The organism is Candidatus Poribacteria bacterium (genome assembly GCA_026706025.1).
GTDB lineage: Bacteria > Poribacteria > WGA-4E > WGA-4E > WGA-3G > WGA-3G.
The window spans coordinates 1-57,671 of sequence record JAPOZO010000089.1; the positions used below are offsets into that span (position 1 = coordinate 1).

Here is a 57,671-nt window from a genome sequence, read left to right on the forward strand (position 1 = left end):
GAGCATTAGACAATCAGTACCTATATTAGAACGTAGAGAACTGAGTAACACCAGATACCCGGTGCGTATAGAAAATTCAGCGTCTGATGAGCATTTTTCGGGTCGCGTGAAAATCTCCAGCTTGAATAGCATAAAAATAGATGCCGCTTGCGACAGGTTCGCCGTCAGCATTACGTCCATCCCAATGTGCAGTGTGCGAACCTGCTTTACGGTACCCCAGCGTCTTAGCATAGATACGTCTGCCTTGCGCATCATAGATATAGAGCGATACATTCACGTCTGAAGCGAGTTGATACGGAATCCATGTCTCTGGATTAAATGGGTTTGGGAAATTTTGGCTTAAACGGTTGACAGGCGTAGATTTAACGACATCCGGTATCCAATCAGACGGCATCGTCTCCTCAACAGCGAGCGAGTAACCGTCTGGATGCACGCGAAAAATGCGGAGTTGATACAGATCCGCGATATAGAGGGCAGTGTCCGTTAATTTTAATTCAGACGGAAACCGGAGTTCACGAAACCGCGAAGTAACTGTCAGCGTGCGTGTATCAATCAACTGAACGCTTTCGCTATCCAATAGATAGAGATAGTTCCCTCCAACCTGCGCGTCAATGGGAAGCGCATCATTTTCATATATACCATGCAACCTCGGCTCGCGCGGATCAGAGACATCAAGCACAGTAACGCCAACGCCGCTATCCAGTAGATACGCGCGTTTTCCGGCAAGTGTAACGCCGGTTGCATTTCCTTGTGTGGCGTAACTCCCAACAGGACGCGGCACTGAAGGTGCTGTAATGTCAAAAACATGCATCCCACCCTCAAGCGCGGCAACGTAGGCGTATGAAGGTGAAGCCGCGTCAACGACAACACGATAAGCACTCCCATCGATGTCACGTTTGGAAACGATTTTGCTCTGTTGAGGGACCCGGCTATCGACGACAATTAGCGATTCCGCGCAAAGATAGGCATAGCCTTCGTGCAGCGCGATATCCGCAACAGGTGCAGCTGTCGGTATATGCGTCAGAATCGTATTCGCCGTGAGATCAACAACGAACATACCTGTCTCGACAGCAATAAAGCCGTACCCGTCCTGTACACGAACTTTGGTGCAGCTTGTAGCTCCGAATTGCTCGTTAGAAGTACGCGTATCCGCAGGCAATGACAGATTTCGGGTCAAAGTACCGTGATAAGGGGTCGTAAATTCAAGGGTGCGCAATCCTCCCACGCCATTTGCAACATAGACAGTCCGCTCACCTGCCGTTGTTTCCACGACATCAAGCCCATAAACAGTCCCCCCAAAAGCATGGTGGTGTAACCACTTCGGCGATTCAGGTTTGCTGACATCAAAGGTCTGGATACCCCCTTTCCCATCGGCAATATAAGCCAACGCATCGCGGATGACGACATCAGTTGCATTGCCAAACGTAGGTTGTGAGGAAATTCGCCGTGGCTGCTGCGGGTTATGTACATTAATGATGTGCAGCCCCGCCTGTTGATCTGTGAGATAGATGGTATCGTTATGAAGTTGAATGCCGGTTGCGAACCCAGGCGTATTTAAGCGGAAACCTGTTTCGGGATTTTGGATGTCCGTAACATCAACCAAGGTGAGGTTCCCTGAAGCGATATAAGCATACGCGGCATCTGCTGTCTCCGCAATCTCATAAGCGGCGGCGAGTACCGGCACAACACTGCGGAAGTCAAAATTGCCGAATGGACTCGGTTCGAGGATGTACATGCCATGTCTATCATCACTCAAGTAGATGGTATCGTCATGGATAACAACATTAATTGGCGTGCCGTCAGTGTGGAAGAAACGTCGAGGTCGCGGTGTTTGAGCGTTGCGGACATTGTTTTCGTCGTAAACGAGCATCCCTCGTGCTCTGCCAAGCACATACAGATTGCCATCGGCAATCTGAACTTTGCGTGCGTCTGTGAATCCACCAAGCGTCTTTAGAACCTTTGGCGCGGTCGGTACCGCCATATCAATAACATGTACACCTGCAGCACCATCGGCAACATAAGCCGTATCGCCATCAACGACCACAGATCGCGCCTGTCCGGGTGTAGCGATTTCACCAATACGGACAGGCTGCGTCGGTTCAGCCAGCGAAAATATCTCAAATCCCCAATGACTCGCAGCATAAAGATACGCAACATCTGTCCCACTCACTACAATATCCGTATAGTCGCTGGCGAGATGGATTTGCGTCATCGGCTCCAACTGTGTTTCCGGATTCAGGTCTATCGGGAACATACTCGGTTGGGTGCGACTGCCAAGGGCATCAGTTACAACATCAGGCATAACATCCGATGTCCACTCACGCAGCGCGCCTACTTCAAAGCCTTCATGTACATCCACAGCGATATAACTGAACGTCTGTGGCGCATCTGCCGTTACCATCAGTACAATCTCACCATTTCGTTGAAGCCCTTCGCGTCGAATGTGTCCTCTATTTTGGGTGTCAAACGGGATAGGTGCAACAACTGACCGTCCATTAACTGGCAGGTAAAGGGTGGTGGCGTAGAGGTTTCCTGAATCCGTACCGGTCAGAGATATGTCAAGCGTTTCGGGAAGATTTTCAAAGCGAATATAGTGTGCACTCCACTGGTCGATACCAATATTATTCATCTCACTCGGATAGCTGAAGACGCGCGGCACCGCAGCCGTCACCTTTCGGTTACGCAAGCCGGTATAACCGAGTTTTTGGTCTCTCGCTTGTGCATTCACCCAATTCGCGAGTCCCCAGTTCAGAAAGACTTCGGGGAAACGTTCACTTCGCCCGCGACCTGCTAAGGCAGCGTCAATTCCGTGTTCACCGAGAACATCCGTTCCTATGATACCACGGATAAGTTCGGAGCCGCCATACTGCTCATAGAGATAGAGCATAAGCATGAAAGCACCACCGTAATAGACATCCCATGTGTTGGCATAAGCGAGCGAGATACCCGGATCCGCGAGATAACCGTCAACAAAAATAGTGTGTACAGTGCCGTAAACTGCCCACTCCACGAAAGATGCTGTGCCTTCTTCTAACCACCGTTGATCGGTTGTCCCACCGTTTTGAAACCAATTGATGAGATGTGCGAATTCATGCGCCAGACTGCTATAAAAAGTGTGTCGGGAGCGTTCTTTGAACTGAAAAATGTCCATATAGAGCATCTCACGCCGGTTACTGTTCGGTGCTGTCGGCAACTGGTCAGCGGATGCGAAATAGCCGCCATATTCGAGTCCTGAACCGTTCATACCGACATCGTGCATCAGCAGCGTTATGTGATTGTCTCTGTCGAGTCCGGGTTTCCATTCTGTTCCCATCCATTTTCGGACGTTTGGGTAGATGCGTGTGTCAAATTCTCTTGCAATTGCGACTGCTTCGGCCTTGGTGAGCATATCGCGGACCGAATTTTCGATATAGACGTAGAGATGTTCGCTTTTAGCGATACAGGTCGCAGTCACTTCTGCTTCTGGAATATGAATAAAAAATCGTTCCGTCTGTCCGATTTGAACAGGTGCAGCAGGTGCAGCAGCAACCGCTTCAGGCGGGTGTTGTACGAGGTGTTCTTGATGCAGAAGCGGCGTTCCACACAGCCACGAATCTGCGAACACGAAGCCACTAACAACGGTAAAAATAAGATGGATTGATACTAAAAGTCGCATAGGATCTATTTACTCTCCAGTGGATGCGTGTTATGTAACCTACAGGCTAATAAGACTTAATATCTATTTTACAATGATTACAGCCCAAATTCAACCGATACAACAACCCATCCGAAACCATAACGTTCAAATTATGGACAACGACATCCATAATTTGACGGAACAACGGCTCACAGGACTGAAAACCAAAGATGCAGCCCAATATATGCGTCGGTTAGGAATTGGCATCATATTTGCTATACTTCTCTCATCAACTTCCTAACTGCGGCAGGCTAATTTTTTGGAGGAATTCGTAAATGAAAACAAAATATGCATACTTAGCGTTTGGAATTGCATTGGTGTTAAGTAGCAAGCTGTTTGCTATGAATCTCAATGCGCAAGTCCCTGGCAAGCAATATATCTCCTTCTCATCGCTCCGATCAGGAAACCTTGAAATCTATATCATTGATACAGACGGTAACAATCTGCGCAACCTGACGAACCACCCAGCATCCGACCATTCCGCGACATGGTCACCAAGCGGTCGTTCTTTCGCTTACGTGTCGCACCGAGATGGTAAAAAAGGCGAAATTTATGTGATGGATCTGAAAAAAAATAAGACTCGCCGGTTGACAAATCACCCAGCAAGTGACCGTAGCCCCTCTTGGTCACCTGACGGGAAATGGATCGCTTTTGCATCCGACAGGAAAGGCAACGAGGCAGGGAATTATGATATCTACAAAATGGATGCTAACGGTGAGAATTTACAACGACTCACAAACGAAGGCAGGTATAACTCAGCACCGGCGTGGTCACCAGACAGTCGCTCAATTGCTTTCTATTCCATCCGGAATGACAGCGGTGATGTCTATGTCATGAACACCGAAGGCAGAAATGTAAGAAAACTTAGCTGGGGCGTAAGTCCAAGTTGGTCACCTGATGGTGAAAAGATTGCCTATGACAAACTCAAATGGAACGGTTCGAGAGGTATCTATGTCATGAATGCTAAGGGCCAAAACAGTCGGCGAGTGTCACCGCTGGAAACTTGGAGTAGAAATCCAGCGTGGTCACCGGATGGACGCTGGATTGCCTACGAATCGGAGCTTGAAAGTCCATGGGGCAACCCGAATCGTGACGCAAACATCTACCTGATTACACCAGACACCATTGGAAATCCTCGCCAAATCACAAAGCATGAAGCGATGGATTATTCTCCGGCGTGGGTACCCTCCGGTTTCCTTGCCGTTTCTCCAACTGCGAACACCCAGACGACCCTTTGGGGCAAACTGAAGCAAAACCCACATACAACGAAGTGAGGAAGCCAAATTCTGCCAATTCTCCTATCCGACTTGCCAATTTCCCGCGTTTATGCTATCCTCTTATGCAATCCTCGGAAAAGGAGTAACGCCAATGTATCGTGTCGGTATTATCGGGTTAGGCAGCATTGCCGCCCGTTATTCAACGCCTGATGACGCTTATCCGTATTGTCATACAGGTGGTATCCGTTTTTGCGAAACAACCGAATTGGTCGCAGTCGCAGACATGTCCGCGGAACGCCAAGCAGAATTCCAGCAGACATGGGGCCCCGGCTTCCCAGATAACTCCATCAACTACTACGAAACAGATGTCCAGATGCTCGAAAGCGAAAATTTAGACATTGTGGCTGTCTGTGTCCGTGGTCCGCATCATTTTCAGGTGATGCAGAACGTCCTGAGAGCTGACATTAAAGCCATCTTCCTCGAAAAACCCGCCGGATGTTCCCTTGAAGAGGTTGATACAATGACAGCAGGTGCCGATGCAAAAGGGATTCCCATCGTTGTGGACTATACACGACACTGGGGACCGCACCTAATCCGTCTTCAGTCGCTCATCAAAGAGGGACTCATTGGTGAGGTGCAAACCGTTATCGGGTATTGCGGTGGCGGTGTGCTTTCCTTCGCTATCCACACAACGGATATGATCTGTCAGTTCGCTGGCTACGACCCGGTCTCCGTGACGGGATTCGTCTCTGGTGGCGGGGATGTGCCAGAGTCTTACGAACCCGAGCCAGCGGTTGTCGGTGCAACCATCCAATTTGAAAGCGGTGTTATGGGATTCCACGTCGGAAACCACGGCACACGCGGCAGTTTCTCCGTTGATGTGCTCGGCAATGAAGGCAGTGTACAGGCAGGATTTTATAGTGGTACGACTGTCCATAAAGCAGGCAAATTGGTTGATAACGCTACGCTGGAGCTCCCTGAAAACGCCAGTCCATTCAAGGTCGCATACGAACAGATTACGGATTATCTCGACGGTGGACCCCTCCCGCATTGTGCTCGTGATGACTACACCGCTGTCAACGAAATCGGGTTCGCTACGATTGAGAGCGACATCACTGGACAGACGATTCAACTCCCGTGTCAAAACAGGACACGGCTTATCTTCGCAAACGGTTAATACAGGGTGTGTATGGTATCTATATTCAAACTGGACAATTTATACCGGTTCTTTATGCGGGCATATCCGGTCAAGTCCTATGGTGGCACACCTCCGAACGCCCCGCTTCACAAGGAATTAAACCGATGCCGTGTCGCGCTCATTACAACCGCGGGCTTACATCTCCAAGAACAAACGCCGTATAATGATAGGATTATAGGTGGTGATTGTTCGTACCGAGAAATACCAAATACAATCGAGACACAAGTCCTTGCGCTTGGACATAGAAGTAAGGCTTTCGACGCAAGTGGCACAGAAAGCGATATAAACCTTGTATTCCCACTGGATCGATTTCGAGAATTAGAAACCGAAGGTCAAATCGGTTCACTCAACGACAGACACTTCAGTTTCATGGGATCTATTACAAAACCGAAACCTCTCATTAAAAAAACCGCGCCTGAAGTCGGACAGATGCTTAAAGCCGATGGTGTAGACGTTGCATTCTTGACCCCTGTCTGACCGATGTGCAATCAGTCTGTAGGGCTGATACAACGCGCTGTTGAAGAAACAGGAATATCGACGGTTTCCATAACGCTTGATAAAAACATAACGCAAAGGGTGAAGCCACCACGTGCGTTATCCGTACCTTATAGATTTGGTTATCCGCTCGGTGAACCGAACAATCCGGAATTACAACACGCGATTATAGCGGAAGCACTCACACTTTTAGAGGATACAAAGGAACCTCCCTTTCTTAAGGTGATGGATACATTAGGCATTGGGAACGGGCAATAAATTGCCCTACTACGAACGTAAGTCTTAAAGGAGAATTCCATGGCCAAAATCAGAGTCGGCATTATCGGATGTGGCGGCATCTTCCGCAACCTCCACGCACCCTATTACCAAGAACCGACGCGCCGTGCTGACATCGTTGCAATCGCTGACATCAATGAAGCATCCGCAAACGAACAGGCAGACAGGTTTGGCGCAAATGCCTATACAGATTATCGCGCGCTCCTCGACAGATCGGACATAGACGCAGTTGATGTGTGTGTCCATCCACGTCCACACCTTGAAATCACGCGTGCTGCCGCCGATGCCGGCAAACACATCTTGATGGAGAAACCGATGTGTTGCAACGTCGCGGAGGGTGATGAGATGGTCGCCGCTGCTGAAAAAGCGGGGGTCCTCCTCATGGTCGCCTATATGATGCGGTTCGATCCCGGATATATGAAATTGAAATCGCTATTAGACGACGGTACACTCGGGACGCTGCAGATGGCGTATTCTAATCAGGTCGGTTATTTTTCTCCAGAACGGCATCCGTGGTTGTTTGTCAAAGCAGAATCGGGTGGTATGTTGGTGGAGCAAGCCATCCACAATCTCGATATCTGGTTGTGGCTCTACGGTCCCGCCGCTACTGTCTATGGGTTCACGAGCCATGTCCCACTCGGCGGCACCTATCCATCTGTCGACGAAGCCGTAGAAAACAACGCCGTGCTGACCGTGCACTTCAAGAACGGTGGTGTCGGTATGATGATTAAGAGTTGGGCAGCGGAAATCGGGAATAGTGGGAACGGTCTCGTTACAAGCAGAGGCTCCGCGACACTGATTCGGCACGGACTCCGTTGGAAAACCCACGATATGGCAGCGGCAGAAGAATTCACCGAGCCAGCACCGGATGACGATACGTATCGCAACGTTCCAGACGCGCAGCGTCAACAGCGGTATTGGGGTATGGCAGCGAAAGGTGCAAGCATTGATCACTGGCTCCAGTGCATCGCCGGTGAAGCGGAACCGACAACCCACGGACGCATCGGCAGAGATGGTATTGAATTAGCAGAAGCGACGTATCGCTCCTCGCAAATCGGTGCACCGATTTCGCTACCTTTGTAGGGATGAAAAATTTTGGTTTTTTCAGAGAAATTAGTATTAGGACTTACGCACCGTCCTCAGTTAGATGTAGGCTTCAATAAATTTTAATTTGACTATAAATAACAATCGCTCTATTATAACGCTACATAGCCCGAGAGAAACCCAACTTTGAAACTGGCTGAACATTACTTTTGAAGGGATGTGGCGAAGATTACACGAGAAGAATTTTTAAAATACTACGATTCAGCAGCTTACTCAGCCAAGCTACGGGTACCCAGATCGGGTCCCAACTTAGCTGTGATAAATACCGCCCGCATTAATGACGCTGTTCCTTATGGACAGAGCGTTTATGCGATTGCCTTAGATATTTTAGTTGATAGACGTGCTGCTAATTTCGTGCAGCATGAAGTGTTCTGTCGAGCCGTAGAGCAGACTCACAATTTTTCTGTGGCAGATGTGTGGCGTGGTAACTCACGTTGGGAAGGTCTTCAAAACCTCACTATAGCTGCCGCGATTGATATTTTGTGTTTACCTGAAGAAAATAACCCACTATCACGCCCATTGACTGGCGGCGCACAATTAATTGGTGAGGTGAACAGTAAATGGTGGGGGATGTTAGCCCTTAGCTTCCGACTGAGGAGTTTGTTTGAATTTCAGATAGGGTGTCTCACCGTTCTAAAAAAGCCTATCCAAGAGATAGCAGAACGCCTTTCTAAAACAGAATCTGAAATTCAATTCCTGCACCAGACAACCATCAGGCAGATAAAGAACGCTATTGACCAGTGGGCTCAAACCGAGATAGCAGCAGCAAATGAACGCGTCACTGAAGTAGAGGAAATGAAAAGACATTACGATTACGGGAGGACATCATGAGGATAGGTGTCGTTTACTCTGGAGAACAGATACAACCGCGGCTATTTCAAGCTTTGTACCCTGTTCAATTGCGTGTAAACTGCATTGCAAATTCCAGTGTCATTCCCGAAAACCGTGCCCGTGTTGAAGAGTTCGCATCGTTTTTTGAGTGTGATTTCTTTGAGAACCCTGAAGAGATGTTCAATACAGCGAAACTCCACTTAGATGGGGTTATTATTATCTCAGACGAGACAGCAAGCGTACCGCGTGCCCAACTCATTGAATCTGCCCTTGCTGCGGGTATCCATGTCTTGTCTCCGACCCCTTTTACCTCTTTGAAAGAAGGACTTCACCTTGCTGCAGCATCTGAAAAATATAAACGGCTTGTCATGACAGGAACACGGTTCATATTTAGCAGGTGTATTCAGGAAATCTTACGGATTGTAAGCGGTTCAGGGTTCGGAATTATTCAGGACATGCGGTTCTTGCTCGGTATCGGACGCGTGCCGTATTTAAACGATTTGTTGAAGTTTGGAGACTCACATTTCCAGATTGTCTTTGAGATAGCCCGGCGGCTCTTTGTAGAGTATACGGTGCTCCCTGAAGAAGCGACTATAATGACTTCGAGAAATGGGGCACCGAACATCGCCTGTACTCTCAGATTCCCGCAGGGCGCACTTTGTACTTTCTGCCAAACCTCCAACCGCCAATGGGGCAATGACTCCTATCATAAAATTGAAATTACTGGCGGTGCCTCTTACGTCTGGAGCGACCTACAGACTTGGAAATGCTTCTCTCGGGAGAACACTTTCAGGATGGGCGGCGGCGATGAGGAGATTTCGGCGAATATACAAGGTTCTTCCGGGCAGCTTAAGGAGTTCTGTTTGGCTATTGAAGGGCATCGCGAACCGTATGCTGGCACGCTCCGCAGTACTTTGCCCGCGCTGTGGTTCCGAGAGAGATTACAAGACTCCATTAAACAAGGGCAGACAAGTCTAAAATTGAGCGAGATTCGTGCGAACGCGGACGCCGAACTCCAACGACTCACACCTCAACTCGATAGTGATCCGCAGAATGGAGAATACCGACGCAAGAAGGCACTGCTCTTAGGTAAACGTGGTGATTTCTCCTTAGCACTTGCCGAGTACCACCAAACCCTGTGAATGCGCACAGGTACCGAACAGGCGAGAGATTTCTGGAACCAATGTAGTGTTTATAACGGTGATTTTCATCAAAACCCGAGGAAAACAAAATGAGTAAGAAAACTACGACTCAGATGCAGAACGTTACCAGGGATATTATCGGTGAATCAGCACAGATGCAAGAGGTCTTTCGAGCCGTAAATTTAGTCGCGCCTACAGAAGCAACTGTTCTTATTACAGGTGAAACTGGCGTTGGCAAAGAAGTCATCGCCCAAGCCATCCATGACAATAGTGCACGTAAAGATGAACCTTTCAAAGTCATCAACTGTGGGGCGTTTTCGCCAGAACTCATTCAAAGCGAACTCTTTGGGCATGAAAAAGGGGCTTTTACCACTGCAATTCGGAAGCATCGCGGGATATTTGAACAGGCAAACGGCGGCACCTTGTTCTTAGATGAAGTCAGCGAGATGTCGCCTGAAGCCCAAGTGAAATTTTTACGGGTACTCGAACAGCAAGAATTTTCACCCATCGGTGCCGAAGAAATTATCGAGGTGGATGTCCGAGTCGTCGCGGCAACAAACAGAAACCTTAAAACCGCAGTTAATAGAAAAAAATTTAGGGAAGACCTCTACTATCGACTCAACCTCTTTCGGATTCAGATTCCACCGCTCCGTAACAGGCGCGCGGATATCGCACCCTTGGCGCATGATTTTGTCTCCCAATTAAGCAAAGGTTACAATAAATTAATCACCGATATAGCCCCAGAGGCGATTAGATATCTTCAGAATATCAATTGGTACGGGAATGTACGAGAACTCAGAAACGTAATAGAAACCGCACTCATCTTTGCAGAAAGCGAAGAATTGAAAAAAGAGGATGTCGAAACAGCCGTAGAAAACCTAAATGAGCCTGACGAACACGCGGATACTCACGCAGAAGAACTTAGAGATTCATTCGCTGTCGAAGCAGATCCCGCACAAGCACCTAATGGAGACCCGCCCGTAATACCTGAAGATGTCAGGAATAGATTATCGGAACTCATCCAGACCGGAACAATGTCCGAAATAACCGCTTATATTAGTCTTATGCGATATGAGGCAGAAATCCTTCACTCCTCCAAACAGGACATTGCCGAACGCCTCCAAATATCTGTGCCGACCTTGGATAAATATCGGGCATTGGCTGAGGAAAACACCTAAAAAAGTCGATATTCTTCCCCGAAAACTCACCATCTGCCTTTCCATACCTATCAATTCTGTAGAACTCACCGAATTCACACATCTGTTGCTGAATATGGTTACCTGAGAACCGATTTTTTTCTCAATAGGTATTAACTTTGGCAAACCCAAAATTTTTTGTTGTAAGACTAAAAAATTTGGTATGCATCACAAAAATCTTTGCATCTTTACACAACTTCGCGAAACAGAACCGCATTCGGCTTAGAATCAATAGAATGCTATAAACCCTGATTTCACAAGGGGCTATCGTCCGTGAACCCGTAGAACAGACAATGGCACATCAGAAGATTGCAAACATTGGCACGGTTCTTGCGGATTACACTTGCCAATAGGAATAGGAAAGGTAGGGAGACCTCACCAAACAAAATTGCATTGGTGGAAATCCATGGAAAATAAGGGCTACCCTCCAAAATTTGCTGGATATCGACTTGAATTCACATAAAAATTGGGAAAAAATAAAAAATTGTTGCAATTTATTTTCTTTTTTGCTATATTACCTTTCGGCATCCGTAAAAACCCTCTATAGGTGGTTCGGCGAGTGTGCAAGACTCCCGAACCACGGCACTGCCAACCAGGATTGCCAGTGCGTGTTTAATTATATCATATATCGCGTTTGATGTCTCTGATATTTTAAGCAGCATCGCAGCGTTTACGTGACTTTTTTCAAAAATCACCTATGACTGCGAATGGACGTTGGAGACGGATACCGAGGTAGTTCCCGCTACCTCCCGTCTCCGCCCTCTGGCAATTGAGTATGCGTCTGAGAAGACAACGTCCAAACACCCCGATTCTCCTGGTTCGTTGATGGTGGTCTCTACACGAGGATTCATATCAGTAGTGTCTCCTCTAACAAACCCGCGCCTATATCACACCCTGAGACCACAAAGGTATTTTCAAGCGAAATTAACGATCTGTATGGATATAATTTGCTTTTTCTCTTAAAATATTATACAGTGTCAAGTTAGATATAGACTTAATTGGTTTAAATCCTATAATATTTAAAATCACCTTATTATAACTGTGGTTTGGACAACTTTAAGATGATTAAAGGTTTCCTATTAGACACTATCTTCCGTAGCATAGACTGCGGCAAACCCAAAATTTTTTGTGAAACTAAAAAATTTGGCACGCACTACAAAAATTTTTGCATCTTCACACGGCTTCGTGAAACGGGACCGCATTCGGTTTAGAATTAGGACGATGCTATAAACCCTAATTTTACAAGGCTACATCGTCCGTGAACCCGTAGAACACACAATGACACATCAGAAGATCGGAAGAATTGGCACAGTTTTTGCATGTTACGCTCGCGACGACTCTCACAAAACGACGAAAAACCGAAAACTATAGTGGAACTCAGAATTAACCCTACATATTTGTAGCACAAACTTTTAGTGCTTTGTCAACCTTCAAATGAAGGGCAAATCCGGTTCGTAGTAGTGCGATTCATCGCACGTTCCATGGCGCAATGAATTGCGCCACTACGAACCATCTATCAGTTTAGATGTGACAGACTATTAGTTTGTAGCACGCTTTTTGTAGCATAGGAAACCGTTAGTTTCCTGTGGCAGTATAGGACGCAACTTCACAGTTCACGCTACCATACGAGTGTCCAAATAACCACGGAATCTACTATAAGCATTGAAGTATTTTTATTTTTACAACAAATTTTTTAGGAGACATGTTTAAAATGTTGAATTTCAGAACTTTACTATCCTGTCTACTTGTTTTAGCGATTTTTGTTTATGGATTGCCAGTATATTCTCAGTCTTCTGAGAGTGTTGAACCAACTCAGACACAAGCAGCAATAGACGCTGAAACCGATACTGCTGCTAATGTTAATCGGTTAATGTGGATAGGCGGGACATTTGTTGGAACATCTCTCGTGGGCTGCTTGTTTTGTGGGTTACCCGCAATCATTACCGCTTCTATTCATGAACCCTCACTACCTGCACATCGACTTATGGGTAAATCCGCTGAGTATGTCACGGCTTATCAAACGGCTTACAAAGAGGCAGTTAAGGCACATCAGACGAGAAACGCTACGTTGGGTTGCCTCGGCGGCTCTGTTGTCGCAGCGATCGTATGGGGAATATATTACTCTAATCAACAGTAATATGTGTGGCTTAAGTTCTATATTAATCACGTAGGTTGAGTTGAACGGAAGACTCCTAAGAAATGCATACAATTTATCAACTACACACAGCATCAAGAAACGTAAAATAAACAGAAGCCGAGTAAAACCCAACAGAATGTCTACTCAGCCCTAAGATTATTAGGTTTCACTGTGTCTGAACAGGTCTTTGTATATGCCGCTCAACCCAACCTACGTTTATACTGGGAATGGACTAAATCCGTTCCTTGTAGGACATTCCGCACCTACTGGTGGACTGCGTAAGTCCTAAGGAGATAGATATGAAAAGCAGATTACTATTTCTGGTCCTATGTTGTTTGTACCTTTCTGGGTGCGACATCAAAAACCCAACTGGTTTAATCACAGATCTATTGAAAGACGAGGTCCCTATGGTTTTAATTCCAGCGGGTGAATTCCAGATGGGAAGCGACACAGATCAAGCCGACGAGAAACCAGTGCATACCGTTTACGTTGACGCGTTTCACATAGATGTGCGTCCCGTCACCAATGAAGATTACAAAAAATTTGTTGATGCCAACCCACACTGGCGAAAAGACAGCATTCCGGAAAAATATCACGATGGCAATTACTTAGCACTTTGGGAAAAGAATGACTACTCGGCAGAGAAAGCCGACCACCCGGTGGTTTATGTGAGTTGGTACGCAGCGATGGCGTATGCACAGTGGACAGAAAAACGGCTGCCGACCGAGGCGGAGTGGGAGAAAGCGGCACGAGGCGGCCTAGTTGGAAAAAAATATCCCTGGGGTGATACCGAGGATATCACGAAGGCGGGTACTCAGCTATGGGAAAGCCCCCCCCGCACAACTGCGATAGGCACATATCCGCCAAATGGCTATGGGCTTTACGACACGGCGGGTAATGTGTGGGAATGGTGTCTTGATGCCTATCAGGCGGATTTTTATTTCAACTCTCCACCGCGGAACCCCATCGGAGGAGCCGTCGAAACCGAGACGTTGATAGCAGATTTCATGAATATTGATACACCGCGCGTGTTACGGGGTGGTGCCTGGACAGGCGACCCCAGAATGGTGCGGGTTGCTGTGCGAGACAAAGAAAACCCAACGCGCACACTGAGCCTTGCAGGATTTCGATGTGTCCGCTCCCTCTCAAAATGAATCAATTTACGGATGAAAAGGAGTTTATCATGAAAAGAGCGTTCTGTTTTTTCATTTTAGTATTTACGGTTTGTTTTGTATGTGAGAAACGTCCTGCACTTGCGGTTGACATCCCACCGTGCCTCACTATCCACCCTGATCTGATACTCCCCGAACCGGCACCTCTGGAAAATGATGAAGGGGAAGTGGCTCACAGGGTAGCCCGCGGGGTAGTTATTAAAAGTGCTATCTGGGAGCACTCCGAGACAGTTGCTAATGAGACAGACTCGACGCTCATCTTAAGAGTCCGTTTCTTAAATGGTACGGACGATGAGAAAGCACTTGTCAGACAGATTGCCCCGGAATGGAGTAAATACGCGGATGTCCGCTTTGAGTTCGTAGAGAGTGATCCCTCAGATATTCGCGTCGGATTTGATCTAGGCGACGGAAATTGGTCATCCTTGGGTAAGTTTGCAATAGGGAAGAATAAAACGATGAATTTGGCACTGCGTGGCATGCTCGAAAGTCGGAAACAGGGAGTGATTTTACACGAATTTGGACATGCCTTGGGGCTCCACCATGAACACAAGAGCCCCACACTCCCGTTTGAGTGGAATGAAGATGTCATTATCGAAGAGGTCATGAGAGTCTGGAAATGGACTAAAGATAGGATAAGACTTAACATACTGGATAAATTGAGTGAAACTCAGACGAACTTTACCGAGTTTGACCCACATTCTATCATGATATATCCGATCCCAAATCGATGGACGATAGGTGATTTTGAAATCGATTACGCCACTGTCCTGTCTGAGACGGATAAACAGTTTATAGGTGAAATATACGGCGTAGCACGTCCGCTCAATGGGCGCTCACCACAAGTACGCGACGCGATTGTCGCAGCGGTGCCGGGCGTAAATAATGCCGACGATGTGACCGTAGCACACCTTGCTGAAATAACGACGTTGTCTGTGAATAATATCGGCAATGACAGTGCACTCAAATCTGACGATTTTGATGGGCTCACTAATTTAGGATCGCTTGAACTAAATCACGTCTATGGACGTTGGGGGGCATGGCAATTTCCGGCAGGGATTTTTGAAGGACTCACATCGCTTTATAGCCTTAAAACCGACTCTAATTATTATTTTCCTATAGGGCTGCAGAAGGTTGGAACGAATCAGTTTAAGGTTATTGCCCGTGCTGGTGCACCGTTTGATATCGAACTGCCGCTTATCGTCGTGAATGGAACTATAAACGGTGGTGCAACTACTATCACGATACCCCAAGGCAGTACCGAAAGCGCACTGCTCACGGTGACCCGCACTCCCGGCACGAAATCCAAAGTCTTGGTGATCCTTGATAAGTATCCGCCGAATCTCCCAGACGGACACAGTGGCTACCGTTTCGTTAACATATCATACCCTGCTGAACGTTCCAGCGATCAAGAATGGTCTGCCGGCGAAGTTGTAACAATTTTCGATGCCTTGGAGGGAGCACCCCCCGCGGTGAAAAAGCGCACACGTCAAATAAAAGAGGCTATCGTAAAATCAGTACCAAGGATAAATACTGACGACATTGGGAAAGAAATGAGACTATACTTAGGGGAAACAGGATTCTATAGTACTCTTACGAAAAATATTGACTTCTATAGCTTACAGGTGTCTGATACTGACCTCGCAGCGATTACAAGTCTGGATTTATCCAATGCAGAACTTACAGAACTGAAACCCGAAGATTTCGAGGGTCTCACGAACCTAACAAAACTCAACCTGAGTTTCAACAAGTTGCGTTCATTGCCGCGCGGCGTCTTTGATAAGCTCACTAACCTGACGGTTCTCGAACTTGGTGCAAACGAGTTGAGTTCATTAATTCCAACGGTCCTGGGTATTCCCGACATACCTATCTTTAGAAAACCGTCGGATATTTTTGATGAACTCACTAATCTGAAAACACTTGAACTTGCTGGCAACGAATTGAGTTCGTTACCATCAGGTGTCTTTGACGAACTCACTAATCTGACAAGACTTGACCTGGGTGGGAACAACCTAAGTTCATTATCATCAGGTGTCTTTGACGAACTCATTAATCTGACATCACTTAGCATAGGTGGCAATGAATTAAGTTCATTGCAATCGGATATTTTTGACGAACTCACAAACCTGACAGGACTAGAATTGGATTACAACGAGTTGAGTTCATTGCAATCGGATATTTTTGACGAACTCACTACACTAACATCACTCAACCTGGAAGGCAACAAGTTTGGTTCATTGCCAGCGGGAATCTTTGACAACACCACAAACCTAATAGGACTCCAGCTATCCGAGAACCAGTTGAGTACCTTGCCAGTGGGAATCTTTGACAACACCACAAACCTAATAATACTTGCACTCGGTGGTAATCAGTTGAATGCCTTACCGGCGAGTATCTTCAGTCAACTCACAAACCTCATAGCACTCGACCTGACTGACAACCAGTTGAGCACCTTACCAGCAAGCATCTTTGAAGGACTCTCTGATATAGACACACAAGCCGTGCTGGCAGCACTCAACACCGGGCTCGACAACCCGTTGGATTCATTACCACAAGAATTGTCGTCGCTAACGATTTTGCTGAGCGATAACCCTGTTGACCCATTACCCCTTACCGTATCATTGGAGAAGATCAGAATAGATGGGTTCAAAGCGGTAGCACCCACGGGTGCGCCGTTTGATATTGTGCTGCCGATTACTGTTACAAATGGCAGCATCAGCGGTGGGGCAACGAGTCTTACGATACCCAAAGGCAGCTTGCAAAGCGAGGCACTTACCGTGACACGTGCCGCTGGCACAACAGCCACTATTACTGTGGATATTGGAACCCCATTGCCGGGGTTACCTGATCGTCATTCCGGTTATGCTTTTGTCAAATCCGGCACCCTCCCACTGACGTTCGTCCAGTTAGATAGAGGCGTATTCACTCCGGTCAGTGACCGTACCCCGGAGGTACGCGACGCTATTGTGAAAGCTGTGCTAGGCATTGATTCTGCAACGGATGTGACTGCAGCACACCTCGCCGCAATTACCAGCATAAGTGTTGAACTCAGCAACTCAATAAAGGTAGGCGATTTCGACGGTCTCACCGGCTTGACCTCACTGGGTCTGACAACAGAGGAGTTGACTTCGCTACCCGCGGGATTGTTCAAAGATCTCAGCAACGTAACGTATATGGAATGGTACAGCGAAAAGTTAAGCACGCTACCGGTTGAGGCGTTTGAGGGTCTCACAAATTTACAGACCTTCGGTTGGGGAGCGAGAGGGTTGACTTCGTTACCGACCGGGGTACTTGCCCCCCTCACCAATCTAACAACCTTTGAAATAACAGCACCACAATTGAATAAGCTGCCAGCAAATGTGTTTGACCGACTCACCAACCTGACATACCTAAGCTTGTATGCCGGTCGGTTGAGGATACTCCCCGACAGCATCTTTGATCAATTGACTCAACTAAAAACACTTACATTGGCCAGTGATCAACTCACAAGTCTACCTGATGGTATTTTTGACAGGTTAGCCCAATTGACATCTCTTAGGATAAGTCGCACCCAACTGACAAACCTTCCTGATGGTCTGTTTTCTGGACTATCATCACTAACATCGCTCCGCTTGGATGGCAACGCGGTTGATCCCTTGCCCCTTACAGTCTCACTCGAGAAGGTTGGAGCGGGTCAATTTAAGGCTGTAGCCTCCACGGGCGCGCCTTTTGATCTTATCCTGCCCATCAACGTTACCAATGGAAGCATCAACGGTGGGGCAACAACCCTCACAATTCCAACAGGTAGTGTAGAAAGTGGCATCCTCACTGTATCACACACACCCAACGCGATAGAGGCTGTCGCTGTAGATATCGGAACGTTGCCAGCACTTCCTACAACTGTGAGAAATGGTACTCGTCTACATAGAGGTTACATCCTCACCAAATCTATTGACCTCCCTCTTGAGTTCGGTGAATTGGGAGGACGCGTATTCACACCAATCAGTGAACGCACGCCACAGGTACGCGACAAAATCGTCGAAGCAGTTCCGGGCGTGAATTCTGCAGCGGATGTAACAAAGGCACATCTGGCATCGATTACGGGCCTCGGGTTAGGTAGAGTTACATTATTTGGTAATACCACAGGTGAGGAAATCACAACCCTGCAGACAGGCGATTTCGATGGGTTGACTGGAATGACTACACTTTGGATAGCAGGAAGCGAACAGTTAAGCAACGTACCAGCAGGCATTTTCGACGGGCTGAGCGCGCTGGAAACGCTTAATCTGACTGGTAATTTCAGCAGTCTACCGGATGGGGTTTTTGACGGACTTACCTCACTGACTTTTCTTAGTGTGACTTCACTTCCGTTGGAGGGTTTGCCGGCCGGTGTCTTTGATGATCTGACCGCGTTGACAACACTCATTGTAGGTAGTGTTCAGTTGGAGAGCCTGTCGGCCGGTGTCTTTGATGAATTGACTGCGCTTACAAAACTCGCTGTAACTGGTTCGTTTGATAGTTTACCGGCTGACATCTTCAGCAAACTCACCTCACTGACACTTCTCGCTCTGGGTGTGGATGAAACCGTCACACTACCTGCTGGTATCTTTGAAGGACTCACCGCGCTGACAGACCTCTCCATTGCGCGCGCAGATTTCAGTCAGGTGGACCTAAAAAACCCGGACAGCTTAGATAACATTGAAGTAGACGAGCCGCTGCCCTTAACCCTTTCATTGGAAAAGGTGGGAACAGATCAATTCAAAGCAGTCACACTCACAGGCGCGCCGTTTAATATAGTACTGCCACTTATTGTTACCAATGGAAGTATCAACGGCGTAACGAGTACCACAATCAGGATCCCCACCGGCAGTGTCGAAAGTAACACGCTCACCGTGAAACGTACGCCTGGCACAACCGCTCCTGTCACTCTGAATATCGGGACGTTACCGAAGTTGCCTGCAGACCATGAAGGCTACACGCTCGCTAAATCTGCTGGGCTGCCGTTAGAATTCACTAACGGTTTAACAACAGAATTTATACCAGTCAGCCAACGCACGCCACAGGTGCGCGATGCGATTGTCGCAGCAGTACCGGGGGTAAATTCCGCTAACAATGTCACCGAAGCACACCTCGCTGCGATTACATCTCTGGATTTGCAGTTCCGCCTGCCGAGAAAACGTATCAGTTCTCTGAAAGTTGGAGACTTCAGGGGACTTACCGCACTGAAATCTCTCGACTTGAAGCATAACAGTTTGAGATCTTTACCGCATGGGATCTTTGACGAACTTACCACACTGACAAGTCTCCATTTGTCGCATAACTATCTTGCGAACTATCTTTCGTCGCAGCCTGGTGTCTTTGACAAGCTCACAGCACTGACAACACTCTCCTTAGCCCAGACTGTGACCAGTTTGCCGGATGGAATCTTTGACGAACTCACAAATCTGACAACACTTGACTTGTCCAGGAACTCTTTGACCAGTTTGCCGGATGGAATCTTTGACGAACTCACCGCACTGAAATCGCTCCACCTGTACAGCAACCAACTGGCATCGTTGCCAGATGATGTCTTTAACAATCTCACTGCGCTGACAACGCTCTATCTGAACAACAACGACCTGACCAGTTTGCCGGATGGAATCTTTGACGAACTCACCGCCCTGCAATCGCTCTACCTAGATCTTAACGATCTGTCCGCTTTGCCGGATGGTGTTTTTGAAGGTCTCACTATGCTCAAAAAGCTTTATCTGGGCGACAACTTTGTTAATCCGTTGCCGCTTACCATATCACTGGAGAAAACTGCAGATGGACAATTCAAAGCAGTCGCACCCGCTGGCGCGCCTTTTGATATTGTGCTGCCGCTTACCGTGACAAATGGCAGCATCAATGGTGGCGTGAGCAGCGTTACGATTTCCACAGGTAGCGTGGAAAGCGGAACACTTACCGTGACACGAACCGCCGGCACGACCGCTGCTGTCACTGTGAATGTCGGTACTTTACCGGGGATACCCACAAGTCATCGTGGCTACGTGCTTCGCAAATCCACGACTGCCCTGCCGTTAGCAGTCATTGCCGCGCCACAGAACAGGCCCCCTGTATTCACCGATGGCACGGCTGCCACGCGCACAGTCGCTGAGAACACCGCCGCCAACACAAACATCGGCACGGCAGTAGCTGCTACAGATGCCGATACCGGGGATACGCTTACCTATACCCTCGGTGGCACGGATGCCGCGTCATTCAGCATTGTCAGCACATCCGGGCAACTCCAAACAAAAGCAGCGTTAGACTATGAAACAAAGGCATCCTACTCGGTTACGGTAACTGTCTCCGATAGCAACGGCGGTAGTGATAGTATCACCGTTACAATCAACGTGATTGATCTGAATGATACTATCATCGTACCAACGGCTGTACCGGTTGCTAATCGTACATCGCAGGTGCGTGATGCGATCATCGCAGCAATACCGGGCGTGAGTACCGCTAATCAAGTGACCGCTGCACACCTCGCAGCAATCACCAGTCTCAATTTACGGAATGCCGGTATCACAGCACTGAGAACAGACGATTTCTCTGGTATGACCGCACTGACAGACCTCAACCTGTTCAACAATCAACTCAGTAGCCTGCCAGATGGCATCTTTGAAGGAATGACATCGCTCACAACCCTCCGATTGGGACGGAACGCGGTTGACCCACTACCGATTATCGTTTCGGTCGAGACGGTCGTAGAAGGACAGTTCAGAGTGGTGGTCCCCACGGGTGCAACGTTCAATTACGTTTTACCAATCCGTGTTACGAATGGCAGTATCAATGGCGGTGTTACAACGGTTACGATACCGCAAGGCAGTCTGGAGAGCGAGGTCTTGACGGTCACCCGCACCCTTGGCACAACGGGGCATGTCATGGTCGATATCGCAGCATTTCCGCGTCTCCCACGCACCCACTACGGCTACGCGCTCGTCAAATCTGATAATTTGCCGATGCCTGTCATCCGTGGTATCAATACGGCACCCGTGTTTAGCGATGGCACAACCGCTACGCGTTCCATAGCAGAGAACACCGCAGCCAACACAAATATCGGCACCCCGATTACTGCTACAGATGTCGATAATGACAGGCTCACCTATACGCTGGGTGGCACAGATGCCACAGCGTTTGGTATTGATAGCACCACAGGGCAATTGCGAACCAAAGCCGCACTCGACTATGAAACCAAGGCCGCCTACTCCGTCACGGTGACTGTCTCCGATGGCTATGGCGGCAGCGACAGTATCCCTGTGACAATCAACGTCACCGATGTCATCGAAAACCGCGCGCCAGTATTCACGGAAGGCAGTAGCATCAGCCGCACAATCGCAGAGAACACCGCCGCGAATATAAACATCGGCACCGCGATAACCGCCACGGATGCTGACAACGATAGCCTTACCTATACTCTCAGTGGCACAAATGCATCCGCATTTGCCATTGATCGCAACACAGGACAACTCAGAACCAAGGCAGCTCTCGACTATGAAACCAAACGCTCCTATAGCGTTACCGTTACTGTCTCCGATGGTCGTCTTACGGATACAATCACTGTCACTATCAATATCACCGACGTAGCGGAGAATCGCGCGCCTGTGTTTGCAGACGGCACCAGCACCACCCGCACAATCGCTGAAAACACCGCAGCCAACACAAACATCGGCACGGTAATTGCTGCGACAGATGCTGACAACGATACTTTGACCTACACCCTCGGTGGCACCGATGCCGCAGCCTTTAGCATTATCAGCACATCAGGACAACTCCAAACAAAGGCAGCACTTGACTACGAAACAAAAAACTCCTATAGCGTAACGATAACCGTCTCTGATGGCAGCTTGACTGACACAATTAGTGTCACTGTCAATATCACAGATGTAGATGAAGGCCCCGCAGACACACCCGGGGGCGATACGCCACCACCAACCACGGATACTCGGATAGCGTTTGAAGCCAACACACCCGCTGGATACACACGTGTGACGTTAAACATCACCGGTAGCGTTTGGGGCATCCCGACAAAGTACACAACGGATTCTGATGTCGGCACAGTCGCATATATGACACTCGCAAAACTTATGGATTGCAACTTCGCCGATGCTGAAGTGGCGCGACAAAGTATCGTCTACATCAAGCGGCAATCATTGGGAGAATTGAATAATTTCGCATCCGAAGCCGTGTGTCGGACGACGAGTAGGACATGGCCGTCTCCCTGGAATGGAGTTCGGATAACGCACCTACGTTTTTTTCATGAGACAAGTCTTCCGAATATCAAGGAAGCGGTTTACAATGCCGCTACCGATCAAATAGAACTCCCTGGCGCGTGGCCCCCACCGCCAAATAATACAACCAATACTGCCCCTGTGTTCACCGATGGCACAACCACCACCCGCACAATCGCTGAAAACACCGCAGCCAACACAAACATCGGCACGGCTATTGCCGCTACAGATGCTGACAACGATAGCCTTACCTATACACTCAGTGGCACCGATGCCGCAGCCTTTAGCATTATCAGCATATCCGGGCAACTCCAAACAAAGGCAACACTTGACTACGAAACAAAGAACGCCTATAGCGTAACGATAACCGTCTCCGATGGCAGCTTGACTGACACAATTACTGTCACTATTAATATTACCGACATCAATGAAGTGCCCACAGCGACAGCGATTTGTAAAGTTGGCGATGTGCTTGCCCCCGGTGAGAGTTGTACTTACCCCGGCACCGAGGCAGTCTTTTCTGTCCTTGATGATGGGAATTCGCAATGGAATATCCCGAATTTGCCAACGTGGCTCCAGTGGGTCAACCAAACATCTATTAGCAATTCAATGCGTGTCTCTACAACTGTTAATGGTCAGCCGTATCACTTTGTTGCTGAAGAACTTGCCGATAACTCATGGCAAATCAAGGAAATCGCAGATGACACCAGTCAGCGGCCTGATCCTGATCCGCCTGAACAACCTAAAGATACAGGCACTCCCCCAACACTCAGCGTCTCCACAGCGGCACCTCTCACAGAGGCAACGCTACATGGTGGTGTCATCACACTCAATCTTAGCAGTGGCACTTTTGAAAGTTCGAGTTTCAGGATTAGAAATGCTGTGTCCGTCTCTGGGATTAATGGTCTAACCATTGATATATTCAGTGTCGATCGCGTCAGTGACACGAAAAGCACAGTAGAACTTGAATACGACGGCAACATGACTGCCAACGGCACACTCACAGTCTCAGTCGGGGCAAATGCAATTCAGGACTATAATGGGGCTGCGTTGACTTCGCAAATAGCCATCCCTGCTGTTATAGAGTCGATCACCGCCTCGACAGCTGTGCCACTGACAGCGGCGACACTCGACGAAAGCGTCATTACACTCACACTCACCGGGAGGAAATTTGAAGGACGGAACTCCACAATCAGAAGCGCAGTATCCGTTTCTGGCATTTCTGGTGTCACGGTCCGGAGTTCCGATATAGACCGACAAAGTAATACAGAAGTCACCGTTGAACTCACTTTCAACGGAAATCTCAATGCCGGTGGCACATTGACGCTCACCGTCGGCGCGGATGCCATCGCTGGCTACAATGGCCCCCCACTCACAACACAAGTCGCTGTCTCTGCCAGCGGAGATACGCCTGTAGTAGAAACCCCTATAAAAACTATCCCACCGGTAGAAAGCGATTATGATCATATAGAAGGTCCCTGGCTCTGGATGATTGCCCCGGGTGGAGATATAGACATTGACAATCTGTCTGAAGCAAGTGAGGGCGTGATTACCGAAGCGCAGATCGCTCAAACCGGGGTCAATGAGGGGGATCACTTTAACGATTTGCAATGGACAAGCGGACGTTTACTGCCTACCACCGTTTGCGGAATTTTATTGTGTTCATCAGATAATGTCATCAACGTCGTCAGAGAGATTGGACTCACCGATAGGGATCAACTCAGCTATTATTCTGCTTATGCCTTGATTAACATCTTCTCCCCACGCGTTCAAAACAACGTTTTGATGGGTGTAGGAAGCGATGATTCTATCAAAGTTTGGCTCAACGGTTCAGTTGTTTACGAAAACGATGTCTCAAGAAGAACAACAGGGATACAAAACCAGTTCCCTGTAAACCTCAATGCTGGTAACAACCTGCTGTTAATTAAAGTTTGCAACCATGCCGGGCTGGGCTTCAATAATGATTGGGGCATGTTTTTTAAGCTCTACCTTGACACACAGGATTACACCCTATCTCTTCCAACGGGCGGGACCGGTGGGCAACAACCTCAAACACCACAACAGCCGCAACAACCGGTGAACACAGGTGGAACCCCAACGCTAAGTGTTTCCACTGCAGCCCCCCTCACAGAGGCTACACTGCATGAAGGCATTGTCACACTCACACTTAGCGGAGGCACTTATGAGCGGGCCTCTTGGAGGCTCAGAGAGGCAGTATCAGTCTCAGGTATTACCGGTATCGCCCTTGATACCTTTGACACCGAACGCATCAACGATACTAAGTTGACAATTAAACTCGAGTTTGATGGCAACATCAACACAGATAGTACCCTAACACTCACCTTAGGCGCAGGCGCGATCGCCGACTATAACGGTGCTGCGCTTACCGCACAAATACCTGTCACTGCTGTCTCTGAGTTGGTCACTGCCTCGACTGCTGCACCACTGACGGAGGCGACCTTAGATGAAAGCATCGTCACGCTCACCCTCAGCGGCAGGAAATTTGAACGGCGGAATGCCACAATCAGAAGTGCCATGTCGGTCTCTGGCATCTCAGGTGTCACCGTTCGGAACTCTGACATAGATCGACAAAGCGATACAGAAGTTACCGTCGAACTGACCTTCAACGGTAATCTCAATGCTGATGGCACACTCACGCTCACCGTCGGTGCAGATGCCATCGCAGGCTACAACGGGCCCGCTTTCACTGTGCAAGTCTCTGTTTCCGCCAGCACAGACACACCCGCAGATACAGGGAACAAGGCCCCCGATCCACCTCAGACACAACAACCAGGAGACACTGGCGGCACGCCAACCCTAAGCGTCTCTACTGCGGCACCCCTCACAGAGGCAACGCTGCACGGCGGTATCATCACACTCAATCTCAGCAGTGGCACTTATGAGGAGTCCTCTTGGAGGATCAGAGATGCTGTTTCTGTCTCTGGGATCGGTGGTGTAACCCTTGATCTGTTCACCAGTAGGGATCGCGTCAGTGATACGGAGATTACAATAGAACTTGAATACGATGGCAACATGACTGCCAACGGCACACTTACGGTCTCCGTCGGAGCAGGCGCGATTCAGGACTATAATGGGGCTGCGCTGACGGCTCAACTGTCTATTCCTGCTGTTACGGAGTCGGTCACAGCGTCCACCGCTGCACCGTTGACAGAAGCAACACTTGATGAAAGCGTTGTTACCCTCACACTTAGTGGCAGAAAATTTGAAGGACGGAGCTCCATAATCAGGGCTGCCATCTCAGTCTCTGGCATTTCAGGGGTCACGGTCCGGAGTTTCGATATAGACCGAGAAAGCGACACGGAAGTCACCGTTGAACTCACTTTCAACGGAAATCTCAATGCCGATGGCACACTCACCTTCACTGTCGGAGCAGGGGCGATAGCAGGTTACAACGGACCTGCGCTCACTGATCAAGTTTCCGTCTCCGCCAGCACAGACGCACCCGCAGATACAGGGAACCAGAATCCTGAGACACCGCAACAGCCTGATAATACAGGCGGAACACCGACACTCAGCACATCAACTGCTGCGCCACTCACAGAGGCAACGCTGCATGAAGGTATTGTCACCCTCACACTTAGTGGTGGCACCTATGAGCGGTCCTCTTGGAGACTCAGAGATGCGGTATCCGTTTCTGGCGTTACCGGTATCGCGCTTGATACGTTCGACACCGAACGCATCAGCGATACCAAGTTGACAATTAAACTGGAGTTTGATGGCAACATCAATACAGATAGCACCCTAACAATCACCGTAGAGGCAGGTGCGATAGTGGACTATAACGGTGCCGCACTTACCGCACAAATACCTGTCACTGCTGTCTCCGAGTCGATTAGCGCATCCACTGCCGCACCCTTGACCGAGGCGACGCTCGACGAAAGCATCGTCACGCTCACACTTAGCGGTAGGAAATTTGAACGCTGGAATTCCACAATCAGAAGTGCGGTGTCTGTTACAGGCATTTCAGGTGTCACGGTCCGGAGTTTCGACATAGACCGTGAAAGCGACACGGAAGTCACCGTGGAACTCACTTTCAATGGAGATATGACCGCTAATGGCACACTGACCTTTACCGTCGGTGCCGATGCCATCGCAGGATACAACGGACCCGCACTCACTGATCAAGTCTCCGTCTCCGCCAGCACAGACGCACCCGCAGATACAGGGAACCAGAACCCCGATCCACCCGAGACACCGCAACAGCCTGAAAACCAAGACACACCCCAACAACCCGGAAACACAGGGGGAACCCCAACGCTTACGGCATCAACAACATCCGCGTTAACAGAAGTAACATTGCATGGCAATGTCGTGACACTTACACTTAGCGGCGGCACTTACGAACGCTCCAGATGGGATATTGAAGACGCTGTGTCCGTGTCCGGTATTTCAGGTGTGACTTTCGACAGATTTTTCGGGCTGGATCGTGTCAGCGATACTAAAGTCACTGTTGAACTTGAGTTTAGCGGTAACATGAACACCAACGGCACGCTCACATTCACCGTAGAAGCAGATGCCATCGCAGGATACAACGGAGCCGCGCTTACGGCACAGATCGCTGTCTCTGCTGTCAGCGAGTCTGTCTCTGCATCACCATCTACGCTAACGGAGGGGACACTTGATGGTGCAGAGGTCAGCATCACGCTCAGCGGCAGGAAATTTGAGAGATTTGTTTTTGACATCCAAGACGCTGTGTCTGTCTCTGGTATAGCAGGCGTAACAATGCCTTGGCACCAACCCCGGCGAAAGAGTGATACCGAAATTACCATTGAACTGGAATTTGACGGAGACATGAATACCGATGGCACGCTCACCTTCACCGTCGGTTCAGATGCCATCGCAGGTTATAATGGGCCCGCGCTTACCGCACAAGTTGCTGTTACGGCAGATAGAGAGAACGCCCTTTTCGCAAACTTCCCGAACCCGTTCAACCCTGAGACATGGATTCCGTATCAACTGGAAAAACCCACAGAGGTCACCATCACAATCTATGCTATAAACGGACATATCGTTCGGACGTTGGATTTAGGACATCAACCTGCGGGACTGTATCAGAACCGTTCCCGTGCCGCCTATTGGGATGGCAGAAACGCCTTCGGTGAACCTGTAGCAAGTGGTGTCTACTTCTATACCATCACCGCTGGCGATTTTTCTGCCACGCGGAAGATGTTAATTCGGAAGTAGAAATATATCGGCGAAAGGATGGAAGACAAAGGAAGTATGGAGGATGCGATGCCTACCCTTCTATACCTTCAATCTTCCAGGCAACAATATGATTGCACATAACAATCAATTGTCCGAAATAAGGAGTTGATTATGAACACGGACATTCTGAACCAAAAAGGTTTTGTATTTATTCTGGTATCCATTTTGATGGTTACCTTTGGCACACAAAGTATCAGTTACGCACAAGAAGACCCCCCGACAATCACAGCATCCGTTGAAGAACCATTGACAGAGACAACGCTGGACGGAAGTATCATCACACTCACACTCACCGGGGGGCGATTTCCTAATGAATGGGCTATCGGAGGCGCGTTGTTCATTTCCGGCATTGACGGTGTCACTTTTGACCCGTGGGATGATGTGGAGCGCGTCAGTGACACGGAGGTGACAATTGAGCTTGAATTTGATGGTTCTGACTTTGATACCGATGCTACCCTTACCTTTACTATGTGGGCACTCACCACGACACTACCCGTTACTGCGATGCAGGAATCGCTGGTCGCCTCAACAGAATCTCCCTTGACAGAGGCTACGCTGGACGGCAGCATCATCACCCTTACCCTCAGCGGTAGTCGGTTTGTTGATAGTGGATGGGGTATCAGCCGCGCGGTGTCGGTATCTGGCATTGATGAGGGTATTTTACGGGGGAGTGTGGAACGTGTGAACGACACGGAGGTGACCGTTCTGCTGGTCTTCTTCGGCAACATTGATACCGATGCCACCCTGACTTTCACTGTAGAAGCAGGTGCAATCGCAGAATATAATGGAAACGCGCTTACTGCGACACTACCCGTCACTGCAGTAGAGACAACACTGGAGGCATCAACGGAGACACCCTTGACAGAGGCTACGCTGGACGGCGGCATCATCACCCTCAGCGGGGCAGTTTATGCAGACTGGGTTATTGTGTCAGCCTCTGGCATTGACGGTGTGACTATTGAACAGTGGAATGTGGCGCGTGTCAGCGACACGGAGGTAGCAATTCTACTTGAATTTGATGGCACTGATTTTGATACCGATGCAGTGCTTACCTTCACCGTGGAGGCGGTAGCGATAGCGGGCGGATACAATGGTCCCCCACTCACCGCCGAAGTCCCCGTCATTCCGAGACAACAATCGAACGCGACCATGAGCATTTCGCCAGCATCCGTCGTATGCCCTGATATCGGAGAGGCGTTAACATTCAGTCTTAATATCAAAGGCGGGGAAAACATCGCAGGCTATCAGGCAACCGTATCCTTTAACCGCACTGCCCTTTGGCCCGTGAATATTACCAATGGCGACTACCTACCAATGGACACGTTCTTTATGGACCAGAACTTTTACCGAGAGGTGAGACTCGCCGCAACCACACTTGCTGGCGCAGCGAACGGTGAGGGTACACTTGCCACGCTCACGTTTGAAGTCGAAGACTTTAAAGCCTCCACGTTGACCCTATCCGAAGTCTACCTTGTAGATACAGACGGAAAGCGTTGGGAAGTTACCACAGAAAGTGCGGAAGTGACAATACCGCCAGAACCCGAAAAGGCAATCTTGGGGGATATCAACCGCGATGGCGTGGTCAATATCCAAGATTTAGCAATTGTTAACGCCCGTTTCGGTCAGAGGGGCAAAAACAGCGCGGATATCAACCGAGATGGTATCGTCAACATCGTCGATCTCGTCTTGGTTGCCGGAGCATTCGGAAACGGTGCCGCTGCACCCGCTCTGCACCCGCAATCTTTAGAGATGATCGCTGCAGCAGACATCCAACGCTGGCTCTCCCAAGCACAGCAATTAGAACTGACAGACGCAACATCTCTAAGGGGTATTCTCTTTTTACAGCAACTCCTCGCAGCGTTGATTCCTGAAGAGAGTGCACTGTTATCAAACTATCCAAACCCGTTCAATCCGGAAACGTGGATACCGTATCGGTTGTCTAAACCTGCCAATGTCACATTGCACATTTATGCTGTAAATGGTACATTGGTGCGGACATTGTCACTCGGATATCAACCTGCAGGTATCTATCAAAGCCGTTCCCGGGCAGCGTATTGGGATGGTAAAAATCAGTTCAGTGAACCCGTCGCAAGCGGACTCTATTTCTACACGCTTACCGCTGGCGATTTTTCTGCGACACGCAAGATGTTGATATGGAAGTAGAACATATTCAAGGAAGGATAGACGAAAAGGGAGTATGGAGGATGCGGTTCTTATCTTCCCACACTTCCAACCTTCCATTCATAAACCCAATTGTACGTTGCGATCGAAAACTGACGAGAAGGAGTTTTTTATGACAGGACTTATGGTAAATGCAAAGTCCCTCGTGCTTATTTTAACTATCGTCCTGATAATTTTTGGCACGCAAAGCAGTTTCGGACAAACGATAACCGCCTCGACCCCAGAGCCGTTGACAGAAGCGACACTACATGAAAGCGTCATCACACTCACACTCAGCGGGGCGCGGTTTATCAATAGGAAATCGGTTATTAGGGATGCGTTGACGCTTTCTGGTATTGAAGGTATCACTATTGTCAGGTGGCCTTTTTTAGAGCGCGTCAGTGACACGGAGGTGACCGTTCCATTGATATTTGATGGCAACATAGACACCAATGCCACCCTGACTTTCACCGTGGAGGCAGGTGCAATCGTAGATTATGATGGAAACGCGCTCACTGCGACACTACCTGTCACCGCAATGCAGGAATCCTTGGAAGCATCAACAGAGTCTCCCTTGACAGAGGTAACACTACACGGGAACATCATCACCCTCACACTCACTGGGCGGCGGTTTGTTGATGAATGGAAAATTGACGACGCGTTGTCATTCTCAGGCATTGATGGAGTCGCTTTTAAATCATACGATGTAGAACGCGTAAGCGACACGGTGGTAACCGTTCTACTGAACTTCTCCGGCAACATAGACACCGATGCAACCCTCACGATCACCGTAGGTCCCGAGGCCATAGTAGGTGGATATGATAAAGCCTTTACCTTTCAATTCCCTGTCACGGCCGTTGAAGAATCACTGGAGGCATCAACGGCATTTCCCTTGACAGAGGCAACCCTGCACGGGAACATCATCACCCTCACCCTCACTGGTCGGCAATTCGTTGATGAATGGGAAATCGGACGCGCGTTGTCATTCTCAGGCATTGATGGAGTCACTTTTAAATCATACGATGTAGAACGCGTAAGCGACACGGTGGTAACCGTTCTACTGAACTTCTCCGGCAACATAGACACCGACTCCACGCTCACCCTCACCGTCGATCCCAATGCTATCGTAGGTGGATACGATAAACCCTTTACTTTTCAATTCCCTGTCACCGCTGTAGAGGAATCCTTGGAAGCATCAACGGAAACACCCTTGACAGAGGCAATGCTAAACGGAGGCATCATCACCCTCACCCTCACCGGGCGACAATTCGCTTACGGGTGGGACCTCGAAGATGCTATAACAGTCTCCGGTATTGAAGGTGTTGCTTTTGAATCGTCGGATGTGGAGCGTTTAAGTGCTACAGAGGTTATCGTTCCGCTGATCTTTTCCGGTAACATTGACACCGATGCAACCTTCACGCTCACCGTCGGTGCCGAAGCCATAAACTATAATAAAGACTTTACTTTTCAATTCCCTGTCACCGCTGTAGAGGAATCCTTGGAGGCATCAACGGAGGCACCCTTGACAGAGGCAATGCTGAACGGAGGCATCATCACGCTCACACTCACCGGGCGACAATTCGCTTACGGGTGGGACCTCGAAGATGCTATAACAGTCTCCGGCATTGAGGGGGTCGCTACACGGAAGTCTGGATCGCTTGGTGTTTTCGCTGCCAGCTGGAGCACTGTGAAGCGTGTGAGCGATATCCTGGTAACCGTTGAACTCAACTTTTCTGGTAACATTGACGCGGATGCCACCCTTACCCTCACCGTCGGTGCCGAAGCCATAAACTATAATAAAGACTTTACTTTTCAATTCCCTGTCACCGCTGTAGAGGAATCCTTAGAGGCATCAACGGAGTTTCCTTTGACGGAGGCGACGCTGGGCGGAAGCATCGTCACGCTTACGCTTACCGGACGTCCGTTTACTTATGATTGGGATGAAGACGCGTTGTCCGTTTCCGGCCTTGACGGTGTCACCCTTGATTCATGGTATGTAGAACGTGTGAGCGACACAGAGATAGCAATTCCACTTGGATTTGATGGCACTGACTTTGATACCGATGCTACGCTTACATTTACCGTCGGGGCAAGCATGGCAAACCATACGCAGGCGTTCACTGCCCAAGTTCTCGTTACCGCGATACAGAAATCGAACGCTACCGTGAACATATCTCCCTCACTGGTAATTTCTCCGAATATCGGAGAGCTGCTAACATTCAATCTCAATATTGTAGGCGGAGAAAACATCGCAGGCTATCATGTGACCGTGTTGTTTGATAACACCGCCCTAAGTCTCGTAGAGGCTACCAAGGGCGACTACCTACCAGCTGATCCGTTCTTTTTAACGGATGGACCCTTTGGGGAATCTTCGCTCATCATATCCTCAAGCACTGGGGACTTTCGGAATTTAGAGGAAGTGAGGCTCATTGCAAACACACTTGCTGGCGCAGGTAAAGGTGATGGCACACTCGCCACCCTTACATTTGAAGTCGTTGACTTTAAAGCATCCACGTTGACGCTATCCCAAGTCTACCTTGTAGACGCAGATGGCAAGCGGTGGGAAGCCACCACACAAAGCGGAGAAGTGACGATACCACCAGAACCCGAAAATGCAATCTTGGGGGATATCAATCGCGATGGCGTAGTGAACATCCAAGATTTGGTTATTGTGAGTGCACGTTTCGGTCAGAAGCGCAAAAGCAGTGCAGATGTCAACGAAGATGGGTTGGTCGATATCGTTGACCTTGTCCTCGTTGCCAATGCGGTTGGTGAAGCGGCAGCTGCACCACCCTTGAATCCACAGGCTTTGGAACTGCTCACCGCAGGTGATATCCAAGGTTGGCTTGCCCAAGCACGACAATTAACACTGACCGATCCCGCATACCTGCGCGGTCTCACCGTCCTGGAACAACTCCTAAAAGCGTTGACACCGAAAAAGACTGCACTCCTGCCTAATTATCCGAATCCATTCAATCCGGAAACGTGGATACCGTACCATTTGTCTAACGATGCCGACGTGCAGATTGAAATTTACAATATAAAAGGCGTGTTAGTGCGTCGGTTGGACTTCGGGCATCAGATGGCTGGCTACTACACAGATCGGACGAAAGCAGCGTATTGGGACGGTAAAAATGAGTTCGGTGAACCCGTCGCAAGTGGACTCTATTTCTACACGCTGACAGCAGGCGATTTTTCTGCGACACGCAAGATGTTGATACGGAAGTAACGCACATCTGAAAAATACGGAGGGTTGGAAGATAACACACTTTCATACTTCCAACTTTCATCAATAACCCGATTGTACGTTGCGATCGAAAACCGACGAAAAGGAGTTTTTATGAAAATGCTAATCGTAAATGGAAAGTCCCTTGTGCTTATTTTAACGATTGTGTTGATGGGGACCTTTGGAACGCAAAATAGTTACGGACAAACGATAACCGCCTCGACTCCAGAACCGTTGACAGAGGCAAACCTGCATGATAGCATCGTTACACTCATACTCAGTGGTGGACTTTATGAAAAAAGCATTTTTACCATCGAACGCGCCGTAAATGTATCTGGAATTCCTGGTGTGACGATTGGGACTCGGCAGGGGGGTGTTAAACGGTTCGGTATAAAGCGTGTCAGCGATACACAATTGACGGTTCAACTGCAATTCTTTGACAATATTGATACGGATATCCCTCTTGTCTTTACGGTGGAGGCAGGTGCAATCGTAGGATACAATGGAAACGCTCTCACCACGACACTACCTGTCATAGCCCTTGAGGAGTCGCTGGACGCATCTACGGAGGCACCCTTGACGGAAGCAACCCTGCACGAAAGCACTATCACACTTACACTCACCGGGCGGCGGTTTGCTGATGAATCGGATATCGGGCGTGCAGTGTCCGTCTCCGGCATTGACGGGGTCAGTATTGCGGTGCGTGGTTTTATCTTCACCCAGTGGGACGTGGATCGTGTAAGCGACACCGTGGCAACCGTTACACTGGCCTTCTCTGGCAACATAAACACCGATGCCACCCTCACACTCACCATCGGCGCAGATGCCATCATAAACTACGATAAAGACTTTACCTTTCAATTCCCTGTCACAGCTATAGAGGAGTCGCTGGACGCATCAACAACGTTTCCATTGACGGAGGCGACCCTTCATGAAAGTGTCGTTACGCTCACACTCAACGGTTATCGGTTTGCTGAATGGGGTATTGAGAACGCGTTGTCCATTTCCGGCATTGACGGTGTCACTGTCAGCGGTAGCTATTTTGGTGTGGATCGCATTAGTGACACACAAGTGACCGTTGGACTTCAATTCGACGGCACCGACTTTAACACCGATGCAGTGCTTACCTTCACCGTGGACGCACACGCAATAATAGGCTCTGATTATGGCTTGACTGCCCAAGTTCCTGTCACCGCGATACAGAAATCGAACGCTACTGTGAGCATTGCCCCTTCACCGGTCATCCCTCCTGCTGTCGAAGAACGGTTAACATTCAGTCTCAATATCGCAGGCGGGGAAAACGTCGCAGGCTATCAAGCAACTGTGTTGTTTGACGATTCTGCGCTTGAATATATAGAAAGTGCTAACGGAGATTATTTACCAGCGGACGCGTTCTTTGCGGCCCCAGTTGTCGATGACAATTGGATAGAAGGAACGTTCTTTGATGAAGAACGTTGGGAAGGAAGTGTGACAATTGCCGCAAACACGCTCGCAGGGGCAGCGAACGGTGACGGCGCACTCGCAACCCTCACATTCAAAGGCGTTGACTTTAAAGCCTCTCAGCTGACTTTATCCCAATTCTACCTTGTAGATACGGCAGGAAAACTTTGGGAAGCCCATACTGAAAATGCCGAGATAACTTTGCCCCCAGAACCTGCAGAGGCAATCTTGGGGGATATCAACCGCGATGGTGTGGTCAACATCCAGGATCTGATAATCGTTGGTGCTCGCTATGGTCAGAGAGGACAAAACGATGCCGATCTCAACGGAGATGGTCTCGTGGATATCGTTGATCTTGTGCTTGTGGCAAATGCATTCGAGGCGGATGCGGCTGCACCATCCTTGAATCCACAGATATTGGAACAACTCACCGCCGCGGATGTCAAGAATTGGCTAACGCAAGCACAGCATCTATCGCTTACCGATCCGGCACACTTGCGCGGTATTACTGTGCTGGAGCAACTACTGATGGCGTTAACACCCAAAGAGACAGCACTGCTTGCGAATTATCCAAATCCGTTCAACCCAGAAACGTGGATACCCTACCACTTGGCAAAGGACGCGGAGGTCACATTGCACATCTATGCTGTGAACGGCACATTGGTGCGGACATTGACACTCGGACATCAACCCGCAGGAATGTATCAAAATCGTTCCCGTGCCGCGTATTGGGATGGTAAAAATGAGTTCGGTGAAAGTGTAGCGAGCGGTGTTTATTTCTACACATTCATAGCAGGCGATTTTACTGCTACGCGCAAGATGTTGATACGAAAATAAAAATATGGAAGATTGGAAGGGTCGAAGATAATACCCTTTCAACAAACTATTGATTGCATATTGCGATGAGAAAAAGGAGTTTTCTAATGAAAACGTTGGTTGTAAATCAGAAAAACATCGGAACAAGTCTACCCATTTCGGGGTTTGTGCTTCTTGCCTCACTCCTTTTAACTATAGTTCCCGCTTTAGCTAATGAGTTTGAAGTCGGAACACAGTTTGGAATTTCTCATTCTATCATCAACGATGATGATTCCTCTTTTACTGCAACCACGACTGCGATACCATCGGGGATAACAAATCCGGGATACGCCCCACCTTCACTTTACGCGACGTGGTTCCCAAGTCAGCAGTTTGCGATAGGGCCAGAGTTCCAGTTTGGAAGGGTGACAAATTCGTTTAAGCTTGGAGAATGGGGAGAGGATAGTGTTAGCCAAACCTCTCTGTATCTTGGAGGTCGAGCCGCATATTTTTTCCGGAACCACGCAATGTCTAGTCCATTTGCGGTAGGACGGATTTCTCTCACTATGCTCTCAGGTGAAGGTTTGCCTGATGATGGAGCTACTGTTATAAGTCTTGGGGCGGGCCTGGGTTATCAGTGGCATGTCAGATCCGCTCTAATCCTTCGGATAGAAGGGCTGTACCATCGAATTTTATCATCTGAGCCTTTAGAACCACTTGCAACTGAGCAAGCTAACGCATTCAGGCTAGCTATCGGCATCGGCACTCGGTTCGGAAACAGTAAAAGCCAGAATCCTTAAGGTAACACGCGGTATGTATTTTTAATTGTTTAGGTTTGCGATAGCAAGTATAATATCGTGTTCAATATGCATATTAACATAAACAAATATCACACTGTTTTTCTCTTAGTATCGTCAAGTTTCAAATTGTATTACATGGCGTGAAACAACAAATGTATCCCGCAAAGACAAGCGGGCAATCGAAAAGAACGAAAAGGAGTTATCATGAAAACGCTAACTGTGAAGCAAAAAATCGCGGCAACAATCGTCGCAGCAATGTTATTCATATACGGTATACAAGGCACAGGCAACGTGCATGCGCAAGACAACGTCCCTGAATTGACACCCGTCAGCGACCGGACGCAGCAGGTCCAAGATAGGATTGTCGCCCTGGTGCCAGGTGTAGATGCCGCTAACGATGTAACCGCTGCACATCTCGCTTTAATCACCAACCTCAACCTGAGCGATCAGGGTATTACCGCACTGAAAGCTGGCGATTTTGATGGATTGTCGGCGTTGCGTTCGCTCTCCTTAGCGAAAAACACACTGAGCAGTCTGCCAGCAGGCATCTTCTCAGGTTTGTCTGCCATGAGTAGTCTTGACTTAGGTAGCAACGAACTCAGCAGTCTGCCCAATGAGGTCTTTTTTGGACTCTCTGCCATGAGCAGGCTCAACTTGTCCTATAACAGTCTGGATAGTTTATCAGCGAATACTTTCTCCGAAATGGCTTCATTGACGGGTCTTGATTTAGGCAACAACCAACTCAGCAGCCTGCCAGTTGATATCTTTTCTGGGCTCTCCTCGCTGAATTGGCTCAGTCTGTCTTCCAATCAGCTCAGTAGTCTACCCGATAATCTCTTTTCCGGACTCTCTTCGTTAAATTCGCTCTATCTCGGTGACAACACCGTCGGTTTATCCATCGCTGTATCTCTGGCGAAGGTTAGCGGAAACCAGTTCAAAGCAACAGCACCGACCGGGGCACCTTTCAACATCGTGCTGCCAATTACCGCCACAAATGGAAGTATTGATGACGGGGCAACTACCGTCACAATTCCCGCTGGCAGCGTAGAAAGCGGACTTCTCACCGTGATCCCCACCCCCGGTACATCGGAGGCTGTTACCGTGGATATTGGCACGCTGCCTGAGCTGCCGACAAGCCATTTCGGTTATAGTCTGAGCAAACCGAGCAGTGCCGATAACACCCTCAGTTTTGCGCTCGGTATCCCGAAGCCTACCGGCGATCCGAAGGTGAACCACGCACCGATTTTCACAGAGGGCAGCAGCACGACGCGATCCATAGCGGAGAATACACCCGCTGGCGAAAACATCGGCAGCCCTGTCACCGCTACGGACCTTGATGAGGATGTCTTAACCTATACCCTCAGTGGCGCAGATGCGGCATCCTTTGGTATTGTTGGTACTTCAGGACAATTACAGACGCGTGACCCGCTCGATTATGAACAGAAGAACACCTACGCCGTGACCGTTACCGTCTCCGATGGCAGCGCCACCGATGCCATCAGTGTCACGATTGATGTCACCGACGTAGAGGAAAACAACGACCCGGTCTTTGTAGAGGGCAGTGCCACAGAACGAGAAATACCGGAGAATACACCCGCTGGCAGAAATATCGGCAGCCCCGTCTCCGCTACCGACCTCGATGAGGAAGATGTCTTAACCTACAGTCTCAGTGGCGCAGACGCAGCCTCCTTTGGTATTGTTAGCACCACAGGACAGTTAAGAACACGCGCACCCCTCGACTATGAAAAGAAGAACACCTATTCGGTGGCAGTCCTCGTCTCTGATGGAAACGGCGGAACTGACACCATCGGGGTCGCTATCAACGTCACGGATGTAGAGGAAAACAACGCACCGGTTTTCGTTGAAGGCAGTGCCACGGAACGCTCAATTCCTGAGAACACATCTGCCGGCAGAAATATCGGCAGCCCCGTCTCCGCTACCGACCTTGATGAGGAAGATGTCTTAACCTACAGCTTGAGCGGCGCAGATGCAGCGTCCTTTGGCATCGTCAGTGCAACCGGACAGCTACGAACCCGCGCACCCCTCGACTACGAAAAGAAGAATACCTATTCAGTGGCAGTCCACGTCTCTGATAGCAAGGGTGGAACTGACACCATCGGGGTCGCTATCAACGTCACGGATGTAGAGGAAAACAACGCACCGGTTTTCGTTGAAGGCACTGCTACGGAACGCTCAATCCCTGAGAACACACCCGCCGGCAGAAACATTGGCGCACCCGTCACGGCTACCGACCTTGATGAGGAAGATGTCTTAACCTACAGTCTCAGTGGTGTAGATGCAGCTTCCTTTGGCATCGTCAGCGCAACCGGACAGTTGAGAACGCGCGCACCCCTTGACTATGAACAGAAGAACATCTATTCGGTGGCAGTCCTTGTCTCTGATGGAAACGGCGGAACTGACTCCATCGGGGTCGCTATCAACGTCACGGACGTAAACGAAACTCCGACAGCACACGCGCCGGAGTTCATAGAGGGCAGTGCCACGGAACGCTCAATAGCGGAGAACACACCCGCCGGTAGAAACATCGGGGGCCCCGTCACGGCTACCGATGAGGATGAGGATGTCTTAACTTACACCCTGAGTGGTGTAGATGCAGCTTCCTTTGGCATCGTCAGTACGACTGGTCAACTGAGAACCCGCGCGCCCCTCGACTATGAGCAAAAGAACACCTATTCCGTAGCTGTTATCGTCTCCGATGGCACCCTCACAGACACCATCGGGGTCGCTATCAACGTCACGGACGTAGCAGAGAACCGCGCGCCCGTCTTCGCGAGCAGTAGCACGACGCGATCCATACCCGAAAACACACCCGCTGGCAGAAACATCGGCAACCCCGTCACCGCTACAGATGCGGATGGCGACACTTTGACCTACACGCTTGATGGCACAGATGCGTCGTCATTCGGCATCGTCAGTACGACCGGACAGCTGAAAACCAGTGCGCCGCTTGATTATGAAGAAAAGAACGCTTATGCTGTCACCGTCATCGCCTCCGATGGCACCCTCACGGACACTATCAGTGTTGCTATCAAGCTTACTGACATTGATGAAAATACCCCACCCGTTTTCGCAAGTAGTAGCACCACGCGATCCATACCCGAAAACACACCCGCGGGTGTACATATTGGTGAAGCAGTATCTGCTAAAGATGCTGACACCGGTGATACCTTGACCTATACCCTCAGTGGCACGGATGCAGCATCGTTTGAAATAGACGGCACCACTGGGCAACTGAAAACCAAAGCCGCGCTGGACTATGAAACGAAGAATTCCTATTCGGTAACAGTAAAGGCCTCTGACGGCATCCTCACAGACACCATCAGGGTTAGGATCGCCATCACTGACGTAGACGAGGGCAGTGGGCCAGCTTTTGCAGGGAATCGCACGACACGTTTTGTCAAAGAGAACACACCTGCCGGTGAAAACGTCGGCAGTCCTGTCTCTGCGACGGATGAAGATGACGATACCTTGACCTACACGCTCAGCGGCACGGATGCTGCAGCCTTTAGCATCGTCAGCACCACGGGACAGTTGAAAACCAAAGCACCGCTCGACTTTGAAACCAAAAACGCCTATACGGTGACCGTCACCGTCTCCGATGGTGGGCGCACCGATGCCATCACTGTCGCTATCACTATTATTGACGTAGATGAAACTGTTACGACTGTGGAGGTATCTCCTGGGCCTGACACGGGACAGAGTCCCATCAGTATCAGTGAAATTATGTTTGGTTCGGAAAGACGCTTTACGCCACCGCAGTGGATAGAATTGCACAATGCAGGACCAGACATCATCAATCTCACAGGTTGGAAACTGATAATTCAGAATGTAGATTCAACAGAATTGACCGGACCCACAACCCGGGATGAACCGATAGTGAATGCAACAATCACCTTTAAAGACGACTTCTGGGGTGACGCTCCAAGGATTTGGCCGGATGACGTTGTTCTGGTGGTATCAAGAGAGATTGGCGATGATTCAGAGAACCTCCATGAAGACCAAATTTATGATCTCGGTTGGAGAACCGACCTCCCCCTCGGTTTGTGGAGTATAATTCTCAGCACGGAAGGCTTCCATATACAACTCATTGATGATGAAGGGAACTTGGTGGATGAGGCTGGAAATCTTGAGGGTAATGTGCAGCAATGGCAACTACCTTATGGACAAAATAGAGGTAGAACCAGAGACGGCCACCGGACATCAATGATTCGCCGCTATGCCAATAGCCTGCCGCTTGACGGCACGCAAGCAGGGGGCTGGATCTCTGCTGTGGACGCGAATTTAACAGCGGATCAATTAACCTATTTCGGGGATGACACTGACATCAGTACCCCCGGCATTGGTATCATCATCAACGACATCTCGCCTGAGTTGACAAATTATGATGTCAATCTGGACGGAGTCGTGAACATCTCCGATCTGGTACTCGTTGCGGGACGGCTCGGGCAATCTGGACCCAACGCAGCAGATGTTAACGGCGATGGTACCGTCAATGTCCAAGACTTAATACTCGTCGCCGGCGCGATCGGTGACACACAAGCAGCACCCTCACTGCATCCAACATCACTTGAAGCATTTACCGCTGCTGATGTTCGAGGGTGGCTGACCCAAGCACAAGGCTTAGCACTCACGGATCCGAAGCTGCAAAGCGGCATCCGCTTTTTAGAACAACTCCTGTCCGTGTTGGTGCCGAAAGAGACCGTACTGCTGCCGAACTATCCTAACCCGTTTAATCCTGAAACGTGGATACCCTACCGGTTGGCAGAAGATGCTTTCGTCACGGTGACCATCTACGATCAGGGTGGACGTGTCGTCCGAAGACTCAACGTCGGACACCAGACCGCCGCAGTCTATGAGCGTCGCTCAAAAGCAATCTACTGGGATGGCAGAAATGAGGTCGGCGACAAGGTAGCCAGTGGAATTTACTTCTACACCCTCATCGCTGGCGATTTTTCTGCTACGCGGAAGATGCTTATCCTCAAGTAACACCAGAAGAGGAACCGGGTCTTTTGAAAAACTCGGTTCCTCTTGAATTTGATTGCCAAACTTCATCTGAACTGTGATTTATGGGATTTACGGGATTGTCCATGAGTGGAAATGTGATATATCAAACCGGGTGCTAAGGATTGATGGATATACACCTCTTATCATTGGTAATCACAAAAATCAAAGAGATCACAGTTCAGGTTTTGGAATGAGTGGGGTCGAATTTGGAAATTGTAAGGAGAATCTTGTTTTGATACCTCGTCTATTTGAAAAGCATAGACCATCAACCAATTACCACAATATCGGCACGATTGCAATGAAACTCGCAAAAGCCCTACTGATAGCCTCCTTTTCGATATGCATCCTGCTTGGACTGACCCAACGCGCCATGAGTCGAGACGCAGGACCCGGACAACGGTCAGGGACATCTGAAAATCCGTCAACAGTAAACCCAACGAACCGAGACAAAGCATTGGACGGGATGATCATTTTATATGGAACCAACGAAAATGCCAATACAAGTATACCCCCGCCACCGATGCAGAAACTGTTTCAAGGAGGCAACTATCTTACGATAGAACAATCACAATTCATTGTAACCTACGAAGGTTTTACCGACGAAGCGATGGAAGCATTTCAATATGCCGTTGATATTTGGAATGCGCTCCTCCGGTCACCTGTGCCAATCCGGATTGATGCCTCTTTCACCGACTTCGGTGGATTTGAGGATGGCACTATTATCTTAGGGGGTGCGCGCCCGGCAGGCTGGAAATCGCCCGGCTCCTTGGATTTGTGGTTCCCAGAGCCACTCGCCGATAAGAGAGCCGGTAGAGACCTCACAGATGATGAACCCGATATCATCACAAGATTTAACAGCCATGAAGAAGCAAATTGGTATTTCGGCACAGATGGAAATACACCCGCAGGAAAAACGGATTTCGTGAGTACCGTGCTGCATGAAATCGCTCACGGCCTCGGTTTCTTCAGTTTTGCAAGGGTAGAAGAAGGATCCATTAGGACATTTTCTGCCTCTGTTGGACGGGGTAAACTTAGGGGCAGCACCCCCAAATTACCTTATATTTATGATTTCTTTGTTGAAAACGGAGCCGGGACAACGATTCTATCTTTTCGCGATCCCTCCTTCGCGCTTGAAAATCAAATCACGAGTAACGACCTCTTCTGGAACGGGAAAAAAGGGATTGAAGCAAACGCCGGTATCCTCCCCCATCTCTATGCCCCCAGTTCATGGGAGGAAGGTTCAAGCTACACCCACTTGGATGAGATAACCTTTCCGGCTGGCACCCAGAACTCTTTAATGACCCCATATTACAATAACCAAGAAGCGATTCATGACCCCGGCCCCATTGCACTCGGCATGCTTGAGGATATGGGATGGATCATTAACAAAGCACCCGTGTTCACCGACGGCTCCAGCACCACACGCACAATGGTAAACAGAAGTATCAGGAATCCAGTGGCGGCAGCAGATACGGATAATGACGCGCTCACCTATACCCTCAGTGGCACGGATGCAGCGGCGTTTGACATTGATAGCACTACCGGACAACTGAAAACCAAGGCAGCACACACCTACAACAGGGCATCTTATACAGTAACCATCACTGTCTCTGATGGCACGCTGATAGATGAAATCACTGTCACCATCAATGTCATCAGCACAGAAACTGAAACACCCACAAATAGCAGACCGAACTTCGTGGATGGCAGTCACACTCGCCGGACTGTCGCAGAGAATACAGCAAAAGGTGTAAACATCGGTAATCCCATCACAGCGACGGATGCGAATAACGATTCTCTCACTTATACCCTCGGTGGTCCCGACGCGGCATCCTTCGATATTGATAACACCACTGGACAACTGAAAACCAAAGCCGATCTCGACTATGAAAAGAAGAACACCTACACCGTAACAGTCACTGTCTCCGATGGCAGCCTCACTATTACCATTACTGTCATTATCATTATCATCAATCTGGACGATCAAAAAAGTCCAACGCTAACGCTAACTTCGCAACCGCTAACGGAAACAACACTCAACGGAAGCATTGTGACACTGACTTTGAATAACCGCGTCTATGAAAACTGGCTCAGCGACCCTGTAACAGTCTCTGGTATCCCCGGCGTGACCGTTAGACCGTTTGATGTAACCCGCCTGAACGATACAGAATTGTCAGTTCAACTGACATTCTACGGCACAGACCTCAATACCGATGCCACACTCACCTTCACAGTGAAAGCAGATGCTATCGCGAACTACGATGGCACCGATCTCACCGCGACCGCACAGGTCGCTGCGAATGCCGAATCAGTGACCGTATCAACAATAACACCCCTAACGGAAGCGACACTAAATGGGAGTATGGTTACATTGACACTAAACGGCGGTGTTTACGAATCTCAATACACTGTCGGAAACAGTGTAACGGTATCGGGTATTACGGGTGTCACTGTCAACAGATTTAACGTGGAACGCCTCAGTGATACACAAGTGAACGTTGAGCTGATATTTGATGGGACCGACTTTGATACCGATGCTACACTCACCTTCACGGTCGGCGCCGACGCCGTAACGGGATACAACGGCACAGCACTTACCGCACAATTACCCATCAGCGCGGTAGTGGAAGCAATCCCAATCATAACGGCTTATACACCACAACCCGTGACGGAGGCAACCCTTAACGAGAGTATCGTCACACTCACACTCTCAAGCGGGATGTATACACAATTGAGTGCCGACATCAGCAGCGCAGTGCAAGTATCCGGGATTGCTGGTGTAACGTTTCTCCAATCCGATGTGGTGCGCGTCAGTGGGACAAAAGTAACCCTTACACTGATATTCGACGATACCGACTTTGATACCGATGCTACACTCACCTTCACGGTCGGGGCGGAGGCTATCACCGAATATGATGGCCCCGCACTCATCACGAGGATACCTGTCACCGCCGTGGTTGAAGAAAACCCTACAATAACAGCTGATGCGACACAACCTTTGACGGAGGCAACCCTCAATGGCAGCATTATCCGATTAACGCTCAACAACAGTACTTACGTTGGATCTAACTTCGACCTCGATAACGCTGTAACAGTATCCGGTATCGCCGGAGTAACCATCGGCATATTTGGGGTGGAGCGTGCGAGCGATACGATAATTATCTTTGAACTTGAATTTGGGGGCAACTTTAACACCAACGCTATACTCACCTTCACAGTGGCAGCGAATGCTATTGCCGAATACGATGGTCCCGCGCTCATTGCACAACTCCCTGTCAACGGCGGTAAAGAATCGGTTGTCGCTTCAACAAAAGCACCCTTGACTGAAACAACGTTGAACGGAAGTGTCGTTACGCTCACACTCAACGGTGCAATCTACAAGCGATCCACCTTTGACCTCAGGGATGCCGTGTCGGTCTCTGGGATTGAGGGTGCCACTTTTCACTGGTTTGATTTAGACCGCGTTAATGATACAGTGTTGACCGTTGCGTTGACATTCAAAGGCAACATTGACACCGATGCTACGCTCACTTTTACAGTGGGCACGAACGCTATTGCCGATTACAACGGTCCCGCACTCATCACGCAACTACCTGTTACCGGTAAACTGGAATCAATAATCACGTCAACTGAGGCACCTTTGACAGAAACAACACTTGATGAAAGCGTTGTCACCATCACGCTCAGTGGTAGAAAATTCGCACGTTCTACCTTTGACATCAGACGGGCTGTGTCGGTCTCTGGGATTGATGGCGTAACAATTCCTTGGCACGAACCCGACAGAAAAAACGACACCCAAATCACTCTCGAACTGGAATTCAGTGGTGATATTGACACTGACGCAATCCTCACCTTTACCGTAGGTGCAGGTGCCATCGCAGGATATGATGGTCCCGCACTCACCGAACAACTCCGTGTCACTGGGGGGCAAGAGTCAATAGTCGCTTCTACAAAAACCCCCGTGACGGAAGCGACCCTGCATAGACGCATCGTCACACTTACACTTAGTGGGCGTAATTATGTGCGATCTTCTTTTGACGTAGAGCGTGCGGTGACAATAGCCGGTATTGAGGGGCTGACTGTATATGACGTAGACCGCATTAGTAGCACAGAGATAACTGTTGAGCTGGCTTTCTATGGTGATTTTGATACTGATGCTACACTCACCTTTACCATAGATCCCAACGCTATCGCTGACTATAACGGCCCAGCATTCACAGCACAACTTCCTGTGAGCGGCGGGCAGGAATCCGTCGTCGCTTCAACAAAAGCACCCTTAACGGAAGCAACACTCGATGAGAGCGTTGTCACACTCACACTCAGCGGCAGAAAATTCATACGCTCCATACTCACCATTAGAGATTTTGTGACAGTCTCCGGGATTGACGGCGTAACAATTCCTTGGCATGAACCCGACAGAAAAAACGACACCCAAATCACTATAACACTGGCATTCAACGGAGATATTGACACCGATACAATCCTCACCTTTACCGTAGACGCGGGTGCTATCGCGGACTATAACGGGCCGGCATTCACAGCACAAGTTTCTGTGAGTGGCGGACAGGAATCAATTGTCGCTTCAACAAAAGCACCCTTAACGGAAGCAACGCTTGATGAAAGCGTCGTCACACTCACTCTCAAAGGGAGAAAATACGCACCATCTACCTTTGACATCAGAGACGCCGTGACAGTCTCTGGAATTGACGGCGTAATAATTCCTTGGCACGAACCTGACAAAAAGAGTGATACTGAAATCACTGTGGAACTGGAATTTGATGGAAATATTAACGCCGATAGCACACTCACATTCACTGTCGGCCCAGGTGCCATCGCAAACTACAACGGGCCCGCACTCGCTGCACAAATAACTGTTACTGCTGATAGAGAGAACGCCCTTTTAGCAAACTTCCCGAATCCGTTCAATCCTGAGACGTGGATACCCTATCAACTGTCGAAATCCACACAGGTCACCATCACAATCTACGCCGTGAATGGACAAATCGTTAGGGAGTTAGCACTCGGACATCAATCTGCGGGGACCTATCAGACCCGCAGCCGTGCCGCCCATTGGGACGGCAGAAACGAACTCGGTGAACCCGTCGCAAGCGGTGTCTATTTCTACAAACTCACAGCAGACGATTTCACCGCAACACGCAAGCTGTTAATACGAAAGTAACCTCTGCATTGTAGCATAAACTTTTAGTTTGTGTTCCTTGTAGCATAGGCTGTTAGCCTGTGCATCCTTGTAGCATAGGCTGTTAGCCTGTGTATCATAGCATAGGAGAACACACTTATGAACCGAGAAACCCTCATCTCAATCATAACAACTGTCATACTTTTGACATCCATTATTTTCGCAAGTTGTGGTGTCTCAATCGACAACGCGCAACCAGAAATTAATTCGATAGACGACCAAACTATTGAGATTAACGATACGCGGCGGATCCCTGTCAATATCACCGATGCTGATATGGACGACACACATATCATCAATGTGTCTTCCGATAATCCGCGCGTAGCTGACGTTTCAGTTGATGCGGATTCTCTTATCATCATTGCCAACACAGCCGGAATAGCAACCATCACGGTTACTGCCACAGACAGCAGCACACAAGACAACGCTATTTCAATGCCTGTAACATTTCAGGTCACTGTCAATGCACCGCTCATTAACAAAGGCATGTGTGTTGTCGGTATGACATTGCAACCCGGAGAAAGTTGCACTTACGCCGTCGATCAGGTACCGATTACCTTTTATGTAAATCAAGATAATCAAGGCTGTAGAAAAACGGATCATACCTATACAACCGAAATCTTTGGACTTCCAGTCACGATTAAAGTGGAATTCGTCTGTGCAGACGAGGATATAACAGGCGAGGAAATCAATATCAGCGGCGATAATCCGTTTGATAGAGATTTTCATGCCAACAAAAATCGTGATGGCAGCTGGACAATTGATAAAATTCCATGAGGAAGGTGGTAACCGTTGCCCGTCAACTTATCCCATTTCCGCGCAGAACTCACTCACCACTTGTGTTACCTTTACATCGAAATCCCCAACAACCCGCGCGTCAACTGAAAATCCGTATTCCCTTTACCATGTAGCCTCGGCGTATACCGCCGCGAAGCAACTTCCACGATTAACGCCAATAGGTCATCAACATTAGCAGACACCGAATCCAAATCCGCGCCGTAATTGGCTTGTGCTGTGGCATCTGTAGAGACCTGAATGAGTGGTACCATTACATGCGATTGCAACGGCGCACCAACGATATGTGCAAATGCCAAATCTACGCCCGTCGCACCCAAGCCTGTCAACGTCTCCGTCGGTTGATCCGTCGGTGTCTCCATGATGTGGAATCCCGCCTTCTCGACCCGCTGTCCATACGCTAAGGTAGTAGGCACACTCCGTGTGCCGTAACGTAAGAAAGTCGCGTTTGCAGGCACAATAACCGTTCCACCCGCAACAACGATGCCATGCGTCAATTGCATCAGAGATTCAGAGACTTCCTCAATCGCCTCACCCGTCGATGTCACGGCTATGCAAAGGTGTTCTAATCCGACATCAATAACAGGAACAGACGGTTTACTGGCGAGTTCCTCCGAAAACCAGTCTTGCACTTTTTCAATAACGGCATCAATCCCGCCATCCAACTGCACGCTCGCCCAACCGTACCGCTCCGGCGATATGCCGAGTTTCTGAATCTCATGCCGGACGTGGTCGTTATGCGTCTTTTCACAACCGTGTTCAAGGAGCAGGCCGAGCGCAACCGTCGGATGTGTGAGATGTCCGATCATCGTGCGGGTATAAATCTCCTCAGAGCGTCCGCCAGAAACACCACACCCTTCCGTATGCGGAAGCGCAACAAAACGGGATATACCCTGCTTCTCGCCAATCCCGCGTTCATTGCAGCGGTGCGCAATCATCTGTGCAATCTGTCCAGAGCAGAGACTCGTAGGCAAAATTAGCCCAACCTGATCCGTGCGGTAACCCACCTCCGTTTGGAGCGCACGGAATTGCAAAGTAGTAGGCACACTCCGCTGTGCCATAACAGCGTCAATTGGGATCGGTTCGCCAGACTTCAATTCGGATTCCGTTAACAGCGGATCTAAATCTATAGGACCCGTCTGTTTCCAATCACGCCACAACGAGACTTGAGAATGCCCGGCTTTCTCACCAACTGAACGTTCACCCGATGCAACATCCACCGTCAAATCCAGCATCGACTCGCCAAGCACTTCCATCGGCGTACCGTCAAGATACGCCCCAGCGTTCACGTCCATATCCTTGGTAAGCATCTCATAACGTCCCGTCGTTGTGACAATCTTAATCGTCGGCACGAATGGGAAATTTGTGATGGATCCGTTGCCTGTCACGAAGAAAATCATATTAGAACCTGACGCTACCTGTCCAGCGATGCTCTCCAAATCGTTGCCGGGACTGTCCATGAAGTAATAGCCCGATTTCTCCATGAGTTCACTGTAATTGATAACATAATCAAGACAGACATCGGGATGCCGTTTCATCGCTGCACCGATTGATTTAATCGCAATGTTATAGAGTCCACGGAAGTTATTGCCACCAGACGGATTGCCCTCCGCTGAGTGCCCGTGCCACGCGACGCGTTCCTTGAACCGTTCGATTGTATCAAGAAACTTACGCGCCGTTGGCACGTCGCGAGCGTTCTGCAGCACATAAGCCTCGGAGCCAATGAGTTCATCGGTTTCGGCGAGGTTGGCACACCCACCATAACGGATAACTTCTTTCGCAACATAGGCGGCGAGTGGGTTCCCCGATACACCAGAGAATGCATCAGAACCACCACACTGCAAGGCGATTTTCAGATACGCCAGGGATTGTTCGGTGCGTGGCACGTTGTTCACACTTTCCAGCCATCCGTTAATAATTTCGGTACCATTCGCCAAATCCGCGTCGAAACTCCCTTGTAGCCGATAGAAACGGTAAACGACATCATCTAAGGCGTAACCCTCGCGTTGCATGTATGACTGGAGCATCTCGTTTGTAACCGCCTCGGTGCCGTAGTCAACGAGCAGCATCGCGCCGATATTCGGATGGACAGTGAAACCTGCAAGCGTTCGGAGCAACATATCAATGTTATTGGGTGTCTGGCTCTCGCCACCCTCTGTGTGCGTTACAGCGACTATACCGTCTACATTCGGATAGGTTTCGGCACGCCGAGAACACATATCGGCAAGTCGTCTTGCGAAACCAGACGTACGTGCGGTTGTCCCCATGACGACGATATAGTTCCGTGTGCCGACACCACGGTTACCGGAACGCTGATAGCCGAGGAAGGAACGCTCGTTCGCGTGCCGTTGTACCTGTTTTCCGGGACGGAATTCAACGTCGTCTAATACATAGGGTGCCATCTTGTCGCTGAAGTTAGGTGTTTCCGGCAACGCGAAGGGTAAGTTTCTAATCGATAACGAATCGATCATCTTCTGATTGCAAACGTAGTCGCCGGGGGCAATGGGGCGCGTAGCGAATCCAAACGGTAAGCCCCAAGACAGCAGCGGTGCTTCCTCCGAAATCGGCTGGATGGCAAAGCGGTGACCTTCTAAGATGGTATGCGATAACTGAAATTGCTGTCCGTCATAATGAATACGTGTACCACCCTCCAAAGTTTGCGTAGCAATAGCGACATTGTCATCTGGCAACGGCAATCGTGCGACAGTCGTGAAATCATAATCCATACAAGCCTGCTCCCCTTCTAATAACATCCTCATTTCTTTAAGGAAGGATAGGCAAAGCACTTCTTCCATCCTTCCACACTTCCAATCTTCCAATTCTTCAAGCAAGCAAACCGATTTTGCGTAAATTCTGTTAAAATTAACGGCGGTAAATACTAACCTCAATTGCGTCCTGCTTCACCCACGGTAGGTCGATGTCAAACCAGTGTGTTTCAGATTCATAACGTTCGCGGACGTGCCCGAGATAATCCGCCATTGAATCTGCCCCGATACCGACGTTATCCGCCACGACGGTTGCGGGATCCGTCAGTCGCGACGCAATCGCCTGAAAACAAGGGAAATAGTTACTGAAGTTGTTATCAAGGAGCAGAAAATCGACAGGATCTTGGATACTTTTGAGTACCTCTTGGGCATCACCGATGCGTGAATCGACGAGGTCTGTCATACCCGCGCGTTCAAAATTTGCGCGTGCCTGTGTCGCCCGGTCAGCGTCTATTTCGACTGTTATCAAACGTCCAACCCCAGCATCTCTCAATACGCGTAACATCCAGAGTCCAGAATAACCGATAGCCGTGCCACATTCAACAATAAGGGATGGCTTCGCTGCCTCAACACAAGCGGCGAGAAATTTCGCCTTTTCTTCGCCTAACATCGGGATTCTCTCTGCCTTACACTGTACCTCAACCTCCTGTAAAACCTCATCAAACATATAAGCCTCCATTAGAACTCGGGTTGCCGTGTTCCAAACTTGACATCTGTCAATAGATATGCTAAATTTTTATTACATCGTATAAAACCTTATGAGAATAATCATACACGAAAACCCACTTTGCGGTCAAGAGTTCAGTACAACAGAAGTAATCAGCCATCAGTCATCAGCAGTCGGTTCTTCGTCAGGGTCAACGTTTGGTACGCATCAAGATTGTCTTTACTGATTGCTGACCGCCTTTTTAATTCAGAAAAAAAAATTGCAACCAAATTCCCTGCTTGGTGTGTATTGTAGATAAGCACCTCCGGAGGGACCTGATGCCTGAGTTAGACGATGAATTAATGGAACGCTACCAAAAAGGGGATGAAAACGCGTTTACGCTTCTCGTGCGCCGCCATCAGCAGCCACTTGTTAATTTTATTGCTCGGTTCATCAATGACAGGGACAGTGCTGAGGATTTGGCGCAGGAGACGTTCATCCGCATCTTTAAAGCCGCGAACCGCTACAAATCAGAGGGGGCGCATTTTAAGACGTGGATGTATCATATCGCCTCAAATCTCTGCAAAAATGAATTACGAAACCGAGGACGGCGAGACCGGTACAGAGTCAATAACGTTGTAAATAGCGAAAGCTATAGTGATGGCGACACAGAACAGATCGACTTAATCGCAAACGCGCCCGCGAACCCCGAGCTCCAACCGGAAATCGCACTCGAACGCAAGGAACTACGGAACGCTATTCAAAAAGCTATCGCAGAACTACCAGAACAGTATAGGCTCCCGCTTGTGCTTCGTGATCTACAGGGGCTGAGTTACGATGAAATCAGCGAGGTACTCGAACTTCGGAGCGGTACAACGAAATCTCGCATCAACCGCGCTCGGCTTATGCTTAAGGAAAAGTTAAAACCTTTTATTTGATGTTTTAGGAGTAACGCATGAACTGCTTACAGGTTGAGGAACACTTCTCTGCCCATCTTGAAGATACCCTCGATTACCAGACGCTGCAGGGCTTTGAAGGGCACCTCGGAGAATGCGAGGTGTGTCAACAGGAATATGCCCGATTTCAGGAATCTGTTAAAGCGGTACAGGAATTGCCGCAGATAGAACCCTCGCCGTACTTTATGTCAACGTTACAACAACGACTCGCTACCGAACAACATGAACCCAATAGCGTTAAGGCAATTGCGACAACAAGTTGGAAACAGCTGCTTGACGTATTCCGTCGTCCGAAGTGGGCATTCAGTGGCATCATGGTATTGATTCTCACCGTAGCAGGGACCTATTTCTATCAAGAGCGTCCACTGTTCGATCAAAACCCCCGCCCAGCATCAGGAACAACTATGTCCCAAGGGGAACAGATAACAACATCGCCTGAGACACTTCGGATAGAACTCCCGCGTTTCGTAAGAAATAGCAGGCAGTTCGCACCGAGCGATGTTCTCTCAACACCAACGCAACCGATGCAGCAGCGTTATATGTTAAAGCAGGTGAGCTACACCAACGCCTCCACCAGCGGCGGGCTTTAATTGGATAATTCACGAGTACCCTCTTTTTGTAGGCGCGAGCTTTGCTCGCGATTCCGGAAGATTGCTCAAAACATGCAAGCAAAGTAAGGAAATAAAGCATGTACCTGATAGAACCAAAACACCAACGATTGATAATCGGAATGCTCAGTCTACTTTTCTATGCAGTTACACCGAGCGTCGCAAACGAAAACGTTTTGCAGCTGCTTGAAAAGGAATTCCAGCAGATCGTCACCGACGCTCGCCCTGCCGTCGTGAAAGTTGTAGCGACGCAGATGATCCCACCGAACGCTGAAAAGTTGGTATTTACGCGCCAAGAGATCGGCTCCGGCATTGTTATCAACACCACCGGACACGTCGTGACAACGACCTTTGAGATGGAAACACCAAGTAAGATTGAGATCATCTTTAACAACGGGGCAGTTTCCGCAGCGGAACTCGTTGGCACCGATATATTTACAGATATTGCCGTCCTCCAAGTCGCAGAGGCACCGCTAAAAACCCTACAGCCGCCGAAGTCTCAAACCGCAGCATCTCTGCCTCCGCCCGCTCTGGTTCGGCGTAAGACACGCATGACGAGGGAATTTAAAACCACACCCCGAGTGAAATGGGGGGACTCTTCAAAAATCAGTACCGGTTCTTGGGTTGTAACAATAGGAAGCTCTTACGGACATAGCCCGATCGTCTCTTTCGGTATCGTGGGGGGTTGGGATACCTTACCAAATCAATTGTGTAGAGAATTGATTAAAATCAATGCAGCGGTTACACCGGGCAACAGTGGCGGCGCCGTCATAAACACCTCAGGAGAGATTGTCGGAATGATACTTGCTGTGTTGACAGAGCCACCTAATACCGCTAATTCATTGGCTGACACGCTTTTCCAAAAAGAGTTTAATCCCGATATTGCGAGATTTCTTGTTCAAGAATTATCGCAAGAAAGCCGGACACAGGAAATTACCTTTGCCCTGCCGATGGAGATGGTTCGCGCAGTTGCTGAAGAAATCATTGAACACGGAAAGGTAGCACGCGGCTGGCTCGGTGTTGAGGTAGAGGTCGTTGACCTTGGCGTCTTCATTACAGGCGTGATTGAAGACAGCCCTGCGCACAAAAGTGGTCTTTTACCGAGAGATCTTATCCTCGAATTTAACGAAGTGCCGGTACGCTCCTATGATGAACTGTTGAGATGTGTTGTGAGTGAGCGACCCGCCACGAAGATTCAACTCAAAATCGGTAGAAACGGAACCGAACAACATTGTACGGTAATATTAGGCGAGAAAGAGTAACACGCCTAACGCGTTATCTTTTTAAACTCAGCAAGATATGCCGCCGCAATCTCACGATTCCCTTTGATAATCAACAGATTCTCACTATTCCGTTTTTCTGCGTTTTTGGAGAAATTGTAGGACCCCGTAATCACTGTATCTTCATCAACAACGATTACCTTGTGGTGCATAGTTCCACTATTTCCATCCTTAACAACCCGCAAGCCCGCTGCCGCCAATTTCCCAAATTCGGAATGCTGATCCACCTGCCGCGCTTCAAATACACCCCGGACTTCAATACCGGATTGGAAGCGATCCCGCATTGCGCCACCGATCGCGTCGTGTGTAAACGAAAACGCCATAAAATGGATTGCGTTTTCAGCAGCTTTGATCTCCTTCAGCAGCGGCGAGACCGTATCACTCTCTGGTGAGAAATAGGTGAAAATCTCCGTCCCATCACTCAATTCCACCCTCGGATATGCTATAAACGCGCCAGAAGACTTTCCAAGCTGCGCATCAAGAAACAACTCTCGAAACTCCTGTGTGAAGTTGTATGCCAGTTGCACTGAATCAATGAGTATGACGTTATTATTATTTTTATATGCGCCGTTATGCGTGATGTTATAAGAACCGGTCCAGACGTACCGCTCATCAATCACGATGAACTTGTGATGCATCAACCCGTCATTATCACCGTCATCAGCGACAGGAATCCCGACTTCTTGCAATCGTTCAATTTCGGATTCATTAATATTGTCCGCTTCTGTGAAGATCCGGACTGCCACCCCCCGATTGTGCGCTTTGATGAAAGCATCGGCTACTGGCACGGCATCTAAATCATAGAGCGCAGCATCAACTCGCATCGTCGCAGCACCGAGTTTATCAACAAGCCGTCTTTCTAAGGAATACGAGCTGCCAGCTGCATTGACCTCACTGAAATAGACCTCCCACGCGCCCTGAGTCGTCGTGTCAGGTCTACTTTTGTAATATTTGATGCCGAACCCGATTGCAACAGCACATAACAAAATGAGAATGAACGGTACAAATAATTTCGGTTGACCACCCTGCGATGCTGCGCCGGTGTCATCTGTGCTCAAATTGCTATCCATATTTTCTCGTACTACTTTTTTTTCATCCCCCTGATAAGGGGCGGGGAATGCCCATACGGGGAATGCCATAAGGCATTCATACCGTTGATTCGCATTCATACCCGGGGAAGCCCACACGGGCTTCATACCGTTGATTCTGATTCTTTACGGGGTTAAAAACATTAGACACCCCACCTTTGGCGCGATGCCTCTAACGACTCAATTTTGGCATCTTCCTGCTTCCATGCGTAATGTCCTTTCGGTTTCTCACCGACCCACCTCTCATCAATCGGTTCGGATGCGAGCTGATAGCGTGTATCCGCCGTTATCCGAATTTTATCAGAGGTGTTAACCAGAGAGGCGTGCATGAGGAACATGCTAAAAACAATAAGGTCCCCTGCCGAAAACGTCGTTGTCGCCCAGTGTCCTCCAAACTTTTCAACGATTTCAAGCGGATCCTCACTAAAATGTCCTTCAATCATATCGCGGTCAACATCCGCCTTCCCATAAGTGGCGCGAACCTCCTCAAACCGATTAGAACCGAGACAGAAGACAATAGGTCCCATATCAAGCGATACATCGCCAAAGGGTGTCCAGCAGGAATAGAGATCTTGCGTGCCTCTCCCCATAAAGACGATATCGTAATGAATCGGGGAACCCGATCCGGGGCCTGCCGTGCGGAGCCATTTGAAATCAAACGTGCGTGCCTCGCCGCCGAGGAATCGCTTGAAAAAATCCATCACCGGTGCGCCTTCAACGACGGCTTTAAATGCCGGTAGCTGCGTCAATGCCTTATTCCCCATCGAACCCGTTGACGTGGGTTCGGGGTACGCTGGGTTGAAGATCCCATCCATTAAGGGTGCATCAGGTGCAAGCATGCCTTTCACTGCGAGTTTCTCCAGAATCTGTCGGCGCGCCGTGAGGACAGCGTCTCGGTCGTGTAGCCCACGAAGCAGGAGGTACCCGTCCACTGCTATTCGTTCTTTCAGGGCATCGGGATTGTCAAGGATGTCATTGCTATCACGTAAATCCGTGCTGACTTCTATTTCCTGATTCAAAAAAGGTAACCTCATCTCAATTCCTCACTTTCGATGGCGGTGCTTCTTTTAACCACGCCAGATTAAACCGATAATGCTGACGGCTGCTAATCAGATGAATGATCCCATTCTGCCCTTGGCAAACGGCGAGGTAGCCCCCCGGTTCAGCACTGTTCAATCCCATCTTAAAGAGTCGTCCATCCATCGTCTCAATATCTTGGTCTTCGCCATCATCTGTAATCAGGCGAGTATACTCCCACGTTTCGCCATCGTCATAAGATAAAGCACCAAAAAGACCTGTAACGAGCCTTTCATTCCCCGAAGCATCAACGATCGGCATCGGGGTCGGTTCCGTCCGGTCACCTGTGAAGGAGGCGAGGAAAATCGGTCCCTCTTGGAGCCGTAGCAGTACGCATCGCTGCCCACCCGAAACAGGCGGAAATGGACTTGCACTGTAATGCCACGTCTTGCCACCATCTGAAGAAACGCTTTTCGGCATCTGTTCGTTAATCGTATCACCGCGTCCATACGCCATGAGTCTGCCATCGGTGAGTTCAACAACAGCGGCGTGAATACCAGCGATCCACCCGCCCTGCTTACCATCGGCAAATTCGGGGATCGGTTGTCCAGCCCCTGGATCGTACCACGTCTCTCCATCATCGTCGCTGAGCCATATTGCGGTGCCGCCGTCGCCACCGCTTACTGCGTCGCAAGCGAGGAGTATAGAACCGTCCTGCCTTCGGAAAACGGAGGCGATCGGCATGTGCCGGAGCCGATGCTCTGGCGAAATGAAGCGCGATTTCGACCACGTCGCGCCGTTATCGTCAGAATAGCGCATCACTAACGCCAAAGGTCCCCACGTCGCTGCAGCCGAAAGCCCATTGAAATGATAAATCCGTCCATTTTCATTCCGCCAGAGAGAAGTCGCGTGATTGTTCCGATCCGGCGGTCCCCAGAAAGGTTCGGCGGGTTCCCACTCTGATTCACCAAAACGCAACCGACTCGCGGCAACTGTCAACTCGCGCCCACGTTCCGTAACACATGAATACCACGCCGCGAACATATCCCCGTTCGGGCATTCTGCTATCGCTGGAACGTGGTTATGTGCCGAAAAAAGTGGCCCGTTTGAACCTTCTGGAATTTTAACGAATGTCAACGGTTCAGCAAAATAGGGTGTCTCCGGCGCGGGTCCGCTTTCGGGTTCCTGTTTGACATCTCGTCCCCATAACGCTACCTTCGGTGTAGGTGCAGGCGATGTCTGCGGCATCTCACCACAAACGACCCGAAACCCGATGTACCAGTGTCTATCTTCAGGCACCGCTCCCATCCGATTCGCAGAACGTAAGTAACAAAGCAACGTCGAATGGCTACCACCGCGCGTAACACGATACAAACCATCTTCTCTACCGACAGGATTCACTTGTGAATGCGGTTCGTAGGGACCGTACCAATCCTGACACCATTCCTCCACGTTCCCGTGCATATCGTGTACACCCCAAGCGTTAGGTGGTGTTTGCCCGACATGTAAAGGGACTATATCCTCGGCACCGCGCCCGCGTCCGGCATCCGGGTACCAACTTTCGCCAACGTTTTTATGGAAATCAGGGGGCAAGGTATCACCGGTATGAAAATGCGTCGTCGTTCCTGCCCTGCAGACGTATTCCCACTCTGCCTCAGTCGGTAGCCGATACGGAAGCCCTTCTTTTTCGGAGAGCCATTCACAGAAGCGCATCGCATCGTGCCAATCGACAAATACCACCGCTTCATCATCCTCTCGTGAAAAACCAACGTCCTGAAGATTTTGCAGGTCACGATGTGTAGGATCAAACGCTGCATACTGGGCATTGGTCACCTGAAAAACACCGATGTAAAACGGTGTGCTGAGCGTTACCTCATGCACCGGATGTTCATCCCAATCGCCATCGCGGAGATGTGGCTTGTCTGCCGTCAATTCATCTGATAGCGACGCGTTCTCTGAACCCATCATAAAGCTG

At 49.2% G+C, this 57,671-nt stretch carries 28 protein-coding genes (1 of these 28 running past the window's edge); 21 read left to right on the plus strand and 7 right to left on the minus strand.

The features are described from left to right. Positions 1-76: 76 nt before the first annotated feature. Positions 77-3,655 (minus strand): T9SS type A sorting domain-containing protein, encoded by a 3,579-nt coding sequence (locus tag OXH00_22925; GenBank protein MCY3743878.1) that lies wholly within the window; start codon positions 3,653-3,655, stop codon positions 77-79. Positions 3,656-3,951: 296 nt separating this feature from the next. On the opposite strand from OXH00_22925, the gene OXH00_22930 reads away from it, so the two are divergent. From OXH00_22930 to OXH00_22965, 8 genes are all read left to right on the plus strand, one after another. Next, positions 3,952-4,950 carry a DPP IV N-terminal domain-containing protein gene (locus tag OXH00_22930; GenBank protein ID MCY3743879.1) on the plus strand — a complete coding sequence of 333 codons (999 nt, stop codon included), beginning with the start codon at positions 3,952-3,954 and terminating at the stop codon, positions 4,948-4,950. 94 nt (positions 4,951-5,044) lie between these two features. Continuing rightward, on the plus strand, positions 5,045-6,070 hold the full coding sequence (locus tag OXH00_22935; protein ID MCY3743880.1) for a Gfo/Idh/MocA family oxidoreductase: 1,026 nt from the start codon (positions 5,045-5,047) through the stop codon (positions 6,068-6,070). A gap of 12 nt (positions 6,071-6,082) precedes the next feature. Continuing rightward, complete coding sequence (locus OXH00_22940; GenBank protein MCY3743881.1) at positions 6,083-6,568, plus strand: glycine/sarcosine/betaine reductase selenoprotein B family protein; 486 nt, start codon at positions 6,083-6,085, stop codon at positions 6,566-6,568. A gap of 3 nt (positions 6,569-6,571) precedes the next feature. Continuing rightward, positions 6,572-6,844, plus strand: coding sequence for a hypothetical protein (locus OXH00_22945; protein MCY3743882.1), 273 nt, complete (start codon positions 6,572-6,574; stop codon positions 6,842-6,844). 39 nt (positions 6,845-6,883) lie between these two features. Continuing rightward, positions 6,884-7,945 (plus strand): Gfo/Idh/MocA family oxidoreductase, encoded by a 1,062-nt coding sequence (locus OXH00_22950; protein ID MCY3743883.1) that lies wholly within the window; start codon positions 6,884-6,886, stop codon positions 7,943-7,945. A gap of 180 nt (positions 7,946-8,125) precedes the next feature. After that, positions 8,126-8,797, plus strand: coding sequence for a hypothetical protein (locus OXH00_22955; protein MCY3743884.1), 672 nt, complete (start codon positions 8,126-8,128; stop codon positions 8,795-8,797). Beyond that, positions 8,794-9,939, plus strand: coding sequence for a Gfo/Idh/MocA family oxidoreductase (locus OXH00_22960; GenBank protein ID MCY3743885.1), 1,146 nt, complete (start codon positions 8,794-8,796; stop codon positions 9,937-9,939). The genes OXH00_22955 and OXH00_22960 overlap by 4 nt, the downstream gene beginning before the upstream one ends. 89 nt (positions 9,940-10,028) lie before the next feature. Beyond that, positions 10,029-11,117, plus strand: a complete 1,089-nt coding sequence (locus OXH00_22965; GenBank protein ID MCY3743886.1) for a sigma-54 dependent transcriptional regulator — start codon at positions 10,029-10,031, stop codon at positions 11,115-11,117. 713 nt (positions 11,118-11,830) lie between these two features. Here the strand turns inward: OXH00_22965 and OXH00_22970 are convergent. Next, positions 11,831-11,986, minus strand: a complete 156-nt coding sequence (locus tag OXH00_22970; protein ID MCY3743887.1) for a hypothetical protein — start codon at positions 11,984-11,986, stop codon at positions 11,831-11,833. An 860-nt stretch (positions 11,987-12,846) separates the two neighbouring features. Between OXH00_22970 and OXH00_22975 the strand changes: the two genes are divergently transcribed. The 10 genes from OXH00_22975 (at position 12,847) to OXH00_23020 (ending at position 47,318) form a co-directional block, all read left to right on the plus strand. Further along, the gene (locus OXH00_22975; GenBank protein ID MCY3743888.1) at positions 12,847-13,272 is read left to right on the plus strand and encodes a hypothetical protein; all 426 of its coding nucleotides are present in this window, start codon (positions 12,847-12,849) and stop codon (positions 13,270-13,272) included. 299 nt (positions 13,273-13,571) lie between these two features. Further along, positions 13,572-14,426, plus strand: a complete 855-nt coding sequence (locus tag OXH00_22980) for a formylglycine-generating enzyme family protein (protein MCY3743889.1) — start codon at positions 13,572-13,574, stop codon at positions 14,424-14,426. A 29-nt stretch (positions 14,427-14,455) separates the two neighbouring features. Then, on the plus strand, positions 14,456-27,877 hold the full coding sequence (locus OXH00_22985) for a leucine-rich repeat protein (protein MCY3743890.1): 13,422 nt from the start codon (positions 14,456-14,458) through the stop codon (positions 27,875-27,877). Positions 27,878-28,009: 132 nt separating this feature from the next. After that, positions 28,010-30,061 carry a cohesin domain-containing protein gene (locus OXH00_22990; protein ID MCY3743891.1) on the plus strand — a complete coding sequence of 684 codons (2,052 nt, stop codon included), beginning with the start codon at positions 28,010-28,012 and terminating at the stop codon, positions 30,059-30,061. A gap of 130 nt (positions 30,062-30,191) precedes the next feature. Next, positions 30,192-33,287: a T9SS type A sorting domain-containing protein gene (locus OXH00_22995; GenBank protein MCY3743892.1), complete on the plus strand. Its 3,096-nt coding sequence runs from the start codon at positions 30,192-30,194 to the stop codon at positions 33,285-33,287. 111 nt (positions 33,288-33,398) lie between these two features. Then, a complete protein-coding gene (locus OXH00_23000) occupies positions 33,399-35,561 on the plus strand; it encodes a T9SS type A sorting domain-containing protein (protein ID MCY3743893.1) in 2,163 nt (720 codons plus the stop codon). A gap of 86 nt (positions 35,562-35,647) precedes the next feature. After that, positions 35,648-36,319, plus strand: a complete 672-nt coding sequence (locus OXH00_23005; GenBank protein ID MCY3743894.1) for a hypothetical protein — start codon at positions 35,648-35,650, stop codon at positions 36,317-36,319. A gap of 204 nt (positions 36,320-36,523) precedes the next feature. Then, a complete protein-coding gene (locus OXH00_23010) occupies positions 36,524-41,326 on the plus strand; it encodes a cadherin domain-containing protein (protein ID MCY3743895.1) in 4,803 nt (1,600 codons plus the stop codon). A gap of 250 nt (positions 41,327-41,576) precedes the next feature. Beyond that, positions 41,577-46,523 carry a cadherin domain-containing protein gene (locus tag OXH00_23015; protein ID MCY3743896.1) on the plus strand — a complete coding sequence of 1,649 codons (4,947 nt, stop codon included), beginning with the start codon at positions 41,577-41,579 and terminating at the stop codon, positions 46,521-46,523. A 117-nt stretch (positions 46,524-46,640) separates the two neighbouring features. Further along, entirely contained in the window at positions 46,641-47,318 is a 678-nt protein-coding gene (locus tag OXH00_23020; protein ID MCY3743897.1) for an Ig-like domain-containing protein, read from the plus strand. A 71-nt stretch (positions 47,319-47,389) separates the two neighbouring features. Here OXH00_23020 and OXH00_23025 read toward each other — a convergent pair whose 3' ends face one another. Next, positions 47,390-50,062 carry a UxaA family hydrolase gene (locus tag OXH00_23025; protein MCY3743898.1) on the minus strand — a complete coding sequence of 891 codons (2,673 nt, stop codon included), beginning with the start codon at positions 50,060-50,062 and terminating at the stop codon, positions 47,390-47,392. A gap of 136 nt (positions 50,063-50,198) precedes the next feature. Further along, positions 50,199-50,768: a class I SAM-dependent methyltransferase gene (locus tag OXH00_23030; protein MCY3743899.1), complete on the minus strand. Its 570-nt coding sequence runs from the start codon at positions 50,766-50,768 to the stop codon at positions 50,199-50,201. 317 nt (positions 50,769-51,085) lie between these two features. Between OXH00_23030 and OXH00_23035 the strand changes: the two genes are divergently transcribed. The 3 genes from OXH00_23035 to OXH00_23045 all read left to right on the plus strand — a co-directional run bounded on the left by OXH00_23035 (position 51,086) and on the right by OXH00_23045 (position 53,573). After that, complete coding sequence (locus tag OXH00_23035; protein ID MCY3743900.1) at positions 51,086-51,685, plus strand: sigma-70 family RNA polymerase sigma factor; 600 nt, start codon at positions 51,086-51,088, stop codon at positions 51,683-51,685. A 17-nt stretch (positions 51,686-51,702) separates the two neighbouring features. Further along, positions 51,703-52,293 (plus strand): zf-HC2 domain-containing protein, encoded by a 591-nt coding sequence (locus OXH00_23040; protein ID MCY3743901.1) that lies wholly within the window; start codon positions 51,703-51,705, stop codon positions 52,291-52,293. Positions 52,294-52,391: 98 nt separating this feature from the next. Beyond that, positions 52,392-53,573 carry a trypsin-like peptidase domain-containing protein gene (locus OXH00_23045; protein ID MCY3743902.1) on the plus strand — a complete coding sequence of 394 codons (1,182 nt, stop codon included), beginning with the start codon at positions 52,392-52,394 and terminating at the stop codon, positions 53,571-53,573. Between the two features lie 5 nt (positions 53,574-53,578). On the opposite strand, the gene OXH00_23050 is transcribed toward OXH00_23045, so the two are convergent. From OXH00_23050 to OXH00_23060, 3 genes are all read right to left on the minus strand, one after another. After that, a complete protein-coding gene (locus OXH00_23050) occupies positions 53,579-54,661 on the minus strand; it encodes a phospholipase D-like domain-containing protein (protein ID MCY3743903.1) in 1,083 nt (360 codons plus the stop codon). A 161-nt stretch (positions 54,662-54,822) separates the two neighbouring features. Then, positions 54,823-55,713, minus strand: a complete 891-nt coding sequence (locus OXH00_23055; protein MCY3743904.1) for a phytanoyl-CoA dioxygenase family protein — start codon at positions 55,711-55,713, stop codon at positions 54,823-54,825. Position 55,714: 1 nt separating this feature from the next. After that, on the minus strand, positions 55,715-57,671 hold the 3' portion of the coding sequence (locus OXH00_23060; GenBank protein ID MCY3743905.1) for an SUMF1/EgtB/PvdO family nonheme iron enzyme. 74 nt of this gene lie beyond the right edge of the window; only the last 1,957 of its 2,031 coding nucleotides appear in the window; its start codon lies off the right edge, out of view — the gene reads right to left on this strand; its stop codon occupies positions 55,715-55,717.

Coding starts and splice junctions, on each gene's coding strand:
- OXH00_23040 (MCY3743901.1), top strand. CDS start 51,703: ATGAACTGCTTACAGGTTGAGGAACACTTCTCTGCCCATCTTGAAGAT.
- OXH00_22945 (MCY3743882.1), top strand. CDS start 6,572: ATGTGCAATCAGTCTGTAGGGCTGATACAACGCGCTGTTGAAGAAACA.
- OXH00_22975 (MCY3743888.1), top strand. CDS start 12,847: ATGTTGAATTTCAGAACTTTACTATCCTGTCTACTTGTTTTAGCGATT.
- OXH00_23010 (MCY3743895.1), top strand. CDS start 36,524: ATGAAAACGCTAACTGTGAAGCAAAAAATCGCGGCAACAATCGTCGCA.
- OXH00_22980 (MCY3743889.1), top strand. CDS start 13,572: ATGAAAAGCAGATTACTATTTCTGGTCCTATGTTGTTTGTACCTTTCT.
- OXH00_22995 (MCY3743892.1), top strand. CDS start 30,192: ATGACAGGACTTATGGTAAATGCAAAGTCCCTCGTGCTTATTTTAACT.
- OXH00_23005 (MCY3743894.1), top strand. CDS start 35,648: ATGAAAACGTTGGTTGTAAATCAGAAAAACATCGGAACAAGTCTACCC.
- OXH00_22935 (MCY3743880.1), top strand. CDS start 5,045: ATGTATCGTGTCGGTATTATCGGGTTAGGCAGCATTGCCGCCCGTTAT.
- OXH00_23000 (MCY3743893.1), top strand. CDS start 33,399: ATGAAAATGCTAATCGTAAATGGAAAGTCCCTTGTGCTTATTTTAACG.
- OXH00_22925 (MCY3743878.1), bottom strand. CDS start 3,655: ATGCGACTTTTAGTATCAATCCATCTTATTTTTACCGTTGTTAGTGGC.
- OXH00_23055 (MCY3743904.1), bottom strand. CDS start 55,713: ATGAGGTTACCTTTTTTGAATCAGGAAATAGAAGTCAGCACGGATTTA.
- OXH00_23045 (MCY3743902.1), top strand. CDS start 52,392: ATGTACCTGATAGAACCAAAACACCAACGATTGATAATCGGAATGCTC.
- OXH00_22930 (MCY3743879.1), top strand. CDS start 3,952: ATGAAAACAAAATATGCATACTTAGCGTTTGGAATTGCATTGGTGTTA.
- OXH00_22965 (MCY3743886.1), top strand. CDS start 10,029: ATGAGTAAGAAAACTACGACTCAGATGCAGAACGTTACCAGGGATATT.
- OXH00_23050 (MCY3743903.1), bottom strand. CDS start 54,661: ATGGATAGCAATTTGAGCACAGATGACACCGGCGCAGCATCGCAGGGT.
- OXH00_23025 (MCY3743898.1), bottom strand. CDS start 50,062: ATGGATTATGATTTCACGACTGTCGCACGATTGCCGTTGCCAGATGAC.
- OXH00_23020 (MCY3743897.1), top strand. CDS start 46,641: ATGAACCGAGAAACCCTCATCTCAATCATAACAACTGTCATACTTTTG.
- OXH00_22960 (MCY3743885.1), top strand. CDS start 8,794: ATGAGGATAGGTGTCGTTTACTCTGGAGAACAGATACAACCGCGGCTA.
- OXH00_22940 (MCY3743881.1), top strand. CDS start 6,083: ATGGTATCTATATTCAAACTGGACAATTTATACCGGTTCTTTATGCGG.
- OXH00_22970 (MCY3743887.1), bottom strand. CDS start 11,986: ATGAATCCTCGTGTAGAGACCACCATCAACGAACCAGGAGAATCGGGG.
- OXH00_22985 (MCY3743890.1), top strand. CDS start 14,456: ATGAAAAGAGCGTTCTGTTTTTTCATTTTAGTATTTACGGTTTGTTTT.
- OXH00_23035 (MCY3743900.1), top strand. CDS start 51,086: ATGCCTGAGTTAGACGATGAATTAATGGAACGCTACCAAAAAGGGGAT.
- OXH00_22950 (MCY3743883.1), top strand. CDS start 6,884: ATGGCCAAAATCAGAGTCGGCATTATCGGATGTGGCGGCATCTTCCGC.
- OXH00_23030 (MCY3743899.1), bottom strand. CDS start 50,768: ATGTTTGATGAGGTTTTACAGGAGGTTGAGGTACAGTGTAAGGCAGAG.
- OXH00_22990 (MCY3743891.1), top strand. CDS start 28,010: ATGAACACGGACATTCTGAACCAAAAAGGTTTTGTATTTATTCTGGTA.